41 protein-coding genes, 1 tRNA gene and 1 pseudogene (1 of these 43 running past the window's edge) are annotated in these 57671 nt (G+C 41.4%); 24 read left to right on the top strand and 19 right to left on the bottom strand.

Translation table 11 applies throughout. The annotated features are described in order from the left end of the window. The 3 genes in view from DP117_RS07860 to DP117_RS07850 are tightly spaced (at most 45 nt apart) and all read left to right on the top strand, a layout consistent with a single transcriptional unit that may run on beyond the window. On the top strand, positions 1-239 hold the final stretch of the coding sequence (locus tag DP117_RS07860) for an LLM class flavin-dependent oxidoreductase (RefSeq protein ID WP_169217762.1). 769 nt of this gene lie to the left of the window's left edge; only the last 239 of its 1008 coding nucleotides appear in the window; its start codon lies beyond the left edge, outside the window; it ends in the stop codon at positions 237-239. Positions 240-269: 30 nt separating this feature from the next. Further along, positions 270-656, top strand: a complete 387-nt coding sequence (locus tag DP117_RS07855) for a hypothetical protein (protein WP_169217761.1) — start codon at positions 270-272, stop codon at positions 654-656. 45 nt (positions 657-701) lie between these two features. Beyond that, positions 702-977 carry a hypothetical protein gene (locus DP117_RS07850; protein ID WP_169217760.1) on the top strand — a complete coding sequence of 92 codons (276 nt, stop codon included), beginning with the start codon at positions 702-704 and terminating at the stop codon, positions 975-977. A gap of 157 nt (positions 978-1134) precedes the next feature. On the opposite strand, the gene DP117_RS07845 is transcribed toward DP117_RS07850, so the two are convergent. Continuing rightward, on the bottom strand, positions 1135-2160 hold the full coding sequence (locus DP117_RS07845; RefSeq protein ID WP_169217759.1) for a glycosyltransferase family 2 protein: 1026 nt from the start codon (positions 2158-2160) through the stop codon (positions 1135-1137). 15 nt (positions 2161-2175) lie between these two features. Beyond that, positions 2176-2880, bottom strand: coding sequence for a C40 family peptidase (locus tag DP117_RS07840; protein ID WP_169217758.1), 705 nt, complete (start codon positions 2878-2880; stop codon positions 2176-2178). A 13-nt stretch (positions 2881-2893) separates the two neighbouring features. Between DP117_RS07840 and DP117_RS07835 the strand changes: the two genes are divergently transcribed. Further along, positions 2894-3835 carry a serine hydrolase gene (locus DP117_RS07835; protein ID WP_169217757.1) on the top strand — a complete coding sequence of 314 codons (942 nt, stop codon included), beginning with the start codon at positions 2894-2896 and terminating at the stop codon, positions 3833-3835. Positions 3836-3920: 85 nt separating this feature from the next. On the opposite strand, the gene DP117_RS07830 is transcribed toward DP117_RS07835, so the two are convergent. The 4 genes from DP117_RS07830 to DP117_RS07815 all read right to left on the bottom strand — a co-directional run bounded on the left by DP117_RS07830 (position 3921) and on the right by DP117_RS07815 (position 9149). After that, complete coding sequence (locus DP117_RS07830; RefSeq protein WP_169217756.1) at positions 3921-4391, bottom strand: hypothetical protein; 471 nt, start codon at positions 4389-4391, stop codon at positions 3921-3923. A 37-nt stretch (positions 4392-4428) separates the two neighbouring features. After that, positions 4429-5487, bottom strand: coding sequence for a glycosyltransferase family 2 protein (locus DP117_RS07825; RefSeq protein ID WP_169217755.1), 1059 nt, complete (start codon positions 5485-5487; stop codon positions 4429-4431). Positions 5488-5516: 29 nt separating this feature from the next. Beyond that, positions 5517-6761, bottom strand: coding sequence for a lipopolysaccharide biosynthesis protein (locus tag DP117_RS07820; RefSeq protein WP_348982992.1), 1245 nt, complete (start codon positions 6759-6761; stop codon positions 5517-5519). 72 nt (positions 6762-6833) lie between these two features. Continuing rightward, positions 6834-9149, bottom strand: coding sequence for a polysaccharide biosynthesis tyrosine autokinase (locus DP117_RS07815; RefSeq protein ID WP_169217753.1), 2316 nt, complete (start codon positions 9147-9149; stop codon positions 6834-6836). Between the two features lie 38 nt (positions 9150-9187). Between DP117_RS07815 and DP117_RS07810 the strand changes: the two genes are divergently transcribed. From DP117_RS07810 to DP117_RS07780, 7 genes are all read left to right on the top strand, one after another. After that, positions 9188-9409 (top strand): hypothetical protein, encoded by a 222-nt coding sequence (locus DP117_RS07810; RefSeq protein ID WP_169217752.1) that lies wholly within the window; start codon positions 9188-9190, stop codon positions 9407-9409. A gap of 270 nt (positions 9410-9679) precedes the next feature. Continuing rightward, positions 9680-10978: an O-antigen ligase gene (locus DP117_RS07805; RefSeq protein ID WP_169217751.1), complete on the top strand. Its 1299-nt coding sequence runs from the start codon at positions 9680-9682 to the stop codon at positions 10976-10978. A gap of 15 nt (positions 10979-10993) precedes the next feature. After that, positions 10994-12193, top strand: a complete 1200-nt coding sequence (locus DP117_RS07800; protein ID WP_169217750.1) for a glycosyltransferase — start codon at positions 10994-10996, stop codon at positions 12191-12193. A 346-nt stretch (positions 12194-12539) separates the two neighbouring features. Beyond that, the gene (locus DP117_RS07795; protein ID WP_169217749.1) at positions 12540-13625 is read left to right on the top strand and encodes a glycosyltransferase family 4 protein; all 1086 of its coding nucleotides are present in this window, start codon (positions 12540-12542) and stop codon (positions 13623-13625) included. A 67-nt stretch (positions 13626-13692) separates the two neighbouring features. Continuing rightward, positions 13693-14733: a glycosyltransferase family 4 protein gene (locus DP117_RS07790; RefSeq protein WP_169217748.1), complete on the top strand. Its 1041-nt coding sequence runs from the start codon at positions 13693-13695 to the stop codon at positions 14731-14733. 13 nt (positions 14734-14746) lie between these two features. Further along, positions 14747-16003 carry a glycoside hydrolase family 5 protein gene (locus tag DP117_RS07785; protein ID WP_169217747.1) on the top strand — a complete coding sequence of 419 codons (1257 nt, stop codon included), beginning with the start codon at positions 14747-14749 and terminating at the stop codon, positions 16001-16003. A gap of 89 nt (positions 16004-16092) precedes the next feature. Beyond that, positions 16093-17256, top strand: a complete 1164-nt coding sequence (locus tag DP117_RS07780; RefSeq protein ID WP_169217746.1) for a glycosyltransferase — start codon at positions 16093-16095, stop codon at positions 17254-17256. A gap of 529 nt (positions 17257-17785) precedes the next feature. On the opposite strand, the gene DP117_RS07775 is transcribed toward DP117_RS07780, so the two are convergent. Then, positions 17786-18574: a WecB/TagA/CpsF family glycosyltransferase gene (locus DP117_RS07775; RefSeq protein ID WP_169217745.1), complete on the bottom strand. Its 789-nt coding sequence runs from the start codon at positions 18572-18574 to the stop codon at positions 17786-17788. A 1089-nt stretch (positions 18575-19663) separates the two neighbouring features. Between DP117_RS07775 and DP117_RS07770 the strand changes: the two genes are divergently transcribed. Continuing rightward, the gene (locus tag DP117_RS07770; RefSeq protein ID WP_169217744.1) at positions 19664-20530 is read left to right on the top strand and encodes a hypothetical protein; all 867 of its coding nucleotides are present in this window, start codon (positions 19664-19666) and stop codon (positions 20528-20530) included. 171 nt (positions 20531-20701) lie between these two features. On the opposite strand, the gene DP117_RS07765 is transcribed toward DP117_RS07770, so the two are convergent. The 4 genes from DP117_RS07765 to pds all read right to left on the bottom strand — a co-directional run bounded on the left by DP117_RS07765 (position 20702) and on the right by pds (position 24970). Next, on the bottom strand, positions 20702-22021 hold the full coding sequence (locus tag DP117_RS07765; RefSeq protein WP_169217743.1) for an ABC transporter substrate-binding protein: 1320 nt from the start codon (positions 22019-22021) through the stop codon (positions 20702-20704). Positions 22022-22217: 196 nt separating this feature from the next. Then, a tRNA-Ser gene (locus DP117_RS07760) sits at positions 22218-22309 on the bottom strand. 197 nt (positions 22310-22506) lie between these two features. After that, positions 22507-23439 carry a 15-cis-phytoene synthase CrtB gene (gene crtB / locus DP117_RS07755; RefSeq protein ID WP_169217742.1) on the bottom strand — a complete coding sequence of 311 codons (933 nt, stop codon included), beginning with the start codon at positions 23437-23439 and terminating at the stop codon, positions 22507-22509. Between the two features lie 79 nt (positions 23440-23518). Continuing rightward, positions 23519-24970: a 15-cis-phytoene desaturase gene (gene pds, locus DP117_RS07750; RefSeq protein WP_169217741.1), complete on the bottom strand. Its 1452-nt coding sequence runs from the start codon at positions 24968-24970 to the stop codon at positions 23519-23521. A gap of 873 nt (positions 24971-25843) precedes the next feature. Between pds and DP117_RS07745 the strand changes: the two genes are divergently transcribed. Continuing rightward, entirely contained in the window at positions 25844-26563 is a 720-nt protein-coding gene (locus DP117_RS07745; protein WP_169217740.1) for a hypothetical protein, read from the top strand. A 194-nt stretch (positions 26564-26757) separates the two neighbouring features. Here the strand turns inward: DP117_RS07745 and DP117_RS07740 are convergent, their stop codons facing one another. Next, positions 26758-27594, bottom strand: coding sequence for an alpha/beta hydrolase (locus DP117_RS07740; RefSeq protein WP_169217793.1), 837 nt, complete (start codon positions 27592-27594; stop codon positions 26758-26760). A 676-nt stretch (positions 27595-28270) separates the two neighbouring features. On the opposite strand from DP117_RS07740, the gene DP117_RS07735 reads away from it, so the two are divergent. Both DP117_RS07735 and DP117_RS07730 read left to right on the top strand, forming a co-directional pair. Continuing rightward, entirely contained in the window at positions 28271-29008 is a 738-nt protein-coding gene (locus tag DP117_RS07735) for a DUF6875 domain-containing protein (protein ID WP_339381069.1), read from the top strand. Between the two features lie 250 nt (positions 29009-29258). Then, the gene (locus DP117_RS07730; protein WP_248277581.1) at positions 29259-35153 is read left to right on the top strand and encodes a non-ribosomal peptide synthetase; all 5895 of its coding nucleotides are present in this window, start codon (positions 29259-29261) and stop codon (positions 35151-35153) included. Here DP117_RS07730 and fghA read toward each other — a convergent pair. Next, entirely contained in the window at positions 35142-35984 is an 843-nt protein-coding gene (fghA, locus tag DP117_RS07725; protein ID WP_169217738.1) for an S-formylglutathione hydrolase, read from the bottom strand. The two genes, DP117_RS07730 and fghA, sit on opposite strands and share 12 nt — an antisense overlap. 105 nt (positions 35985-36089) lie before the next feature. Then, complete coding sequence (locus DP117_RS07720) at positions 36090-36872, bottom strand: SDR family oxidoreductase (RefSeq protein WP_169217737.1); 783 nt, start codon at positions 36870-36872, stop codon at positions 36090-36092. A gap of 506 nt (positions 36873-37378) precedes the next feature. Here DP117_RS07720 and DP117_RS07710 point away from each other — a divergent pair. Beyond that, positions 37379-37903 carry a hypothetical protein gene (locus tag DP117_RS07710; protein WP_169217735.1) on the top strand — a complete coding sequence of 175 codons (525 nt, stop codon included), beginning with the start codon at positions 37379-37381 and terminating at the stop codon, positions 37901-37903. Between the two features lie 345 nt (positions 37904-38248). Here DP117_RS07710 and DP117_RS07705 read toward each other — a convergent pair whose 3' ends face one another. Beyond that, complete coding sequence (locus DP117_RS07705) at positions 38249-42601, bottom strand: amino acid adenylation domain-containing protein (protein ID WP_169217734.1); 4353 nt, start codon at positions 42599-42601, stop codon at positions 38249-38251. Between the two features lie 335 nt (positions 42602-42936). Here DP117_RS07705 and DP117_RS07700 point away from each other — a divergent pair, with 335 nt between their 5' ends. After that, positions 42937-43407, top strand: coding sequence for a multidrug efflux SMR transporter (locus DP117_RS07700; protein WP_169217733.1), 471 nt, complete (start codon positions 42937-42939; stop codon positions 43405-43407). A 497-nt stretch (positions 43408-43904) separates the two neighbouring features. Here the strand turns inward: DP117_RS07700 and DP117_RS07695 are convergent, their stop codons facing one another. Next, positions 43905-45539, bottom strand: coding sequence for an iron uptake porin (locus tag DP117_RS07695; RefSeq protein WP_169217732.1), 1635 nt, complete (start codon positions 45537-45539; stop codon positions 43905-43907). A gap of 485 nt (positions 45540-46024) precedes the next feature. On the opposite strand from DP117_RS07695, the gene DP117_RS07690 reads away from it, so the two are divergent. The 6 genes from DP117_RS07690 (at position 46025) to petJ (ending at position 50328) form a co-directional block, all read left to right on the top strand. Next, positions 46025-47071 (top strand): metal ABC transporter substrate-binding protein, encoded by a 1047-nt coding sequence (locus DP117_RS07690; RefSeq protein ID WP_169217731.1) that lies wholly within the window; start codon positions 46025-46027, stop codon positions 47069-47071. A gap of 73 nt (positions 47072-47144) precedes the next feature. Then, entirely contained in the window at positions 47145-47933 is a 789-nt protein-coding gene (locus DP117_RS07685; protein ID WP_169217730.1) for a metal ABC transporter ATP-binding protein, read from the top strand. 150 nt (positions 47934-48083) lie between these two features. Then, a complete protein-coding gene (locus tag DP117_RS07680) occupies positions 48084-48299 on the top strand; it encodes a hypothetical protein (protein WP_169217729.1) in 216 nt (71 codons plus the stop codon). Between the two features lie 115 nt (positions 48300-48414). Beyond that, the gene (gene psbV, locus DP117_RS07675; protein ID WP_169217728.1) at positions 48415-48906 is read left to right on the top strand and encodes a photosystem II cytochrome c-550; all 492 of its coding nucleotides are present in this window, start codon (positions 48415-48417) and stop codon (positions 48904-48906) included. 300 nt (positions 48907-49206) lie between these two features. Beyond that, the gene (gene petE, locus DP117_RS07670) at positions 49207-49626 is read left to right on the top strand and encodes a plastocyanin (protein WP_169217727.1); all 420 of its coding nucleotides are present in this window, start codon (positions 49207-49209) and stop codon (positions 49624-49626) included. Between the two features lie 348 nt (positions 49627-49974). Then, positions 49975-50328 carry a cytochrome c6 PetJ gene (gene petJ, locus DP117_RS07665; RefSeq protein WP_169217726.1) on the top strand — a complete coding sequence of 118 codons (354 nt, stop codon included), beginning with the start codon at positions 49975-49977 and terminating at the stop codon, positions 50326-50328. A gap of 113 nt (positions 50329-50441) precedes the next feature. Here the strand turns inward: petJ and DP117_RS07660 are convergent, their stop codons facing one another. The 3 genes from DP117_RS07660 to DP117_RS07650 all read right to left on the bottom strand — a co-directional run bounded on the left by DP117_RS07660 (position 50442) and on the right by DP117_RS07650 (position 55736). Continuing rightward, entirely contained in the window at positions 50442-52298 is a 1857-nt protein-coding gene (locus DP117_RS07660; RefSeq protein ID WP_169217725.1) for a hypothetical protein, read from the bottom strand. A 515-nt stretch (positions 52299-52813) separates the two neighbouring features. Then, positions 52814-55000: a hemolysin gene (locus DP117_RS07655; RefSeq protein ID WP_169217724.1), complete on the bottom strand. Its 2187-nt coding sequence runs from the start codon at positions 54998-55000 to the stop codon at positions 52814-52816. Between the two features lie 526 nt (positions 55001-55526). Continuing rightward, entirely contained in the window at positions 55527-55736 is a 210-nt protein-coding gene (locus tag DP117_RS07650; protein WP_169217723.1) for a hypothetical protein, read from the bottom strand. A 1037-nt stretch (positions 55737-56773) separates the two neighbouring features. Here DP117_RS07650 and DP117_RS07645 point away from each other — a divergent pair. Beyond that, positions 56774-57671, top strand: a pseudogene (locus tag DP117_RS07645) (transketolase); the annotation flags it as partial.

Below are 57671 nucleotides of genomic sequence, written 5' to 3'. Positions count from 1 at the left end.
AGTATGGCAATAACAGTCAACATCTCCAAGCGAATAATGGTCAAAAAAGCGCTTTTGATGAAGACCAATTGCTAGAAAATTCAATCATTGGTGATGTTGTCAGTTGCTGTGACAAAATCAAACGGTTTCAGGATGAACTAAATTTAAAGACTTTGGCATTGAAACCTGCTTCGTTGAATTTGCAAAAGAATCTTGAAACTTTGACGCGCTATACCCAGGAGGTACAAAGTTATGTGTGAATTATTCCCGAACTAAAAAGGGTTTTTGTTATGAATAAATCCTCTCTTCCTCCAGATGATTTGCCTCCAGTAAGAGCAACCTTGCTTGATGAAATATTCTACAGACAACTAGAGGAGGCTACTTGCCAACGCTTTTACCAAGTTTGTGGTCCAATTACGCGGGTTTTATTATCGAATTGTCATTGGTATTTCAAAACGAATGCTGGCTTATTAACACTAGTCATTATTTGCTATGACATAGAAAGTTACTGGCATCTCGCCAATGCTATTCCACATCTTGTCAAAAGGTTAAAACAGTTTTCCAACAACGCCAAAATCCACATCTGTCCTCCACCTGACAAGGGAAAACCGTGGGAAATGGAGGTGGATGAAATATCAGATGATGAATCAGATGATGAAGATTTTCAAAGTCGGTGAAGTCGGTAGAAACTGAGCATCGACAAGATATTGTAGCAATATCTAATGGCTTTTCAGCCTAAAGCAATCATGACATCAGCTGCATCTACATCTCATCTTAAAGAGAATTACGCTCCCACCTACGGAATTTGGGCTTTAAGGTGCGTTTGCCCTAGAGTCAGAGACCTGGCTCAATTATCCTTTAACGGGAAGAAAACCCCAAGTGAGCAGATTAGAAGGTGGGTTGACGAGTTGTGTGTCGATGAGCTTGCCGAGTGGTTAGATGAGGATAAGGCTTGCCCGTTTTGTCACGATAAATGCGTCCCCCACCGATTGTCTTAATTTTGAATGAGCGAATGCGTGAATTTTGAATTTGAGCGTTTGCGTAGCGCCCCCGAGCGGGGCTAGCGAGTGACGTGCGACTGACGTCGCAAAGAAGATGCATTTAGCTTTGAGCAAAAATCTCAATTCATTCCGTAAGTATGTAACGCAACAACTTTTATCTCGGTGGAGAAACTCCTTTTTCTCCAACAACCTCGCGCACGCGATAGATGGGGCGTCCTTGAGACTCATGATAAGTACGCATCAGTAACTCAGCTAAAAGACCGAAGCAAAACAACTGTACCCCAGTCACAAGCAAAAGAACTGCTAAAATTAAGAGCGGGCGATCGCCTATATCCTGATGAAAAGCAAATTTAACAAAGGTCAAGTAAATTCCAATCGCCCCACCACAAGCCATTGCAATTAAGCCCCACAACCCAAAAACGTGCATCGGGCGTGTGAGGAATTTTTTCATAAACAAAATTGTTAACAAATCCATTAACACTCGGAACGTCCGCCATATCCCATATTTGCTACGACCAAAGCGACGGGCGTGATGACGCACGGGCATTTCTGTAATTCTAGCTCCTTCAATATACGCTAAGGCGGGAAGAAAGCGGTGCAGTTCTCCATAAAGATTCATATCTGCCACGAGTTCGGCGCGGTAAGCTTTGAGGGAACAACCATAGTCATGAATATACACGCTTGTGGTTCGCCTAATTAACCAGTTGGCAATTTTAGAAGGAAGTAAGCGATTCACTGCACCATCTTGCCGATTTTTTCGCCAACCGCTGACTAAATCGTAGCCTTCCTCCAGCTTTGCCAGTAGCATGGGGATATCAGCAGGGTCATTTTGCAAATCAGCATCTAAAGTGACAATCGCTTTACCGATCGCATAGTTAAACCCAGCAGCCATCGCTGCAGTTTGACCATAATTGCGACGCAAAATCACCGCTTTTAAATCATTGCGGATTTGCGCTTGTTCTTTGAGTAACTGTGTTGAACCATCTGTAGAACCATCATCCACGCAGATGATTTCATAACTCAACTCAGTTGTAGAAAAGGTGAAGGCGATCGCCTCAAGCAAGTGAGGCAGACTTTCCACTTCATTATGTACAGGTACGACAACCGAAACATCTGGGACAACTGATGATATTGCATCATTTTGCCCAGCTAGCCCATTAATAAGCAGTCCACTCCTCATGTTTTTCCTTAGTCCTTAGAGTCTTTGTGGTTCATAACTTCTCACCACTCTTCCAGCACCGCGCAGTTGCTGATAATATGACTGACTAACCTGATCTCCTTGTTCCGAAAGACGGTCAATGCCAATTCCATTACGCCCTATTTCTTTGCCAGAACTATGGATATAGCAGCCATCTCCCAAATAGAGTCCCACATGAGTTGCTTTTTGGGAAGTTCCGAAGAACACAAGGTCACCTGGTTGTAATTCTAGGATAGAAATTGCTTGGGTAAAAGCTTCTTGTTGATAAGCATCTCTGGGTATGCGAATCTCTACTGAGGCGAACGCGGCTTGCATCAATCCTGAACAGTCATAATTTGGTCCGACTGTACCACCCCAGAGGTAATAATTTGGTTGTTGCATAGCTTTTTGGGTAAACCCAATCACCTCTGGTAGCCGTTTTTTTATTTCTGATTCAGAAAATGTTTTCGCTTTATAAGCTACAGTGCATGATTGTAACAAACCCAAGTCGGATAGTGACAGCCATCCTGGATAGTCATCTTCACACAAACACACCTCAACTGCCCAATCCTGATAGTTTGATGTTACCCATAAATGTCGCCCAGTTGCAGCTTGAGTTGCTAGTCGCTGACAACTGGGAGAATCATAAATATTCAGGTTACCTAGGCATTGGTACTCACCCGATTTGAGAGTTTGGATTTTTGATTCTAGATGAGAGGACATCGGTGAAACAACAATGAATTTCTTTAATAAAGACGAACAACTTGAAAATCTTGGGTTAGGCATTTTAGAAGCAACCTGGGCTGCATTTCCCACTTTAGCCCGCAACCAAATTGCTCTCACTTGGATTGTCTACGATCCGCCTGTCCTCGTAAATACTGGTGGTGCTTTAACTCCAGATGCTTTTTGGAATTATCCAATCCGTGGTTTCACTTATCGTGGAGTCGAGCGAATTTACCCTGCAAGTGTGGTAAAATTATATTATCTGGTCGCAGTCAACGAATGGCTGGAGAAAGGAATGGTTTCAACTTCCAAAGAGTTGGAAAGGGCTGTGCGGGATATGATTGTTGACTCTAGCAATGATGCGACGAGTTTAGTAGTAGATATCCTCAGTGGAACCACTTCTGGGCCAGAATTAACACCAGGACCATTTGAAACTTGGAAGCAGCAGCGTAACATTGTTAACCGCTATTTCCAATCTCTTGGGTGGGCGGAAATGGAAACGATAAATGTTTGCCAAAAAACCTGGTGTGATGGTCCTTATGGGCGTGAACGAGCTTTTGTCGGAGAGTTGCTAGACAATCGTAACATGCTAACGACAAATGCGACCGCCAGGTTGTTACATAGTATTATTGGTGGTGTGGCGGTGTCTAGTGGGCGATCGCAAACCATGATGGCTTTGATGAAACGTAGTCTTGATCCGAATGACTTGCTAAAAGATGTTGAAGAAAATCAAGTGACAGGCTTTTTGGGTGGTGCGCTTCCTCAAGAAGCACAAATTTGGTCAAAAGCAGGTTGGACAAGTCAAGTTCGCCATGATGCTGCTTATATAGAGTTACCAAATAAACGCCCCTACCTGCTGGTTGTATTTACTGAAGGTAAAGCGAATGCGAAGAACCGCGAAATTTTGCCTTTTGTCTCGAAGCTAGTTGCTGAAGCAATGAGTCGTTTAGGATAATTGTTTTGGAATTGAAAGTTCAAAGTTCAAAAAAAAGAGTTATTATTTTGAACTTTGAATTTTGAATTGGAGCGAACTTCGTTCACTACCATCCTTCCAATGTTACAGGTTCACCTTTGTAGCCTACTGCTTTTAAAGCGGTGTTAAAACGATCTAAACCGACTTTCTTAATATCATCAACTAACTCAGACAACATGAGGTAACCAAGTTTAGATCCTTCGTCGTCTAGCTTTTGGGCTTCCATGTAAGAACGTGCTAACTTACGCGCTTCAGTGTCTTTTAGTGGATCAGATGAATCACCGACAGGATGAATACCTTTGGACTCAAAGAATGAAACAATTTTGTTGTGATTCCATAGGTAGTAAGGTTTCCCTTCATTTGGGACAATCTTTTGGAACAGTCCATTGGCTGTTTCTGTCGGTTCACCATTAGAGTCACGTAACCCATGTTCTTTTAGCATTTTGCCAAAAGCAACAGCTGATTTACCAAATTCTGAACCAAGTTCAGTCAGTGTTCTCCACTCAGACCGAAAGTTTTTCTGTGATTTTTTCCCCATCTGGAAATCTCCAGCAGATTTTGCCTATCATAATTATTCAAGATACCTGAAGACCACGAGAATTCTTTTGCGACTCTTCTTGTTGAATGCGGCGTTTTTGACTAGCTCCTGCAATTTTTAACGCAACAGACTGTATTTGATGGTAGAGTGTTCGTGGCATCAGCAACAGAAAATAAGCAGCAGCTAGGGTAATCAGTGTACGGTGTGGTTCTTCTAGTAGAATGCGCCAATGAGTAGAGACTGCTCGCTGGGCGAACTCGACAGCTGTTGAACCAGCTTCTAAAGTCACTGCTCTTCTGGCTAAATGTCTGAGTTGATAAGCCATAGCTATTTTTTCCAACTCAGCCATTGATGTTGGAGGTACATAGACGCGTGCTTTTTCCAGCATTGTTTCCCAAGAACTTAACTTTTTCACCAGTTGAGCTGAAAACCCTTGGGAATTGACGCGGTAAAGTGTTAAGGCTTCAGGAATTCCTTCTGTAAGCCATTTCGTTTTCATCGTTATCCGCAGCCAAAGTTCGACATCTTCTGAAGGGTGTAGTTGTCGATCATCATCAAAATAAAAATTTTCTACGACTCCATAAAGATTATCTTGGAATGCAATATCTTCAAAAACCTGACGCCGAATCACGGGTACTGAACCATTCCCAATTGGGGTACGACAAAGTAAGTCAAGTGGAGTAATTTCCTTGAGTTTGGTTATCTGATAAATACCGAGGGGCTTTCCTGCTTCATCGATAAAACAAGAGCGACAAAAACTGACTCCTACTGCTGGTGAGTTATTTAAATGCTCAACATGTTTTTCTAATTTTTCTGGTACCCATAAGTCGTCTGCATCCAGAAAAGCTAAATATTCCCCTTGAGCATGTCGAATACCAAGGTTTCTAGCTGCAGCGACTCCCCGGTTTTCCTGACGGATGATTTTTATTCTGTTGTCTGTAAACTGCTGACAAATTTCTATACTTTTATCTGGAGAGCCATCGTCAATGATGAGCAACTCAAAATTTTCGTAGGTTTGAGCAAGAACTGATTGTATGGTAGCAGCTACATATTTCTCAACTTTGTAAACTGGAATAATCACAGAAACTTTTTTCATGCAACCCCCTATCTTTTCTAATTTTTATTCTAATTTTTCGGGAACACACGACGTGTAGCCCATAACGTAAACACAGGCAAGAAAACAAGATGAACTAATAAGACAGATACAGCTACACCAATAATTTTCCACTGAACTCCTATAAGGATCGCGATAGTAAATACAAAAGTAAATATGACATTCCAATACAAATCTAAGTGAGGTTTACCGACAGCTATAAGCAACTGGGAAGCTGCATCTGCGAATGGTCGTGGAATTGCCGATAAACAAATTAGGATAACGATGGGGATGGCAGGTTCCCATTTCTGACCAAACACAATAGGGACATATATAGGAGCTAAACTGGACTGGAGTACAATAAAAGGAATAATGGTCAACCAAATCGTTTTCAGACTACGAAAATAAGAGCTTCTAAATTCAGAAAATTCGGCACGAACTGCACATAAATGAGGCAAAATGGCTGAGTTAATAGCGTTAATGAAACTTAAGCTAATTCCCAAGCCTGCGTTGAAACCAAAGAAGTATAATCCTAATTCGTTAATTCCTACAAAGCGACCAACTAATAAATAATCTAAGTTGTTTCTCAATGTTCTTAACAATGAAACACCGAGAATGTTGTAACCAAATTTTAGAATGCTGTTCCAATTTTTGGTAGTAAATCCTCTAGTCAAACGCCAAGGATGCGCTTTGTAGTATATTAATGTTTCTACAGGTACTGCTAACACGGATGGCAACACCAATGACCATACACCCATACCTGAAACAGCGAATATGACAGCCAATATACTACCAATAATATTTTGGCTACTGTTAGTAAGAGCTATCACTTTCAAACGGTTTTCTCTTTGTATGAGATTCTTTTGTATGGTAGATAGAGGCCAAATTAAATAAGCAAGACCTGAGACAGCAATTGGCAAAATAAGATTTGGACTTTTATAAAACCAAGCTATAGGAAAAGCTGCAAGAGATTGAATAACAAAAAGACTTAAAAAAACGACCCAATTCAACCAGTATGCAGAGTCACACAATTGCTCTAGTTCTTCTTCTTCAGCCTGAATAATTTTTGTGCCTACACCGATGTCAGCAAATGTGATTGAAAACTCACGTACTGTCATCACAATAGCACCTAGACCGTAGTCGTAGGAGGTCAAATACCGGGCAATGATGACAACTAACCCCAAGCGTAAGACTCGGTAGATAATCTCTGAGATACTCAGCCAGCCAACATTTCGGATGAATTGACTGGAGAATTTTTTCTTGATAGTGGTTATCACAGGATGAATTGCTCTCATGACTATCTATAAAGACAATAATTCTGTAATGTTTTCGTCACTGTCTGCTACTAATTACCGTTCAATCGTATCAGCTACTATGCCTAATAATGAAACCCGACTAGTCTTTAATTCTTCCAAGGCTTGGTATAAAAAAGGACGTACTGTTTTCCCAAGCCCGACAACCATTAAAACTCCATCGACATGATTTGCGAGGATAGAAGTGTCTAAAAGTCCCAAAAGATGCGGTGCGTCATAGACAACTAAATCATAGTTTGCATGGGTTAACTCCACAAAACTCTCCATTCTTTGAGATGAGAAAAGCTTTGTAGGATTTTGTGGTGTATCACCAGCTGTAATCACAAAAAGATTTTCCTCTCTAGGTGCTTGTCCAACAACATCCTTAAAATCTATACCTTGAGAAAGTATCTCGCTTAATCCTTTAGCGTTGACTAAACCTAATGCATGATGAACTTGAGGATGGCGTAAATTAGCATCTACAAGTAACACCTTCTGACCGGCTTGAGCTGCTATCTTTGCTATATTCGCGGCTACTGTAGATTTACCATCACCATTTGTTGCTGATGTGACAACTACTGAGCGGATAGAATCTTCTGATTTGAGAGAGTTGATTTTACTGTAAAGAGAGCAAAAAACTTCCATAAAAGCATTTTTTTTATACTCTGAAGCTTTTGCTTTTACAGTTGACACAAATTGATTTTTTCCTTTTGGGACTGGATGAGGAAGTTTTTGATCAGTGGCTAAAGTTGAGTGTCGTAATTCTTTATGAAAAGGAATCACTGCAAGAAGTGGTAGTTTACTTGCACGTTTGACTTCTTCAGGATCGTGAAAGACGTTTTGCAAATTCTCAAGAACGAAAGCAGCTAGAGTTCCTAAGAGTAAACCTGCAACGACTCCCAAAACAATGTTACGTTCAGCATTCAGTCCTACAGGTAGGAATTTACCCGTTTTATCACGAGGAATGGTGGGAGGCGTAATGATTTCCCAAGGAATATCTTGTTGAGCAGCATCTACCCGCAGTGCTTCTTGCTTTGCTAATATTTGATTGAGAGTGTCGGTAGAAACTTGTAGTTCTCTTTGCAAATTTCCGTACTGACGCGAAAGGGCAGGATATTGCTGAATTTGTTGGTTAAGCTCAGCCATTGCTTTTTGATTAGCTTCGAGGCTGCTTTCTAATGTCTTAACTTGGTTAGCAGTATCAGCTAGTTGTTTGATTAGATCGCGCCGAACGGAGTTTTGATAAACTCCTACCTGGGAATTAGGCATAGTCGAAACAGATGAGTTGCTACCCAATGCCAGTTTTGCTTCTTGCTGCACTAAAGGTAGGAGTTTGCGTCGCTGTTCGCGCAAATTCTGCATGACTGGGTTGTTGTCAGTGAGGCGGGCTGACTCTATTGCTATTTTTGTTTCTATATCTCGCAGACGAGTGAGAACTTGTTGGTATTGAGGTGATTCACTCAAAGCTGATGCGGCGATCGCATTATCCTCTGACATCGCCAATTGCTTTTGCAAAGAAGCAGAAAGTGCCTTTGTCTCAGTTAACCCTCTTTCGATGTCTATCCGCTGTGCTTTAAGTTCATCTACTCTGTCAAGCAATTGTTTTCCCTGAAGTTCCGGGTTAAATAGAGTGTACTTCTTTTGGAACACTTGCATTTGTCCTTGAAGTGTATTCACCCGAAGCTGCATTTTCGGAATCTGATGCTCAACAAATTTTATTCCCTGACGTAAGTTCGTCTGCTGCTCTTGTTTACTATAATTCTGATAAGCTAGTGATACTTGCTCTAAAACATACTGAACTTTTCGTGGGTCAGATTCTCGATAGCGAACTTCTATAACTCTTGATTGGTCTTTGCCTTTCCCAACGCGACTGATATGTAGCACGCCGACTTGATCAGGAGAAGCTTTGCCGGATACATCACTCGCAACAAGTTCGTCGTAGCTCATCTCTGGATAGCTGTTTTTCAGCTTTTGAACAACTGGCATTATTAGCTTGGGACTTTTCAAAACTTCCATCAAAGCCTGATAATCCAGTTCTGTTCTATTCTGTTTGGTGATTTCGTTGACATTTTGCTTGAGAGTTTCAGACAGTAAAACCAGCAACTCACTATCTGTCGTCTTTAATGGTTCAACTAATATCTGAAATTTCCCTTCATATTTTGGAGTTCGAGTTGCTGTCCACCCAATAGCCAGTGTTGTCACAAGCACTGTCGCGCTTGCAATTAAACCCCAGCGACGACGCAATATAGAAAAAACCTGATTGAAACTCGTATTTTCTTCTTCACCTTCTGGTTTTCTCAAGAACAAATACGGCTCTCTCGGTGCAGCATTGGAATTTCTCAAGTACTGCAAGCTTTGTTCCTTAGTTGGCATTTGCTTTCCCATTCGATTCTCATTATTGAAGACACATTTTGTCAATCTTTTTGGTAAATACTGAATTTTTGCCAACTTGGCAGAAACATCAACGGGATAACTATTTGCAATCTGTTGCTTTTACCAGAACTAATGGTAGCGTGGGTACGGTACAGCTAACATTCACCAAGGTGATGCGGTTTTGGAATTTGCACCAATTAGCTTTATCTCCGCATAGTACTCCCCCTGATTCAGGGAAAATGATACCAGATTTTGGCTAGCTTTGATATCCCTTACATCTCTGGCTACGTATCACATACGTAGTTCCTTACAGAAAATTCATGAAATTGCTGACAATAATAAAGATACAGTAAAGTCAAGATATCAGGCGAAATAAAAAAATACTTCTTTAGACATATTTATACGAGAATTAAATGAGATAATGTTTCTACCGTAAGCTTCTTTGAGACGCTTATTCAAATGAGGAGGCAGTTTTTCAGTTCTAAAAATTCTCTTGGAATAGCTAATTAATCATTGCAAATAGAGTTACCATGCACCGATTATCAAGGCTAGCTGAAAAGGTATTTGTTGTCTTGACTCTGTTTTTTTCAACGACTGCCTTGATAACCATTCTGTTGGTAGAAAAGGAAGATGCTACGGATGTGACTCAAGATCCCTACACTCCAATCCTTTTCATGGGAGTCTATTTCGTGACTCTCTTGTTGATTATGAAAAGGTGGAAGAGTTTTGTGTACGTAGCACAGAAAGACGTTTGGCTGTGGCTACTGGTAGGAATGGCATTAGCATCTATATTGTGGACAGTAGCTCCAGATCTGACGACACGTCGTGGCATACTTCTTTTGGGGACAACTGGATTTGGAGTATACTTAGCGGCTCGTTACAGCATGAGAGAGCAACTAGAACTATTAGCCTGGACTTTCTGGTTGGTCATTTTACTCAGTTTTGTATTTGCCATAGCATTGCCATCTTATGGTTTAATGACCTTTCAGGAAGGAGGTGCTCACGCGGGGGCTTGGCGGGGTGTGATCACGCACAAAAACACCTTAGGTCGCCTCATGAACGTAAGCACAGTAGTCTTTCTATTACTCTCTGTTGATAACTCTGGTTCTCAACATAAATACAGATGGGTTGCGTGGCTTGGTTTTGCTCTTTCAGGGATTTTAATCATTCTTTCAACATCAAAAACAGCCCTCGTTGTTTTTCTCACCCTGATAATTATGTTGCCACTATATAAGGCTTTGCGAGGTAATTATAACCAACTTATTCCTTCAGTCATTGCTGTAGTTCTTTTCGTAGGAAGTACAGCTACCTTGCTATTAGATAATTTACCATTCATAGCGACTGCATTGGGTAAGGATTTGACACTGACAGGACGCACAGAAATATGGGAAGCGATGCTTGATCTCATCTGGAAACGTCCTTTATTAGGCTATGGTTTTAATGCTGTTTGGCAAAGCTGGGATAATGACGTGACAGCCTACCTTTGGCGAATTTTGGAATGGGAATGTCCTTATGGTCACAATGGCTTGATGGATTTATTGGCAGAATTGGGAATATTAGGGTTAATAGTTTTTGCAATCAGCTATATAACCGCTTGCATTAAAGGAATTTTGTGGTTACGGGCGACAAAAATGGTAGAGGGATTATTTCCTTTAATGTATCTAACATTTTTATTTATGTCTAACATCACAGAAAGTACTCTTTTAACAACTAATAGTCTGTTTTGGATATTATACGTATCAATTGTTTTTTCAATGGCAGTGGAGTATGAACAAGCCAGAAGATACAGCTATATAAGTGCGATGATCGGCGATGAAGAATTAAGTTGAAAACGTATTAGAACTATGAAGATTACTTTAATATGTCATGATATTCCCTACCCTCCGAATCGGGGTGCGCGAGTAGAGATGTGGCGAAGAATAAAAGCTTTTTATGATATTGGTGTGGAGTTACAACTCATATCTTGGTTCAGCGAACCGCTACAACCTGAGGAAATAGCTGAAGTTAAGAAATACGTAAAAGAAATCTATCTCATACCGTTTCAACATACACTCGGCTCTTTTGCTCGTAGGATAATTGACTTACTACAGTATCCTTTGGAAGTGACCTCTCGGATTGTCAGAGGAAAAGAATTCAATACTCTGCTTTCTGATGTCCGTGCTTTTCATCCCGATGTTATCTGGTTGGATGGAATTCATGGTGGAGAAATTGCAGATAAGTTAAGCAAAAATTTGAATGTACTTCTGATTACTCGGTCTCATAATATAGAGTACCTGTACTATCGTCGATTACTTGCCTCTACAACGGACTTTACAAGTAAGCTGAGAAGATATTTATCAGTTTCTCACTTGGAAAGTTTTGAAAAAGACTTACTTAAAAGGAGTGCTTTGTTCTATGATATATCCGCAGACGACTTGAAATTTTGGCAAAGTCAGGGCTTTAAGAATGGGCGCTACTTACCACCTATTGTTGAGTTTCCCAAAGATAATAATTCAAAAGAAGCTTGTGATGAAATCAGCGCCAATCTTTTGTATGATGTTGTCTTTTTAGGTAACCTAAAGGTAGACAACAACGTAGCTGGTATAGTCTGGTTTCTAACGCAGGTCCTTCCGGTTATACGCTCTGCATTACCCAGTGTTAAAGTGCTAATAGCTGGCTCAAATCCTGTAAAGAAAATCAAGCAACTATGTGAAGAACACCAAGGTGTCTCTTTGAGCATCAATCCAGCATCCTCGATAGCAGTTTATCAGTCGGGGCGTGTTCTCATGAATCCGGTTTTAACAGGTAGCGGGGTGAGTATAAAATCTATAGAAATGCTTGTCTCTGGTAGACCGATTGTTTCTACACCTCAGGGAATAGCTGGTCTGCCAGAAGAGGTGAGAAAATTTTTTAAAATAGCTGTTGATGCCCAATCTTTCGGAGAAGAAATAGTTAGATTGTTGTCAACTCCCCAAAAGCTTAATGTTGATCAAGGATTGCTTGAGTCACTGTTCGGTCCTCAAATTATTGAAGGTGTTGTGTCGGATATCAACTCTTTACTTTGACTTGGAGTAAGTGCGGGTGATTCCACGTAGAAGTGGAAATCACGGGTTCTCCATTTATGTGAGGATGCGCTTGCATATTCATAAAGACGGTATTCAAAATCATCGAGCGTATCTTGCTCATACAATCAATTCAATTTCTTTCAGCAAGCTGTCTGCTTGAAAATGTCATTTCGTCATTAGAATTGCCTCAATACAGTGGTTATACCATTTTGGATTTTAGATTTTAGATAATGGAATTGTGAAAGAGTTACTGAACAAGCCAAGCTTTTGAGCATTCCATCTGTCGCAATCATTATTCAAATTGGTGTTATGAAAAAATCGAGAAGCTTAATGAGAGGAATTAACAATGAAGGTAATTTTGCTAAATAACTACAGCATGACCGCCCAGTGGGAACAGTGGAAAGAAGAAAATTATGAGTATCCAAGTCATCATCTGTGGGGAGCGACAACATTACCTAAATATGGCATTGATGTTGATATTCTGCCTTATGAAAAGTTTTCTTTTTTAAAAAAGATTAGTGATCAAGTGAAAATCTTAGGGGACTTAGATCAGCAACTGAGATTACTTTTTGGAAAATATGATTACGATATTATTTATTCTGGAAATCAAGGTTCTACATACTTACTCGCTATTTTACGAGCTATAGGTATATTAAGAAAACCAGTTGTTACTGTACAACATCAATCATTTAAAAAAACTATCTGGAGTTTTTTATTTATAAAATTTGTATTATCTTGCTATGATAGGCTTTTTTGCTTAAGCAATGGACTCAGAAACCACCTCATAAAAGAGTTCAATTTACCAGAGAATAAAGTAGACTTGTTGGAATGGGGAATTGATTTACCTTGTTATGACAAAATAGAGTACTATAACACAATTGATGCAATAAAAGAGAAAGAAAATAGTTTCATTTTAAGCGCAGGTAGAACATACAGAGACTACAACACTCTACTAAAAGCTTTCAAAAATATCAGCTACCCCTTGAAGATATATGGCACTAAAGAGCCTTTTTGTCAAACAAATGAGATTTCTCCAAACGTTCAAATTATCACAGATTACCTCTCATGGCGAGAAATCTTAATTGAACATGCAAAAGCCTACGCAATTGCAATACCTCTAGATATTACCCAACCGAAATCATATATAAATGTGATTGGAGTGACTAGTCTTCTAGACGCAATGGGTATGGGAAAAGCAGTTGTTATGACAAGAACTGTAGAGCCTTGTATTGATCTTGAAAAAGAGGGTATTGGAATTCTTGTTGAACCAGGAGATGAGAAAGGATGGCAAGAAGCAATATCCTATTTACTGGAACATCCAGATGAAACTCGGAAAATGGGAAACAGAGCTCGGCTTTTATGTGAAGAGAAATATAACTTAGAAGTTTTCACATCAAGATTGTCTGAACTTTTACAAGATGTTTTGAAGTAACAAGCTTTGGTCATGAAAAATCATTTATACTTAGAAAATTTCTACTACATAAATATTTTGAAATGACATGGATTGGACAGTTGCAGCCCCTTTTATTAATAAGGTCAATTTGAGCAACGAGTTTTGGTTAACCCGCAATCTACCTAACTCTCGTCACCAACTCCATATTGTCCCACGTCCAAAGCCGTTAGAAAACTGGCACAATCAGAAGTCTTCTGTGACTGGATTCAAGAGTTGGCTGATTTATTGGCAACATGGTATGGAAGCGATAAAACAGACAAAGGGAGGCGTGATTACCCTTTTTCCTCAGCTACCAGCAGTCATAGGAATGCAACAGCGGCTGACTTGGAAGAAGCGCATTCCAGTAGTAGCTTGGTTATTCAATGTTGGCACTTGTTCTACTGGGATTCGACAGGCGATCGCCCAATTGAGCTTAGAAAATATTGATTGCTTTGTTGTCCACACACGGCGTGAAGTGGATATCTACCACCACTGGTTGGGAATCCCAAAAGAGCGTTTTGAATTTGTTCCCTATCATCAATCACAGATTCCCATAACTTACGAAGAGAACACGACTCATCCTTTTATCGCAGCACTCGGTTCTGCTCACCGCGACTTTTCCACCTTCTTCCAAGCAGTGTCCAAGCTCAATCTACCAACGGTTGTCGCGTCAAGTAAACATGCATTAGAAGGATTAACCGTTCCACCGAATGTGAAAACACCATTTGGTATTGAGAGGGCAGATTGCTTGCGTTTAGCTCAAGAGGCGCGCCTCAGCGTCGTACCTCTGCTTCCAAAGTCCCAAGTGACAGCAGCAGGACAAATCACTATTGTAGAAGCTATGCTCATGGGTCGTGCAATCATCGCCACCCGTTGTCATGGAGCAGAAGATTATATTCAGCATGGCGAGACAGGTCTTTTAGTTGAACCGAAATCTGTTGATGACTTAGTACAGGCGATAGAAATGTTATGGAACGATTCAGCATTACGCAACCGTCTCGGGCAGGCAGCTAAACGCTACGCCGAAGAACATTTTTCTTGTGATGCAGCAGGAGCAGCTTTGGGTAGAATCCTCGATAAAGTTGCAGACGCAGCAGGTATGTATTAGCTAACGATGTTTTATGGTTAGAGCAATTTTTGTGAAACAGGCATTTACCATAGTACGCAATATTAGTTTTTCAATTGCTTACTATTACAAAAAGTGGAGACAGTTCACGAAATACATCGTGGCTGGCTTGGCATTGGTGTTGCTTTACACAACTCTCAGCAGCTGTTCGCCGCAGTTTCCCAAGCTATTTGACATAACCACAAGCCAAGCAGCTATGACTATTATCTCTCCTTTGTCTACTCGCGGTTCTCGGATTGTTGATGCCAAAGGTCGAGTCGTTCTGTTGCGTGGTGTCAACTGGTTTGGTATGGAACTAAAGGAGCATGCTCCTCATGGGCTGTGGGTTAGAGATTACAAAGATATGCTCGCTCACATCAAACGTTTGGGCTACAACGTCATCCGCTTACCGTATTCCGTACAAGCACTGCGTTCTCGTGATATCAGTGGTGTTGATTTTTCTATCGGTGCTAACAAAGATTTACAAGGCAAGACTCCGATAGAAGTCATGGACATCATTATTCAAGAGGCGCAGCGTCAGGAATTGTTTATTATTTTAGACAGTCATACTCTTAAAGATGGTAAGATACCGGAATTATGGTACGGAGACGGTTTTACTGAAAAAGACTGGATTGATACTTGGACGCTCTTAGCAAAACGCTATAAAGACTATACCAACGTCATCGGGGCAGATCTTAAAAATGAACCCCACGGTCGTGCTAGTTGGGGAACAGGCGATAAAGCCACAGACTGGCGGTTAGCTGCGGAACGGGCTGGAAACCAAATTCTCAGTGTCAACCCAAAATGGCTGATTTTGGTAGCAGGAGTCGTGGAAAATGTCCCTGGTCAAAAGCAGCCAATCTATGCTTGGGGTGCGAATTTAGAAGGTGTGCTGAAATACCCAGTGCGCTTGAAGGTACCAAAAAAGCTGGTATATACTCCTCATGAGTACGCAGCTTCTCATCTCCCGTGGGTTAAAGAACCTATACTTCCTGGTAAGTTGTACAAACGTTTGGAGATTGGATTTCACTATATTGCGACTAAAGGTATTGCTCCAATTCTGATTGGTGAATTTGGTGGACCACGCGTAGATACCAAATCTAACGAGGGGATTTGGCACAGACTCTTTGTTGATTATATCAATAAGAAAAAGCTTAGCTTTACTTACTGGTGCTGGAATCCTAATAGTCATGATACCGGAGGTCTCTTACTGGATGACTGGAAAAGTCTCAATATTGACAAGCAAAAACTTTTGAGTCCGCTGTTACGTTAATCAATAAAGTAGTAAAATTAACAATAAAATACTATTACTTCTGAGTACTCATCAAAAATATGTATTGAAAGTAATGCAAGAATTGAATCATGTTTCAACAGCTGCGAGAAAATACTTTCTCTAAAAATTTATATCTTCGTTCAAATCAAAAACCACGCATTTTGGTAATATCGATGCGTGGTTTTCGTTTTGAAGCCTATCGCTCTGCTGAGTATGAATTTGAAGATACTCTTTGTACTTTTGACTATGCTGATATATTCACTCCGGTATTAGCTTCTGATGCATGTACTAAACTCAATAAAAAGCTGTTAAACTATGCTGCAACAGCTTTTGATCAAGGTAAACTTTATCGTTCGGGTTGCATTCCCTCAATTGTAGATAAAGAATACGACTTATTATTTTTTATCTGCCAACAGTTTTGGGATATCGCCTGTTTAAATTCTATTAAAGGATGGCGAGAAAAATGTCGTAAAGCTGTTTTATGGATAGATGAAATTTGGAAAAAAGAAATAGGAGAACAGAAAACTAGACTTTGTTTGAAACTAGCGAAAGATTTTGATTATATTTATACTACACAAAGCTCTAGTGTTCATGCGATTGCTAATGTCGTCCAACGTCCTTGTTTTTCTTTACCCTACGCTGTAGATACTATAAAGTTTTGTCCCTATCCACAACCCCCTGAACGCTGTATAGATATTTATAGCATCGGTCGCCGTTCACCGATAGTACACAAAGCTTTACTAGAAGTTGCAGAACAAAAAAACCTTTTATACCTATTTGACTCTCTAAAAGGTTTACAAATGATGAATTATAAACAACATCGAACTTTATATAGCAATTTAGTAAAAAGAAGTCGTTACTTTATTGCCAATAAAGCAAAATTTGATGCTATTGATCAAACAGGTGGTCAAGATGAGTTAGGTTCTCGCTTTTTTGAAGGAGCCGCAGGGGGAGCTGTTATGATTGGAACTCCTCCAGTTTGTGAAGCTTATACAACTTACTTTAATTGGTCTGATGCAGTCATTGAAATTCCCTACGATGCTACTAATGTAGCAGATATCATCACAGAATTTGATGCACAACCTGACTATCTGAATAAAATTCGTCAAGATAATGTCATCAATTCCCTACTGCGTCATGACTGGGTGTACCGTTGGGAGAAAATTTTAGAGAAAGTGGGACTTGAGAGTACACCAGAAATGTTATCTAGAAAGGCTCACTTAGCAAACTTAGCTGACAAGATTAAAAAGTAAATTTTAACAGTTACCAGTTATCAGTTATCAGTTATCAAGGAAGCGCAGTATCAGTTATCAGTTATCAGTTACCAGTTATTAGTTTGAAGAAGAATTCAGAATACAGCAATTCTTGATTCAGAAGGAAGAAATAAAGAATTGAGTTTTTCGACTTCCGACTTCTGACTCCTTCATTGTTCAGTGTTCAGTGTTCAGTGTTCACTGTTTTAAAGCTATTAAGCAAAATACAGTTCAGTTAACAGAATATGGGGACAAAGAAACCGGGTTTCTGGCTGGCGCTTAACACAACACCGTATATCTGAATACGGTGTTGTGTTAACATCTGAGACTTTCCCGACTTTTTGTGAAAACAAAGTGAGCGCTCATTTCAGGAACTCCAAGAAATAAATTATTCCACTAAAAGTTGTTGACAGTTGGCAGTCAACAGTCAACAGTCAACAATTAGAATAGAATATTTTTTATTTGGTTTGGAACTTCCTTTCACAAAAAATCGGAAGATTCTTGGTTCCACGAGTCTACTTGGCTGCACCTAGAATCTGTCAGCACTTTGCCAAATCGGGTTGTTATTCTTTTGTTCCTTGGTTATGTATAAATTGAATTTTTGCTTCAAAACTAGTATCAAAAAGGGAATATCGTCTACCAAGTATCTTTTCCACAGTCTTTTTGGCTCACATAAAATTCTAAACAACCACTCTAAACCAACTTCACTCATCCACTTTGGAGCTCTTTTCAAATTTCCTGCTTCAAAATCAATAGTGGCACCGAGTGCCATAAATAATTTTATGTGGGGTAGCATACTCTTGTGCTTGTACAGCCACTTTTCTTGCTTTGGAGCACCCACTCCGATAACTAAGACAGTCGCACCAGAGTTATTTACCATATTAACTATGTTCTGACACTCTTGTTCATCTTTCTCAAATCCAAAAGGTGGAGAATATGAACCAACAATAATATTCCTGCCTGTTTTCCTATTTATTTCATTTTGAGCTTTCCTGGCTATCCCTATACCTGCTCCTAAAAGAAAGATTTTGATATCTTTATTATCCCTGTGATAGTTGTAGAAAGCTGGAAATAAATCTGAACCCGATATTTTTTCCTTGATTGGCGTTCCTAAAAACTTAGATGCATAAATGAGTATTTGACTATCACAAAGCTTATAGTCACTAATACTATACGCTTGTAAGAAGTCTGGGTCTTTTTGTAGTTTAATCAGATGATCCACATTTGGCGTAAAGACTACCCCAGATTGTAATTTTTCTAAAAATTCCACTTTTGACAAATTGTCAATCTCCAAGTTCAAAATTCTAACTTTGTTCATGGCTTGCATAGTTTAGCTTATGTTTAACTTTCGGTTAATTTACACACCAGACAGTAGGAGAGGAACGAGCAGATTGAGAGTTCAGTGAGGCCCTGACTTGACATTTTCATCCTAGTTGTGTAGGGCACCTATCTTGCAGCAAATGAACAGATTATGGGGATCGTGAACTTTTAGAAGATTTGGTGATGGTCGCCTCCTTGGGGCAGGAGAAAAGCCCTATCACCCTTCAAAGCACCCTTGAGAGCACAGCGTATATTCCACGCAATCACGCTTTCTTTCAATCATCAACAAGAGAACATCTAACTGAACTCGTTTTTTCTATAGCCGATACAATATCTGATACTTAAGCTTTTTTGAGAACAATGTGCTTTGCTCTCATTTTTTAAGTATGTTTACGGTTTGATTTCGTGGAAGTTGTCAATGTAACGGTTATAAATTTAAATTACTATGTGATAATTTATCATGGAAATGTAAAGTTGAATCGTAACTTTACATAGTTTTTATGAAAAAACATATGATATTCAGTGTATGTATAGTTTTTATTAGCCTAAAGCGGAGCTAGCTTACATATCTTAACCCAAATTTGCATACCTCCAGAGTATATATGAAAATTGTGTAAAGCGATCATGAAGACAAAATTGTATTACAAAACACATTCATCTGAGGATTGTACGGCTTCCATCTGCTATGCGCCTAAAGATTTTTGCGCATCGCTGTTTTACAACAGTCAGTACTTGGAGCCTCAGATCTAGCGAAGTATAATTTTCTCTAAAAAAACAAAAACTATAGATAGAGCTTAGAGTTTCCCTTTGTCGCTTGAAGAGTTTACTGAGTCATACGAGCAGCAACCTTCAGACTGATTTCTCGGTTGCCAACAGGTTTATCTTTCATAGTCTCATAGTATAAATATCTCTGATCGTCTGCCAAAGCAGAAATATATGCATTCAAATTCTTATTTGAAACTTTAGCTAATCTAGTCGAATAAGAGATGTGGAAATTGGTATTTTGATGTTAAATGGTGAATATTGCCAAAAGTTGAGTATAAATCACAGAGCTTGTTATCTATTGAGGCAATATTCAGGAGTGAACGTGAACATTACTATTTCCCGTAAAAATGTATTTTGTTTGCTGAGTTTATCAGCTATAACGGTTCTAGGAAGCGGTTTATCTGCTGGTGCTCAAACTACACAAGCCACAAGTAATCCGCAGTTAATTGAGCCTTCTGGAACTGATGCCTCTGTTAATCAGGTAAATCTTGAAGTAGAAAGCTTCTACCCGCAAGCTTTTAGTCCGACTCCACCAGAGTTTATTGTTACACAAGATCACCCATCGCCTGTCTCAAATGAAAATCACCTGCAGCAGTTGCCAACTAGCACAAAAGTGGCGAATAACGTAGTTACACCTGTTCCTGGGACAACAGCAACTTCATCTGCAGCACTCATAGCTCCCCAAAATACAGAAGCTCAAACTCAATCATCTAGCTCTAAAGTAGCACAAGCGGATATTAATATTGACCCAGGCAGACCAACCCGTGGTGGTTCAAGTTATCTTGGAATTGCTGCCAACATTGGTCTAGGTGGTGACTCTGCTTTGGGTGATAGTAACTTTATGGTTATCAGCAAAATTGGGCTGACAAATGCTATATCAGTACGACCTGCAGCAGTGATCGGAGATAACACAACTATCTTAATTCCTGTATCCTACGACCTTTCATTCAAGCAGGTATCAGATCCATTTGCGGAACCGTTACCTATTGCCCCATATATTGGAGCTGGTGCAGCTATCAACACTGGTGATGGTTCTGAGGTTGCCTTTCTTCTCACTGGTGGAATCGATGTGCCTATAAGTTCTCGATTTACAGCAACAGCTGCTGTGAATGCAGCATTTTTCAATGACACCGATATAGGGTTATCAATAGGAGTTGGTTATAACTTTAGGGGTCTTTTTGGCTCATAAAAATTAAAACAGTACACAGTGGACAGTACACACTGATAACTGATAACTGATAACTGAATAACTGTTAAATGACAGAGGTTGCGTTATTCTTTTTGCTGTAACGCATAATCAAATTTCCTGGTGGTGCGTTACTTTAAGCGTAACGCACCATACTTCATGAAGTTTTAACTTCTATTTCGTCGGACTAACTTTATCAATTGTCTTGATTTTACCGTCGTCGCCAACTGTCCAGACATCGTAGATACCTACAACATCCCCGTTTTCATCAACATCCACATTGCCACTGGCTCCCTGGTAGTTGATGTCTTTGCCTTCTTTCAATAACTTGAGTCCTTCGCATACATCAGTCACTTCTGTACCAGGAGCATTGGCAACCTCGCGGATTTTACTAGCTATACCAACACCTGTATTCTCCTTGCCAGCTTGTGCTGCTAGCGCTAGCAAGGCAGCAGCGTCCCACCCTTGAGGAGCGAATTCTCCTGGTGAACTATTCCTTTTAGATTGCCAGAGTTTATTAAGAGCTTCTAAGGCTTTGCCGTTAGAACCTGGTACTGTACCAATGACTCCAGATACTATATATTTACCGTCACTGGTTTTGCCGACTTGTCCAGGAAATTCATTTGACTTCATGCCATCTGTTAGCATCACCTGTACTCCTTGCAGCAAACCTTGCTGATATGCTGCTTTTAGCAGTAAACTACCTGTCTCTACGTAAAAAACACCAAGGACTGCATCTGGTTTACCACCAAAAGCGTTAGATGCCTCAGTTTCAAATGTGGTTGCTTTGGGATCGTAGCGGACGGGGTTGTTTTTATTCACAATCGTTCCCCCCGATTTTTCAAAAGCTTGCACAAATGCTTTTTCAAAGCCGACACCATAATCATTATTGATGACGACGGTAGAAACTTTTTTGTAACCTCTTTTATTCGCAAGTGCAGCTATGGCTGGTCCCTGGTAGCTATCAGGTGGAACAGTACGTGCCCAAAACCCTTTATATTTACCTTGTTTTGCTTGTTCTGTAAATACGGGGCTAGTGCTACCAGGAGAAATCATCATGACTTGATTTTGAGCAGCAATTGAGACAGCAGCAGTAGAAACGCTGCTGGCAAAAGAGCCAACCACTCCTGCAACCCTATCTACAGTTGCCAGTTTGGTCATACCAGCAGCACCCGCTTTAGGATCGGTTTGGTCATCTACAGCAACAAGAGTCACAGGTTCACCGTTCACGCCACCACAAGCGTTGACAGTTTCCACAAGCAAGGGAATTGAGGGTATAATTTGCTGTCCAATCGAAGCCAAGTCACCGGTGGCTGGTAGCAGCGAACCAATTTTCAACCCTTTAGCACTGGCCGCTGTTGTTGAACCTCCTGGGACGGTACTTCCACCATTACCAGCTGGGTTGTTCGGGGCAGTAGTATCACAAGCTGCTGCCAGAAAACCAACTACCAAGGTAGCCAAAGCCAAAGCAAAGGCAGTATTTATTTTTTGCATATATTTAGTTTCACTCCTCATTTGCTCAGGAGCCTAAAAGTAAAATTCAAATTTTATGACGAATTAAATTCTTTAATGGCTCCAAAACATAAATAATAGCATCCTCCTCTGGGAGGAAGACTATTTTGGCTACCTCTACCTCAGGTCTTACTTTCTTTTTTTGTATTATCTTTTTTTGTATTATTTTCTTAACTAACGGAGAGGGAGGGATTCGAACCCTCGGTACAGCCTTACGAACTGTACAACGGATTAGCAATCCGCCGCTTTCGACCGCTCAGCCACCTCTCCACGGTCACGAATACTAATCATAACAGATGAAAACTTGAGTGTCAATAGTCATCTGCGATTAAAGACTCGCTTTGCTCATAAGGCACGGCATCGCGTAGCGTCCTGAGCAAAGCGCGTTGAATCTAGTTCAAAATTCAAAATGATTTTTTTGAATTCATCATTTTGAATTTTGAATTCCCCTACAGGAGATGACGACTTCATAACACTTGTGCTCGTAGCCATGCTCTGGGCAAAGCACGTAACTTTTGCCACTGAGGCACGTAAGCACGCCGAGTGAACACATTGTAATCATTGTGTTCAATGACATTTAAAATTCGACTGTAATGCATCAGAGACGCCCACACAGGTAAGCGAGCATCGGCAGATAAGTAAGAGATTCCCTTTTCTGCCTTGGCGTAAAATTGTCGTGCCCGTTCTATTTGAAAGCGCATCAGGTCGCGCCAGCGCTCATCCACCACTCCTTTCAACAAGTCTTGCTCTGTGTAATTGAATCGCGCCAAGTCTTCTTGAGGAATATAAATCCGTCCCCGCTTTGCATCTTCTCCCACATCGCGTAGGATATTGGTGAGCTGATGGGCTATTCCCAAAGTAATCGCTTCTTCTTTGGGGATATACGGCTGTTGATGGCGATTCCACGGAGCGGTATTCGTAGAGGTGTCAACCCCCATTATTGCTGTTGACATTAAACCTACCGTGCCAGCGACGCGGTAACAGTAAAGGTGTAACTCCTCAAAGGTTTGGTAGCGACTGCGGTATAAGTCCATGCGCTGACCAGCAATCATATCCCGAAAGGGCTGAATGTCTATCGGGAAACGCTGAACAGTATCTACTAGAGCGACATCAAGATTATCTGATGGATGTCCCGCAAAAATCCATTCGAGCTGCTGTTCCCACAAATCCAGAGTTTCTGGTGTGGTCATAGCAGATGCAGGACCATCCACGAGTTCGTCTGTACGGCGACACCAAGCATAAATTGCCCAAATATGTTTGCGCTTTGGCTTATCAACCAGTAAAGTGCCGATGTAAAAAGTCGTGGAATACTTGATGATAAGCTGGCGACAAAGGTTGTAGGACTCGTCCACAGAGACCGGTGTTTTCATGCGAGGGATGGAATCAGGCAGTTGCAGCATTCGTTGCAGGCTGAAGGGTTTGCATTTGCAGGCTTTTTGAATTTGCCACCGGATGTGCTTCAGCAGTCGTGTAGCGGTCCTACCGCCCCAAAGCCTTTTCAGGTGTTTGCCTTGTTTCTTGGAAACGAGGGAGGAGTTTTCCTTCAGAAAATCCCTCGGCGGTATTACGGACGATCGCCTGCGCTGTCAGCTTACCAGAAAGTACGGCACCTTCCATACTCCCCAGGTAACGTTGCATTGTGTAACTCCCCGCTAAATAAAAGTTAGCAATTGGAGTTACCTGTGAGGGACGATACTGTTGACGACCAGGCGTTGCTTTGTAAACTGAGCGTGGCGTCTTGACGATATGATACTTCAGCAGCTTTGCTGGATTGTCTCCTGTAAAATCGTCAGGAAACAGTTTTTCTAATTCGGCAACAGTTGCCTGCAAAATTTCTTCATCAGATTTTGCAATCCAATCTGCAGCCGGAGCGAGAACTAATTCCAGCATTGAGCGGTCGGGATTGGCGTATCCACGGCAGGTGTTGCTCATATCGGCATAAACACTGAGCAGGGGCGATCGCGAGAATAGCAAATGATCAATTTTAGTTAATTTACGGTCAAACCACAGTTGCAAGTTTATCACCGGCACCCCCTCTAATCCTTCCAATTTTTGGAAAAATTCAACTTTTTTCCAAGGTGCAGGTAGCAAAACCTTCACAACATCAACCGACATTGCTGATACATAGGCATCAGCCGTTAAAACTTCATCTTCCGCTCCATCCAATCCCCGAATCACAAAATGCTTCACTGTGCCATCGTCATTGAGCACAATTTCTTTGAGCGGTGCATTTAATCGCACTTCGCCACCGCGTGCGGTTATGTGATCAACCATTGGCTGACACAGACGTTCTGTCGGCGAACCGTCCAGAAAAGCCATTTTTGACCCGTTCTTCTCTTGCAAAAAACGATTGAGAGCCGTTAGAAGAATTGTTGCCGAAATTTCCTCAGGATTTATGAAGTTCAGCGCCTTAGACATGGCGATAAAAACTTCTTTTTCGACTCGTGGCGGAATGTTTTGCTTTTTCATCCATTCCGACCAAGAATACTTGTCCATGTCCTCCACATACCGTTGTCCCAGAATCATCGCTGGTAACAAACCGATACCAAAGCGAATTTTTTCTGACCATGTCAGCATGTCGTTATTCCGCAGAATAGCTGCTATGCCATTCAAAGGCGCTGGCACATCCGGAAAATCAAAGCGACTGTAAGTCCCTGGATTGTTCGGTTGGTTGAAGATCATGGTGTGTTCTTTCCACTCCAATCTGTCTTCAATGCCCAGTTCTTTGATGAGCTGCAACATATTGGGATATGCCCCAAAAAAAATGTGCAGCCCTGTTTCATACCAGTCACCGTCTTTATCTTTCCAGGCGGCTACTAATCCCCCCAACACGTCTCGGCTTTCTAAGACAATAGGAGTGTGACCTGCATCTGTGAGATATTTAGCACAGGAAAGTCCTGCTAAACCTGCTCCCGCGATCGCTACTCGCATTTCACCTTACTGTTCTTTAATATTTTTTAATTGTTTTATCGTTTTCATTATACTTTGCAATCCGTTACATTTAGCATTTTCTCGGTGAGAGCTTTTTTCGGTTGGGCGGTTCCTTCTAGAAGCATCGCCATCAGGGTTTGGGTGATTGTGGGCAAATCTCTCAAGAAACACAGCGGTGTAGGGGAAAAGAGTGTTTTTTCCATTCGTAGTGGGCGGTGCGTTGCCAGTGGGGTGCTCTCAAGAAACACAGGGGTCTAGGGGGGTCACGGGTGTGAGGATGTAGGAGAAAGAGTGTTTGTTCCATTCGTAGCGGGTGGTGCGCCGCCAGTGCCCCTGCTCTGAAGAAACACACTTGAAGCCAGGTGTTTGTTTTATTTCTTATTCGTAACGGGTTGTGCTCGCTGCCTGTCGAACACTCTTAACAAGCTAAGGTTGTCCCTAAAAATATCTTCGATCCCACAAGTGTATGACAAAGGACAGGTCTGTGTGGAGAGTCATGCACAGGCAGTTTCTTCTTGATGGGAAGTTTTCTTGACACCCTGCGTATGCCAACGTGATCTAATTCTTTCAATGTTTGTATAGTTTTCATCAAGTGGATAAATTCTAAATACTAGAACACTTTCTTTCAACTTTTAGAAAACTCATCCTGGAACCTTTGGGGAGAACTTGTAAAATAAGTTAGGGAAGCGCGAATTTACTTTTGGAAACTATTATGACATTATTGTAGTATTCTCTTTGACAGAATATTAATATGTAAATCCAAGAAATAATTTTTGTGAATTTTTTCGCAAAAATGGCAATCTTATTTGTCTGCCATAAATTTTCTTGTTATATAATACTGGGAAAAAACTATATTAAGAGGATATTAAAGCTGTGCGTGATGATTTACAAGGATTGGAGATTAGTCAAAAAGAACTGCAAAAATTGACTAATTTGCCTGTGAACGATGAACTTATAATTCTTATTCATCCTACTAAAAGATTACTGAGTCAAGTTATAAAACGAGCAAAAGGTCCTGAGGGTGCTACCGTAGTTTTTATTGGGATGGCGATACTCGTTTCTAGTTATGTCACATTTGATGTGATTATCCGACTCTTTGCTCAGTGGGTTACCATGCCTTCCTGGCTATTATTCATAATATCTAGTTGTTCAGTAGGAATTGTTACACAATTATTATTGTATTTTTTATGGAAACAAAGAAGTCGCACTGTCAGTCAAAATATAACACATTCACTAAAAATTCTCTTAAATGATGTAGACAGATATAATTCTGTTATCAAAGCCATAGATATCAACGACCAAATAGAAGCTGCTGGAAATCCAGGAGTGCTTTTGAAGGAGAGAAAGAAAGTCGTAGAAGCACTAAAACTGACAAAAAATGATTTAATTCGGGCATTAAAGACAGAAAGAATTTTAAGAGAGAATAAAAGATTTATTATAAGTAAATCAGAATTGTTTGCCGATAATCTAGCAACATTAACAGCAATACAAGTGAGCGAACAAGCTAGTGAACACGGACGATTGCTCAATGAAGCATTGCAGATTGCGTTGGATGTACAACAAGAAATGAAAAGTTTACAAAGTCAGGGATAAGCAATTCACGCATTCGCTGCCTACGGCACGCTACTAACACATTCAAAATTCAGAAAAACAGTTATGATACTAGCTGGCGTGCAAATGACAGGCGCGACAGCTTAGTAGCAACGGAGGAGTACACGACAAGTTATTTGTAGGAGATAGATAAACTATCTACTATGATATCCGTTGCTAGTCTTTGCAGAAAATGATTATTTGTGGTCTTGCAAAAAACCTTTGACAGTTTGGTTAAACGCCTCAGGCTGCGTTAAAAAAGGCCAATGATTACCAGGAACTTGGCAAATGCGTAAATTTTTCAGATTGGTTTTGTAAGGTTGAAGTTGCCAATCTTTACGGTTAAGTCCTTTTTCTGGCTGTACAAATAGAGTGGGGACGTGGATGGGGACTGTAAAACCGGGAACTTGCATGACTTCCTCAAAAATTCTATCACGAGCCGCGATGGTAAATTTACTACCCCAACTCCCATCAGGTTTTTGTTCAATACTTGCTTGAAAAACTTGCTGTTGTAAGGGACTCCATCCTTGAAACTGGTTTAACTGACGGGCTTGCTGTTCGGCTTCCTCGTAACTTGCAAATGGTCCCATACCTTTGAGAAAGGACAAAAATTGATACAAAAAGGGAAAAGTGACCTTAAAAAGGCTGGGTATTTTCCAAATAAAAATGGGATCAACTAGAACCATACTCAAGAAACGCTGCGGATGAACTCTTGCCCATATAACAGCTAGTTTACCTGTCCACGAGTGAGCAACAACATGAGCAGATGACCATCCTAAGCTATCCATCAATGCTTCTAGGTCTGTGATCGCACTCTCAAAACTATAGTCCTTTTCTGGCTTGCTACTCTCACCATGACCGCGCATATCTGGGGCGACGATATGGTAATCTGGCGCTAGGTTATCTCCTAAGCTAGACCACACCAAAGCATGGTCGGCTAAACCGTGTAATAGGAGTAAAGGTTCTTGAGCTTGGTTCCATTCTAAATAAGAAAGTTGGATATCCGGCTTTGACAAAGTTTGACGTATGGGCATCATCGTAGGTTTTTCTGTGGAAAGACAGCTTTTCTAGAAATGGTACTGCGAAAAAACGCCTGCACTCTGAAGCCGCAGGGCGACTGTTGGGAGAACTTTCCTGTAGCGCGATAGCGTTTGCGTAGCGCTAAGGCTTGGTGTGAGTGGTTTCATTTACACATAGTTGAAATTGAAACATTTACAAAATCTTGTCTTTTTATAGAAAATACATTTCAAACAGATATTTTTTCAGTATTATTACTTGATTTTAATATTTGCTTTCAAAAATTCAACTCACTATTTTTATACTTTATTTTCCAATTTTTATCATAGTTTTATATTTAGAATCCGTATAATAACCCAGGTATTATCTTTTTTTTTAAGCTAGAAAATATTTAGTTTAATTATCATTAACTTAGGAATTTTATACATGATATTTTATGCAAAAATTTAAGTAATGAAAACTTTATAAAATTCCCATCCATAGAATTTAATTTTGATGACTATAAAAAATGTATGCAGAGGCTTGAGATCATATTTTTATACCAATGGTTGCTAGTTTTTTATAAAAAAAGCAGATTTATCAATCATATATAAGTTCCGAGTTTATCCGTCTAACACCTTGTATTTCATAGATTGTTAAAGATAACAATGACTGAAAAATGCTGAAATAATACTATGCTTTTCTACTTTTAACATGGTTAGTTATACATCAAAAAAAATTAAATCTTACAGAAACTTGATAATTACTACAAAAAAATGGAGCACAATGGTACTGTTTACACCAATTGAGATTGACCAGATTCAACAAGACCTTCCTTACTTAATTAACATCATGCAATGGGTTCAAAACTTTTTAGCAAAACCTCATCCAGATTTGGGTAGGTCAGGTCCTGTTTGCCCATTTGTACCTCAGTCAGTCAAGTCAAACAGTATTCAGCTAGGAGTCATTCATGCTAAAAATTTGGAACCACAACAGGTTGAAGAGATTATGTTGCGCCACCGAGATATCTTTCTTGAGCTAGAACCAAAAGATAGAGAAACTGCCATAAATAAAGCCATCTTACTGATTTTTCCAGGACTGGATATAGAAGAAATTTCTAAACTGATTGATGGTGTTCAACAAAAACTTAAACCTTTCTTTATCGAGTCAGGACTGATGATAGGAGAATTTCACAAATGCAATGAAACTTCAGGCTTACATAACCAAAACTTTCGTCCACTTCGTAGTCCTGTTCCTATCTTAGCGATTCGCTTTATGGTTGAATCCGACCTACCTTTTCTTGTAAATGCAGAGAATCCGAGCTTACGTATAAAGTATCTTGAAGCTTATTTACAAAGTTTTGGAAATAAAATGAGAGATCATAAAAATTTAAATAAAGCTCGTCAAGCATTAGCGTTGGCACAAGAGCAAATACAACAAGAAAATTTCTGAAAATTCTAAATTAAATATATAACTATAAAGTAGTGATTTCAGATAACAGCAAGAAAATGTTGAATGACTGCGTAAGCAATTCAATTTTTTAACTGAGTTTAACCAAGTTGGAAATTGACAGCAATTATTTCTATGTTAAAAATAATTATGTAATTTTCTTTACACTATGTTTAGATCTCCACAAACTAAAAATTTATACCTTAAGCCAACGACTCAGCTAAGTTGCTTGACTGAGGTAAAAGACCTTGTGATGCAGACAGATTACTCAAAAAATTTGTGTATCCATCAAATTTTTGAGGAGCAAGTCAAGCAGACTCCTGACGCTATTGCTGTCATTTTTGAAAACAAGCAACTGACTTATCGACAGTTAAACCAGCGAGCAAACAGAGTCGCGCACTACCTACATACGTTGGGGGTTGCACCAGAGGTTTTGGTTGGTATTTGCATGGAACGCTCCCTAGATATGGTGGTGGGATTGTTAGGAATTCTCAAGGCTGGAGGAGCTTATGTACCGTTAGATCCGGGATATCCTACGGAACGCCTAACTTTTATCTTGGAGGATGCCCAAACACGAGTTATTCTGACTCAAGAGCAATTACTAAACAAGTTACCAGCTCATGAGGCGCAAGTGATTTGTCTGGATTCTGACTGGGCTGTCATTGCTCAAAACAGCCAAGAAAATCCTGTTTGTGAAGCAACAGCTGACAACTTAATTTACGTAATTTATACCTCTGGTTCCACAGGCAAGCCCAAGGGTGTGATGATTCCTCACCGTGGTATCTACAATCAACTGTACTGGAGACAAACAACCTTTGGGTTAACCAAACAAGACAAAGTTTTACAGACAATTTCTTTTAGCTTTGATCCCTCAGTCTGGCAAATATTTTGGCCTTTGTTGTTCGGAGCGCAGTTAGTTATGGCTCGCCCTGGTGGACATCAAGATACCGCCTACCTCGTCAAAATAATTGCTGAACAGCAAATAACTGTTCTCACTTTGGTGCCCTCTATGCTTCGTGTTTTACTGGAGGAAAAGGGAATTGAAGATTGTCAATGTCTCAGACACATCACCTGTGGCGGTGAAGCGTTACCTGTCGAACTCGTAGAGCGCTTTTTTGCCCGTCTGAATTTGGACAATGTTCTGATAAATTGTTATGGTCCGACAGAAGCTTCTATTGATGCCACTTTCTGGACTTGCCAACGTGGAACTCATCATGCGATCGCTCCTATTGGTCGCCCAATTACCAACGCAGAGATTTATATTTTGGATGAAGATTTGCAACCAACTGCTGTTGGTGAACCTGGGGAATTGCACATCGGTGGTATGGGACTGGCGCGAGGCTATCTCAACCGTCCGGAATTGACTGATGAGAAGTTCATTCCCAATCCTTTGAGCACTTACCCAGGTACACGCCTGTACAAGACAGGAGACTTAGCTCGTTACCTTCCTGACGGGAACATCGAGTTCCTTGGACGCATCGATGACCAAGTAAAGATTCGTGGTTTCCGCGTTGAATTAGGAGAAATTGAAGCTAAGTTAAGTGAACATCCGGCGTTAAAACAGAGTCTGGTAATGGCAAGGGAAGATGTTCCACAAGACAAACGCCTTGTGGCATATGTGGTGGTGAACCTGGAGCAAATCCCCCCAAGTCAAAGTGAATTGCGCCGCTTTTTGCAGGATAAACTACCTCACTACATGGTGCCACAAGCCTTTGTCTTCTTAGATGCTATGCCATTAAACCCCAATGGTAAAGTAGACCGGCAATCGCTTCCAGCACCACAGACATCCTATATCAGTCATTTAAACAACTTTGTCGCACCGCGCAATCCTACCCAACAAGTCTTAGCTGCTATCTGGTCACAAGTTCTTGGTATAAAACAGATAGGCATCCAGGATAACTTCTTTGAATTGGGGGGGCATTCACTGCTGGCAACACAAGTGATTTCTCGGATACGTCAAGGCTTCGGTGTGGAAATTCCGCTACAGTTGTTGTTTGAAAATCCAACGATCGCTCTTTTAGCAAGTGCAATTCGCAACCGCAATACTGATACTCCAAAACATCAGACCATTCCTCAACTAGCCAATCGGCAGTTAGCTCCTTTATCTTTTGCACAAGCAAGACTGTGGTTTTTAGAGCAGATAGAGCCAAACAGCGCAGCTTATATTATCTCGCAAGCTTTGCGTTTACGGGGTGAGTTAAATGTAGGTTTGTTGCAAAAGTCTTTGGATGCGATCGCCACTCATCATGAGTCAGTGCGAACTTACATTACAGTATCAAAAGATGGCAGTCCCATACAGGTGATTGGTACACCTCGGTCTGTCGAACTCACACTGATTGACTTAACACAAGAGGAGCAAAAAAGCAACCAAAACGAGCGAGTGCAACATCTGTTGCATCAACAAATGCAGCGCCCCTTCAACTTAACATCTGACTTGATGCTGCGAGCTACTTTACTCCAAATAGACCAACACGAGCACATACTCCTGTTAGTCATGCATCACATCGCGTCTGATGGGTGGTCGATGGGCATTTTGTGGCAGCAATTAGCAGCCGTCTATGAAGCATTTTTGAAGAACTTGCCAAATCCCCTGCCAAAACTACCCATCCAGTATGCTGACTTTGCCGTTTGGCAACGCCAATGGTTCTTAAAAGAGCAAATTTCTCACCAGCTAGACTACTGGAAAACTCAGCTAGCAGATGTTCCCACCGTACTGGAATTGCCAACCGATAAACCGCGACCTCCAGTGCAAACTTATCGAGGAGCAATCGAGACTTTGATGCTACCTCAACCGCTGTCTGCATCACTGTCTACACTCTCGCGTCAAGAAAGTGTGACTTTGTTCATGACATTACTAACAGCATTTGGGACGCTATTGTATCGCTACACTGGGCAAGAAAACATCCTTATCGGTTCTCCTGTGGCTGGTCGCAACCGGACTGAGATTGAACAGCTAATAGGATTTTTTATCAACACTGTCGTTTTACGGATTGACTGTTCTGAACATCCCAGTTTTCGTGTACTGCTGAATCGAGTCCGCCAGATGGCACTAGGAGCATATGCGCATCAAGATATGCCCTTTGAGAAATTGGTGGAAGAACTACAGCCAGAACGAGACACCAGTCGTAACCCACTGTTTCAAGTGTGGTTTAATATGCTCAACTTGGGGAACATCGATATGAATCTGCCTGGGTTAGTTGTAGAACCCATGTCAATGCCAGAAGTTGCTTCCAAGTTTGACTTAAGTCTGTATGTTACAGAACAACAACAAGGAATTCAACTGGAATTAGTCTACAATACAGACCTTTTTGCACCAGAGCGGATGATGGAAATGCTCGATCAATTTCATCATTTGCTCATCCAAATTGTAGAGAATCCACAAGCAAGCATTACTTCGCTGTCTCTTGTTACCCGGAAAGCAGAATTACTTTTACCAAATCCACAGCAACAACTTCTTGTAGAATGGCAAGCAGCAGTTCATAATAGAATTTCTCAACAAGCCCAAAGAGTCCCACAACAACTAGCAGTTGTAGATGCACAGATTGCTTGGACATATGCCGAACTCGAAAAGCGTGCTAACCAACTTGCTCACTATCTCTTAGCAAATAACATTCAATCTCAAGACATAGTTGCTATCTACGGACACCGAAGTGCTGCACTTGTTTGGGCGATGCTGGGCGTTCTTAAGGCTGGTGCTGCTTTTGTGATTCTCGATCCAGCTTATCCCGTCTCGCGTTTAATTGATTGCTTTGGGCAAGTTCAACCTCGCGCTTGGCTAGAAATTGGCGATGTTGAAGAACTTCCCACTGGACTTGTTGAGTGTGTGGAATCTTGTCACTGTCGTCTGCAGCTTTTTTCTGACTCAAGGATGACAATACTCCAGGATTATGCAACAAACAATCCAGGAGTCACAATAGAACCAGACCAATTAGCCTATATTGCCTTTACCTCTGGTTCCACAGGAAAACCCAAGGGAATTAAAGGCACTCACAGACCCCTATCCCATTTTGTACAATGGCATGAAAAGACTTTTGGTCTAAATCAGTCAGATAGATTCGCTATGCTATCGGGTTTATCTCATGACCCTTTGTTGCGAGATATCTTCACACCTCTGTCACTGGGTGCAACTTTATGTATTCCCAAGCAACAGGATATCGAAACACCGGGTCAATTGGCTGATTGGATGCAGCAGATGCAAATTAGTATTGCTCACCTCACACCAGCGATCGCACAACTGGTGACTGCAAACACGACAGTTTGCACAACAAACTTGCGTTATGTCTTTTTTGCTGGTGATGTGTTAAAGCAGCAGGATGTAAACAGAATCCGTCATTTTGCTCCAAATGCTACTTGTGTGAATTTCTACGGCGCAACCGAAACACCTCAAGCAATCGGTTATTTCATGATTCCTAACCAGGCGCAGAGTGAGGTCAGCACTTTTAAAGAGATAATACCTTTGGGTCGAGGGATTGAGAATGTGCAATTACTCGTGCTGAACAGCAGGTTCCAATTAGCTGGTTTGGGAGAAATTGGAGAAATCTACGTCCGCACTCCTTATCTCGCTTCTGGTTACATCGGCTGTGATCAACTCACTCAAGAACGATTCATTATCAATCCGTTTACGAATATTGCTTCTGATAGGCTGTATAAAACTGGGGATTTAGGACGTTACTTAAGTGATGGTCACATTGAGTTTCTCGGTCGTATCGACAACCAAGTAAAAATTCGTGGCTTCCGCATAGAATTAGGAGAAATTGAAGCCATACTAAGTCAATATCCTGCAGTGCAAGAAACTGTGGTCATCGCAAGCGAGGATATTCCTGGTGACAAGCAGCTAGTAGCATATGTTGTTCCCAAGCCAAAGCAAGTCTGCACAACTGATGAACTGCGGCGCTTTCTGTTGGAAAAGCTACCCAACTATATGATTCCGACAGTCTTTGTCATGCTAGATGCTTTACCCCTAACTCCTAACGGTAAAGTCAATCGTCGAGCATTACCAGTGCTGAAGCAAGTCAAGCAAACAGAAGAAAAAACCTTTGTTGCTCCCCGCAATCAGTTAGAACGACAGCTTAAGCAAATTTGGGAAGAAATTTTAGGTGTACAACCTGTTGGCGTCAGAGACAACTTCTTTGACTTGGGAGGGCATTCCTTGTTAGCTGTAAAGTTATTCGGGCAAATACAGGATAAATTCGGCAAAAAACTACCCTTAGGCATCCTCTTCCAATCAGGTACAATTGAAGCACTTGCCAAGATGCTTCGCCCAAAGCTAGAAAAACCACTTGCTCATGAAGTGGAGTTCGTTGAACAAGAGAAATCAGTTGCTTGTTGGTCGTCCTTGGTTGAGATTCAACCCAAAGGTTCCAAGCCACCTCTTTTCTGCATCCATCCTCTGGGTGGAGAAATTTTGTGTTATCGACCTTTAGCACTACATTTGGGACCAGATCAACCATTTTATGGCATACAACCACAAGGACTTGATGGGAACTTACCTCCCTTAACTCGGATAGAAGACATGGCAGCGCACTATATTCGAGAAATTCAAACAATTCAACCCAATGGTCCTTATTTTCTGGCTGGATACTCCTTTGGAGGTGTCGTTGCTTTCGAGATAGCGCAGCAACTGTGCTCAAAAAATCAGGAAGTCGCTCTTTTAGCTATGCTTGATACCCGTCGTCTTGGTTCTAGCAAGCGATTACCATTCCTCAAGCGAATCCCCGTGCATTTTGAGAATTTCTTACAACAAGGACCTTGCTACCTGAGTCAAAAGCTTGTGGGTTGGAGCAATTGGGGCAAGTACATGCTGCGAGAGAAATACATGCGCTTTTTGGGAATTAAAGAGCCTTTACCAGACGATGACAGGCACCTAGACATTATAAACGCTAACGTGCAAGCTCTTAGCACATATACCTTCCAACCTTACTCCGGTCGAATGATACTCTTGCGGACTGAGGATCAAAGTCGAACTGATGCTGTTGGCGAACAATACGATCTGCTATTCGGTTGGGGTGAGCTAGTTACTGGTGGAATAGATGTCTATCACATTCCTGGTTCTCACCTGACTTTTCTCGATGAACCCCATGTACACGTGCTAGCAGAGAAATTGAAAGATTGTCTCAACAAAGCATATAGTATGAACTCAATTCATTGATAATGCATGGTGGCGGATGTGATCCTCAATAAAACTGGCGATGAAATAATAACTGTGGTCATAGCCGTCTTGATAACGCAGCTTTAGCGGCTGGTTAACTGCCGCACAAGCTTGCTCAAACACCTCAGGTAGCAATTGCTGGCTGAGAAATTTATCAGCAGTACCTTGGTCGATGAGAATGGAACTATGGTATCCTACCTCTTTGACCAATTCACTAGCATCGTAAGCACGCCAACTTTCCTTATTCTCACCAAGGTATCGGCTAAAAGCCTTTTGACCCCAAGGACAGCGTATTGGTGCGGTGATGGGCGAAAAGGCTGATACTGATTTATATAAGTTTGGATTTCTCATGGCACAAACAAGCGCACCATGTCCCCCCATCGAATGACCGAAAATACCTTGTTTTTCCAGTTGTACAGGAAAATATTCGGCAATCAAAGCAGGCAATTCTTGAACAACATAGCTATACATTCGGTAATGAGATGCCCAAGGTTCAACGGTTGCATCTACATAAAAGCCAGCGCCAGTGCCAAAATCCCAGTCATCATCTTCACCAGGAATACCAGTCTTGCGGGGGCTAGTATCCGGTGCAACCAGCATTAAACCGTATTTTGCTGCATATTGTTGTGCTCCGGATTTTACCATAAAGTTCTCTTCTGTGCAAGTCAAACCAGAGAGAAAATAGAGAACTGGTACAGGTTTTTGAGTGGCTTGTGGTGGTTGATAGACAGCAAAGCGCATTTCCCCGTTGCAGGTGGACGAGGGATGACAAAAGAAGCCGAGTTTACCACCGAAGGATTTATATTCACAGATGAGGTTGAGCTGAGTCATGAGTTATGAAATTCGGTTACTGAGGCATTTACAGCAATTTTCAAGTAAATAGACCACACTTTAGTAGCATTGTAGAGAAGTGCTGCTAAACTCCAGTTGTAAATTCTACCAAAGCGAACCAGCTGATACAGTAATATTTTGCATTGTAATACCCAACGCTTCATCACGGCAAAGGAAGACAGCTAGAGAGCCAATCTCTTCAGGCTGTATCATTCTCTTCTGCGGATTCGCCTGCTTTACTTGTTGGATGTATTCAGAAAACGGCAGATTAGAAGTTTCGGCAATCTCTGTCATCCAGCTTTTGCCGAGTTTAGTTTCTACCCAGCCGGGACTAATGGCGTTGCAGGTAACACCATAAGGCGCTCCCTCTAATGCCACGCAGCGGGTTAGCCCCACTACTGCTGCCTTAGAAGCGCAGTAGGCAGCATTGGTAGGAGAACCTACCTCAGCAGCGGTGGAGGCAATATTGATAATGCGACCCCACCGGCGCGAAATCATCCCCGGCAGACAAAGCTTGATGGTGCGATAGACGCCGTTGAGGTTAACATTGATGAGTTGATCCCAAACTTCGTCAGGATGATTGCATATTGACTGCTCGGCACCGATTCCGGCAGAATTGGCAAGGATGTCCACTTTGCCAAAGGTTTTGACTACAGCCTCGTAAAAAGCCAGCACCGAATTAGCTGATGTGACATCAAGGTTCATCGCCAGCGCCCTGACTCCCCGTGCCTCGATTTCGTTTTTGCACGGACTTGTGCTAGCAGTGCGGGAGCCGATCGCTACATCAGCTCCTGCTTGGGCAAAAGCGAGAGCCATAGCCCTGCCAATTCCAGAGGCTCCGCCTGTTACCATAGCAACACGACCTAACAAAAATTTCTCTTGAGTCATTTCACCCTTGTCATCATATTGTAGGGAGATACAGGCAGATTAGGACAATGAGCAACTTATACCAATTCGGTATGAAGCTGCACAGAATGGAAAGCTTAAAAGCTTGTCGGGTAAAGGAGCTATTCTATGCAGCTTCATGGAAAACTGGTATCACAGAATACGTGACTGTATGCGAGTCCCCAACTGGTCCTAACTTGTCTTGGCGACCACTATAGTACAAAATATAGACACTCGAAACAAATATATACAGAAAGTTGATTTGGAGATTTAACTGCCAGAAACAGAAATTGTTGGCAACTTACCCATCTAGGAAGAATTCTTCAAAATAGAAAGGAACCCAAGCGCAGATGACACGACTATGCTCAAATTTATCGGAACAGATATGCAGAAAGTTGATTTTGAGATTCAACTTCCACAAACAGAAATTGTTCGCAACTTACCCATCCAGGAAGAATTCTTTTGGTTAAGGCAAAATCAAGAGGAACACAAGCTGAGATTACACGACTATGCTCAAATTTATCGGATTCCACATCTCTCAAAATTTACATTCAGGGGATAGAAATAGATTCTTTATACCTGAAAATAATGTGAACCTAGAAAGCCTACCTGAAGTTGAAAATTTGCCTCACAACCAAGGATATGAAATTGCACAGTTTATTGACCGTCACATCAATTCTCCTCTGCTTGAAGAGTTGAGAAGTTACTTAGATCTCAATTTAGATCTTTCTTGTATTCTCCAAATCAAACCTACATATTATCGGGAAAAAGTGATACTAGAACTGCACCGGGACAAGAGCTTTATGCAAAGCATTGTAGGACCTACATCAAATTTAATGATCCAGCCTGAAGGCGCTACTGAACCTCAAATGGTAACGCTTGACATTGGGGAAATACTCGTCTACACAGGCTTTCAGTTTCAGGAATATTTCAAAAAGCTTGGTGTCCTTGCTCAGGTTAAGCCTCTTGCTCACGGAGTAATAGCTGAAGAAAAGCGTATGAGTATTGTAGCAAGCACTATTTTGAAATCCTAACTACTCGAGTATAGTTTAATTGGGAGCACTCCGGAAGTTTAAGATTGACAGCCTTCGTAACTTACCAAGTAAGCGAATGAATGATAACTCGTCAACATTTGACTCTTCTTTATACCAATTTTCCAACAAAGCCCATCCGGTCTTCTTGCCATCAACGAGCTTTAGTAGAGAGAGCCTTTAACATCACCTTTCACTTCAAAATTATCCTATTTATTACTTACAGAGAAGAAAATATTCGATAAGTGATCATCTGCATTTACAAGCGCGTAATCCAGAGGGAACTCCTCTTTGATAGTTGGTGCTATCTGATAGTCCAATGTAGTTATGTATGGATAGAGAAAACTGCTACCTGATTAAATAGGAAAAATAAGTGCCAAGCAATTTTCTATCTACTGGTGGACATATGATCGAAGTATCGACCAGCTTCCTGAGCGTGTTTTGGCAGTCAAACTGTAACCCGATTGAGCAGAGTTCCAGATAGGTTAGCTGCGTTCCAGTAATTTTTTCGGTGAAAAGAGGTAACATAGCACCCAAAGCATTCTCTTGAGAACTAATCGCGATATTTCTCAATTCTGATAGCCACTGGTCATATTCTAGTTGCTTGAGGTCGTAGCCAAGAGCAGAAATTTCTTTGATGAATTGGCTCAAGTGTAAAGACTGAGGATTAACCAAATGAAAGATTTGTCCCAGAGATTCTTTGTGCTGCGATAGATAGACAATGGCTTTGCTCACATAATCCACAGGCGACATGTCTATGGTTATATCCAAATCAGGCGCAGTTCCTTGCTGGATAAACTGCTTAACTAGGCAGGATAGCATATCCTCAGTATTAGAAGCACCAGTTTGGCTATGACTGCTAATCATTCCAGGGCGGTAAATACTGACTGGAATTCCTCGTGACTGGGCAGTTTTCATTATTTTCTCTGCTACCCATTTACTTTGACAGTAGCCACCATAGACTGCTTCACAATCATCGAGGTTGTCTTCTTCTTGGATGGGTTTTTTCTTAGCAGAATAGCCAGCCGATTCAAACACACCAAGGGACGAAATGTAATGTACGGGTTTGAGTTTGTGAAGACTGGATAATCTCAAAATTTCCTGAGTACCCTGCACGTTTGCAGTTCGCACGGCTGTGTAGGGATAAAGTAGATTCACATTAGCGCCAGCGTGATAAATAATATCAATAACGCTTGCTAGCTGGTAAAACTGTTGCTCATCTAGTCCCAAAAGCGGCTGGGATAAATCGCCAAGTATGGGAATAATCCGGGAGTTGAGTTTCTCGTTTTCCAGCACATGTCCCAGTAAATAGCGTTGCAGGTTTTTAAAAATTTTCTGCCTGCCCTGTGCAATTGTTTTACAGTTGCGAACCAGACAATAAACTTTAGCTGCGGTTTCCTCAAGGAGTTCACCAAGTAAAAAGACTCCTAAAAATCCCGTAGCTCCAGTTAAGAAAATATTAGCAGGTTCAGTCAGAGGCTCAAAGTTGCTAGCAGGCGGTAAAATCGTGGGGTCTAAAACAGCATCAACCTGCAAGTTTTGAACAGTTGTCGTGTTTAAGTTTACCAAAATGCCCGATTGAAAACCTTTATGAATAATCTCAGCAAGTGCAGCGATAGTAGGTTTTTCAAACAAGTACATGACAGGTAACTTCACCTGAAAAACTTCTTCCATTTGAGGAAGCAATTGGGGAAGCAGTAGAGAATGTCCCCCTAACTCAAAAAAGTTGTCGTAAATTCCTATTAGCTCAATTGCCAAAACTTGCTCCCAAATTTGCGCTAGTTGTTCCTCAATAGAATTGCGCGGTGCAACATATGCCACTTCTAAATCGGGCCTAGTTTGGTTGGGTGAGGGGAGACTTCGCCTATCTACTTTTCCGCTGGGTGTAAGTGGCAAGCTGTCCATAATGACAAAGCTAGAAGGAATCATGCTTTCGATTAGCTTTGCTTTTAAGTAGCTACGTAGCTGTGGAACCAGTTGCTCAGTAGCATTCTTTTGCATGGGGTTATTAGCAAAGACACTCCAATCTAACCTTTTCCTTTGCCCCTCTCCTGCAAAAAGAGGCATATTAGCCCTTACTACATCGGTCACTTGTTGAGAGGTTGGAGGGTTACCCATTACCCTCTTCAACACCACATCGTAATAACCATCATTACCAGAACCTGACCAGTTAATTTCTACGGTATAAGGTAATTCAGCGCTTAATGCCCATATATCTTCGGGATCTACAGCCGCTTGAGTCATTTCCCGTACAGCTTCCCTCAACTGGGCAACATTTTGTAGTGCATTGCTACTAGCTAGCAATTCTATTGCCTTCACATCTGCTAGAATCCGAGCATTGGGGACGCGTCGTATTCCCAGTATTTCCGGTTCTTTTGCCACTAGCAATTGGCGCAAAGCTGGTAATGTTAGCTGCTCGTTTTGCCAATCTAACCACGGATGCTCTACTACTGGAGCAACTTCACCGCCTACCTGGAGAATCACATCGTAGCGGAAACGCACCAGTTCGTTGTGATACCGCCCCCGCTTAAGTTGTATCTGGACATTGCTAATTTGGGGTAAATACTGCTGGAGAGCAGTAAAGAAAGCTGGGTCGATTACCAATCCCTTTTCTTGGTTCATGCGCTCTTGAATATGCTGACGCAGTTGGTTCGTGGATAGGGAAGCGGGAGCTTGATACAATTGCACCGATGTATGAAAAGCTTCTAGGAGCGGCAGACTGCGGACGTCCCCAAGAAAAACGAACCCTCCTGGACCAACGCGAGCGATTGCGCGGAGCGCAGACGCCTGAAGGCGTATCGCACTTTCTAAAACCCCCACCAAATAATCAATACTAGGAAAATACTGGATGACTGAGTTAATCACCACAGTGTCGAAAGTTTCATCTCCTATTCCCTCCAGATTGTCCGCTGCTCGTTGATAAAGCTTGACTTGCGACCAGTTTTGCTGTAAAGAATGCAACTGCTGCTCAATGTAACGCACGGAAGCAGGGGTAATATCTGTGCCACAGTAATATTTGCAGTGAGGAGCTATTCTAAATAGCAGCAGACCTGTACCACAACCAATTTCCAGTATCTGCTTGGGTTTTAAGGAAAGAATCCGCGCCACTGTATGGTCAACCCACTCCCTAACCTCCTGGGCTGGGACAGGCAGACCTGTATAGCTATTGTTCCAGCCGTTAATATTAAACGTTGGGTCTACTTCCGCCGTGGGCTGGCTGTAAGTGTCGTCCCATATCTGCTGCCATTGGGCGGTTTGCTCAAAAGATGTATCTTGATACTGGTCTTCGGGAACCACGTAAGCGACCAAGCGTTTATCGTCTGTCTCATCCTCGCGGCAAATCACCACTGCTTCCCTGACAGCAGAATGTTGCCTGAGTACCTCTTCAATTTCTCCTAGTTCAATGCGAAAACCGCGAATTTTAACTTGGTTGTCTATCCGCCCGATAAATTCAATATTACCGTCGCTTAGATAGCGAGCTAAATCACCTGTTTTGTAAAGGCGCGTTCCTGGTTTTCCACTAAAAGGGTCGCGAATAAATCTCTCATGAGTTAAATCAGGTCGGTTAAGATAGCCTCTAGCGACACCCATACCTCCAATGTACAGTTCTCCAGGTACACCCACAGCGACAGGTTTTACAGGATCTGTCTGGTGGCGCAAATTTTGGTCTAGCAGATAAATCTGGGTGTTGGCGATCGCTCGTCCAATGACGATAGGAGCATCTTTTGACTCGACTTTGTACACCGTTGACCAGATAGTTGTCTCGGTAGGACCGTACATGTTCCACAGAGAATAGCATTTAGTAAGCAACCCAGATGCCAGTTTTTGCGTGAGGGCTTCGCCACCACAGAGAATTTTTAGGTGTTTGTTCCCTTGCCATCCGGCAGCTAGCAGCATTTGCCAAGTGGCGGGAGTGGCTTGCATGATGGTTGCATTCGTGCGACTCAGTTCTTCTTTTAGCAGCTCGCCATTAGTAGCAACTTCGCGACTGACGAGTACCAAAACCGCTCCCACGCTTAAAGGCAAATAAATTTCCAGTCCGGCAATATCAAACGATATGGTAGTCACTGCCACGAGTACGTCTTCTGCTGTCATGCCTGGTTCGTGGCGCATGGAAGTTAAAAAGTTGACCACAGACCGATGCTCAATTTGCACTCCTTTAGGTTTACCTGTGGAACCAGAGGTGTAGATAGTGTACGCTAAGTTGTCTGGTGTCACTCCACTGACTGGGTTTTCATCGCTTTGAGAGTCAATTTCGTGCCAGTCGCTGTCTATGCAAACTACTATAGTCGGCTGTGTCACTATGGCAGCGTCAAGGATGCCCTGTAATTTACTTTGAGTTAATATCACTGATACTTGGGCATCTGCTAGCATCAAGGTTATGCGCTCTTGGGGATATACTGGATCTAATGGTAAGTAAGCTGCACCTGCTTTGAGAATACCTAACAGTCCAATAATTGTATGGAGCGATCGCTCCACGCAAATTCCCACTAGCATCTGTGATCCTACTCCCAAAGTCCGCAAGTAGTGCGCTACCTTGTTAGACAAGCTATTTAATTGTTTGTAGGTGAGTTGCTTATCCTCAAAAATGACAGCAACACTGTTAGGAGTTTGTTGTGCTTGATATTCAAATAACTGGTGAATACAAGCTGTTTGAGAAAAATCTACTTCTGTTACAAATTCTTGATTTTTATTAAACATTGTTTTTCTTATTTGTTTGTGACTGACTTATTCTTTACAAGCCGCAAATGTCACACGCGAATGCCACCAATATCTCAAATAAGACTTGGCGTCGCTAGGCGTATAAACTGTTGAATTAAATAATTTGGCGAAGATCTAATAACCTCTATCGGTTTTGCTTTCTAATAAAATATCACAATTAACCCAGATTTCTCACAACTAACAAAAACATTCAAATAACCAGGGTAGCAGATAATTTTTTGATACCTACGTTTTTCCAGCAACCATTGCTCTACGGCTTGCCAATCTTCCGAACTCCAGTATGATAATTACACTGTTTCTATGTAGAAGTCAAAATGTTCGGTTGGATATATATGATTTTAGCAATCCTTCTAGAAGTAGCAGGCACTACTTGTATGAAATTCTCAGAAGGGTTCACTAAAACATGGCCCTCCATTTTCATATTCGTCTTTTATGCTCTCTGTTTTAGCATATTGACCCTTGCTCTCAAAACAATAGAAATAAGTACTGCTTATGCAATCTGGTCTGGTTTAGGAACAGTCTTGATAGTATCCATAGGGATTTTGTGGTTTAATGAGTCAGTAAATCTCGTAAAAATATTATCAATCCTACTGATAATAATAGGAGTGATTGGTCTGCACCTAAGTCATGAACCTGTGTCCGACCAACAAGAAGGGATTTTGTCAAGTGTTGGTGCTAGTCTTGACCAGCTTGAAACTACACAGTCGAACAACTCAGATATCGCACCTGGAAATGTAAATGTTAATTGCATGACTCCGTGCAAGAATATTGAGAAACTGACTTAAGGCAGTGGCAGACTTACAGTAAGAGCCATTGCTTGGTTTAGCGATTCAGGGGTACGTGCCTCACTCTAATGGAGAAATTGCATAAATTTGGGGATAGTGGTAGTTTACACTTGACTTTTGCGCCAGCAGACTCCATTGCAACTCGCACACAATCGGCATGGTGAACCCGGAAATTATCCATAACCACAATAGCTTTTTCCCATAGTTGAGGCAAAGTACACTTTTTTATTTAACTTTTGATTTTTCATTAAAATTATTTTCCGATTTTCTCTCTACCATCTTTTGAGTTCTTTTTAAAGAAGAGAGGCAAATTTTCTTTTTTAATATCTTTTTTTGATAAATCTCATAAAAAATTTGTACTGACTGTTACAATATTGTTAATAAAAATATCCCTGCAGCGTTTTGGGAAGGCGCAACTTGGGTTTTACTGTTTTGAGAAGACAACGCGAAGAAAAATTTGACAGACCAGCTGTGGTAAGCTGGTCTTTTTGTACTTTTTAAAAACTGAAAGTGGTTCTCACTGCACCAATCACAACATCATCGTTATCACTATTATGATCTGGCGCGGTTAACCAGATGACTCCAGGAGTAATGGTGATATTGTCAGTCACTTGATATTGGTAGAACGCCTCAATGTGATAGGAAGTGTCTTTATCTTTAGGAATTTCATTAATACTAGAACCTGTCACTTTAGGTTCCATACCAAAGATAATACCAGCTAAGTTTCCTTTTTTACCAAGGTCAGGAAATCCTAAAGTCACAGCCCAGTTCCAAATATCAAGTTCTCCACGGTCAACTGTTCCTCCTTCGCTGGATAAGTTACGAGCGTTGGTATACCCAACCCAACCACCTAAAACAAATTTATCGCTCAAACCAAGGGATGCTTGTACACCGTAGGAATTGCTGGAAAATGGCACACTCACTGGTTCAGGTTCTCCAGTGACATCAGGGGGAGCAGCAAGCTGAGATTTAAGGAAGGATATCGGATTTGCCCGTTGGCTACCAGTACCCAATTCCTGATTATAGGCGTTAATGTAGGTCAAGCCAATAGTAAAGCGCTCACTCGGTTTAAAAGTCAGCTGTGCGATCGCACCATATGGACCATTTAACAACCCATTATCAGAGGATGGGTCATTGGGTGAACTTGCTAAATACCCCAAACTGACTGAGAACGCATCACCAAACTGCTGAGTCACACCCAGCCCCGCACCATCCATTTGGTAATAAATTGAGTTCCGCGTACCAAAGCTGGATAAAGCACCAAAAGCACCGTCTCCGTCAAAGATATTGACTGTACTGGTTATGTCATCTGCTGCACCCGCATTAGCAATTGCGATCACCTCTGTACTTTCAGTCAGGGGGAATTTGTACCACAGTGCATCCAGAAAAGCATCATTGGTGCCATCTTCATCAGCAAAGTATAAGCCGCCCTCTGGTGTTCCAATATCAGGGTTGAGAATATTATTACTCTGTATCCTGGTGAAGAGTGTATCTTTGCCTGTGAAGCTGGTGACAAACTCCACACGCGCCCGCGCACCCAAGGTTATGTTGTTGTCTTTGACATCTACATCGTTGACTCTATCACCTCCAAGAACACCAGTGGCTACAGCAACGACTTGCCCTTGTAATTTCGTTGTTGTCGAAAATTGATTTGCCTCCAATTCAGCGGCTTTTGCTTCTAAAGTATCGACACGACCTCGCAGTGTCGCTAGTTCTGCAGTAAATTCTTCCTGTAGTCTTTGTAATGTCGCTAAATCTTGTTTGTTTACCAAATCTGCTGTAGCGGTGGCTATCAGTTCGTTAACTCGGTTGAGACAAGCATTTAACCCGGCGGCAAATTCATACCGTGTCATCGCCCGATTTCCCCGATAAGTACCATTTGGATATCCCGCAATACAGCCGTAGCGTTCTACTAAGGATTGCAGTGCTTGAAATGCCCAATCTGTAGGTTGTACGTCTGATAACTGAGACACAGAAGTCACTTGTGCCATTGTCTTGTTTTGAGAGATATTCTCAGCTTCTTTGATTGCCAAATTACCAGGTCTTTCCCCTGCAACCGCAGCGGTACTCATCGCTAACATTGCCCCAAAAACTGCTGGACTAGCCAGCAGAGATTTCCACGAATTTGTCATTTTTTCCTCACACTTATTCTCAGTTAGTCCGCGCACTATGATTTATTCAAGCTTTTTTTTAATAGAAACTAGTCTCATTAATTTCTCAGTTATTCGCGTATTTTTTAACAAGTAATATCAAAAATTATCATTCAACCTATATGCAAATCAAGGGGTTGCTAATTAACAATATGAATTGAGTTTCAAAGCAGAGGGCGCACCAAAGTTAATATTATTTGCTGATTTTGTCATTTCACGACGAGAATTCAGCAGCGCCTAAATCAAAATCATATCCTCACCAGACAAACCCGAAGAGTTCATGATGGATAAATCTGTACATTCAGCCTGGCATACAGACTAAAAACTTTGTTGTGACTACTAATACTGAATTATGGCTATTTTGCTCTGAGAATGAGAATTATTATACTACTTGATATAGAATAAGTCTTATTGTCAACAGAAATTTAAACAAACCGAAAGCAAACAGCTTTCAGTAAGGAAACAATATGGTGATCCGGACTTACTCTAGACGTCAAACAGGTAAACACGGAAGAGGAATTCTAACTCTGATTGCTTTACTGATGTTATCGCTCTTGGCTGGGTGTACGGAATCTGATACAAATCAGACAACAACTCCCCAACAGTCATCGCAAGCACAACAGACTACATCCACTTCATCACCGCAGCCAGGAAAAATCAAAGTGGTGACAACGTTTTTGCCGATGTACATGTTTACCAAGGCGGTGGCTGGAGATGTAGCGGATGTAGAAATTTTAGTACCACCGGGAACCGAAGTACACGAGTATCAATCTACTCCAAAGGATGTCAAGGCGATCGCCACTGCCAATGTTTTAGTCAAAAACGGCTTGGGTTTGGAAGAATTTTTAGACAACACAATCAAAAATGCCCATAATTCTAAATTATATATCACTGATGCGAGTAAAAATATTCAACCTTTAAATGAAATTTCACCTATTGAGAAAACGAGTAAACAAGAGAAAGAACACAACCACGGAGGTGCTGGAGAACATCACCATGAACACGCTGAGGGTAATCCTCACGTTTGGTTAGATCCAGTTTTAGCAAAACAGCAAGTTGCTAATATTCGGGATGGATTAATTGCTGCTGACTCTGCAAATAAAGCGACTTATGAGGCAAATGCAGCAGCATATATCAAGCAATTGGACAATTTAAATAGTGAATTTCAGCAGACTTTACAAAAAACACCATCATGTACTTTTATCACCTTCCATGACGCCTTTCCATACTTAGCTAAACGTTATAACATCAAGCAAGTTGCAGTCGTCGAGATACCTGAAGACCAACTAGCACCAGCAGATGTACAAAATGCAGTGAATGCGGTGAAAAAGTATAAAGTGAAAGCCTTGTTTAGTGAACCAGGAGTAGATAACAAATTGTTGACAAGTCTTTCTAAGGACTTGAATTTAACTTTGCGTTCTCTAAATTCTTTGGAAACTGGCAATACAGATCCGCAGTATTATTTTACAGCAATGCAAGAGAATTTACAAACTTTAGAAACAGCTTGTAAATAATTTTGTTCAGACGTGATTTGTCCTTTGTTAATAAAAACATCACCAATCAGTTATGACTAATGATCAATAACCAATGACTAATGACTTTCCGATTTTAAAAATAGAGGGATTGACTGTTTATCAAGACAGCTACCTAGCTGTCCGAGATGTTTCTTTTGAATTATTGTCAGGAACGAATACAGCTATAGTTGGTCCTAATGGTGCAGGTAAAAGTACTCTGGTACAAGCAATTTTGGATTTGATTCCACGAAGTGGTGGGAAAATTGAAATATTAGGTCGCCCAATCACACGCTTGGGAAATTTACGTCACCAGTTAGGCTACATGCCACAAAATTTTATCTTTGACCGCAGTTTTCCGATTTCTGTGAGTGAATTGGTAGGCTTGGGATGGGTCAAAGAAAGAAAAACAAGATTCCTTCAAGTCACTCTCACAAAGGGAAGTTTTGGAGAAGCGAGTAGAGAAAAATTCGCAGCAGTTGCTAAAGCTTTGCAGCGAACTGATGCTTACCATTTGCGAAATCAAGCAATTGGAACTCTTAGTGGCGGTCAACTCAAGCGAGTATTATTGGCATACTGTTTGGTCACGCCTCGGCAACTTTTGGTCTTAGATGAGGCGTTTGCTGGTGTAGATGTACAAGGTACAGCAGATTTTTATACCTTGCTCAATGAACTGAAGCAGGAAGAAGGATGGACGGTGTTGCAGGTTTCCCATGACATCGATATGGTGAGTCGCTATTGCGATCGCGTCATTTGTCTCAACCAAACGATTGTTTGCACTGGTGTTCCAGAAATCGCCCTTTCACCCCAAAATCTTCTAGCTACCTATGGTCCTGCTTTTCGTCGCTATCAACATCATCACTGAGGTATAAGAACTGAGGTATAAAAAAAGTAAAAAGGTATTTTCAATTTATAATTTAAATTTTAAATCTCCGACTACCCCTACTTTGGGCAACAAATTGCACGCCTGACATGATATTGGTATTAGAGCAGCTCAATCTCTACCTGAAGCATTATGGGTTTTGCGGATGTGTCAATTGCCCAGATAGCGACTGACTACAGTGTTCCTGTGGAAAAGGTCTTGTCTGTGTGTAACGAACTCTTAATTGCCTATAAAAATCCTAAGACTCGTTTGGCTCTGGAGGATGTAAAGGCAATGATTTCCCAACTTTTGTCTGAAACCCACCTAGAAAGTACTAGCAACTCAGTTCACATGAGCCAAGTGACTTGAGTTGCTAATGGCTAATGGCAAACAATACTAGCACTCAGCCATGAACCATAAGTACCAATGAGATTGAGCATCGCCATCTTAGCTGTGTTGAGCGTCAAAATCGTTAAGGGGAAAAATGTTTAGAAGATTATTTTGCATTTTTGTGGCTACTGTTTTGCTGACATTTCAATTCATTGTCGGTAGCGCTACCGCATTGCAACTAGATGAAGCAACCCGCACGGTACCATTAAATGACGAAGGCGAGACTATTGTCCTCAGCCTTAAACAAGTCCAACAAGGCAAAAAATTATTTAACAACGCTTGCTCCCAGTGTCATCCTGGAGGTATTACCAAAACAAATCAAAACATAGGACTTGAGCCAGAAACACTCGCCCTAGCGACACCAAACCGTAACAGTATTGAAGGATTAGTAGACTATCTGAAAAATCCCACTACATACGACGGGGAAGAGGAGATTTCTGAAATACATCCTAGTACAAAGAGTGCAGATATTTTCACGGAAATGAGAAATCTCACCGATGAAGACTTAGTGGATGTTGCTGGTTATATTCTCGTGCAACCGAAAGTTCTTGGTCGCCAATGGGGTGGCGGTAAAATTTATTACTAAAACCAGTTGACTGAGAAAGGAGTGTAGGGGTGTAGGGGTGTAGGGGTGTAGGGGTATAGGAGAAATGCATTTATTTTCTTATTCTCTATATTCCCGTACACCTGTGACCCCCTCACACCCGTGACTCCCTTACAACAAAGCCCTACGGGCATTGACAGCGTGCCGATTTTTTGGGCGTTCTTTATCTATAAAAGTCATCATTATTGAGAATCTTTTGTATCTATGACATGTTGTCATATTTAGGCCTAATTTTATTTAAAATGAATAAGGAAAATAAATGTTGTTGTTTAGGAGAGAGCCATGACAATGATTGCGTCAAGTTTACGGCGCTTTGGTCTAGCGTTATTAACAATTTTTTTAGTTGTTAGTAGCTTTGCTGTTTTTGCTCCCAATGCTGCAGCTGAGACTTACACCGTCAAACTGGGTACAGATAAAGGAATGTTACAGTTTGAGCCAAAGAATCTGACGATTAAACCAGGCGACACCATTGAATGGTTGAACAACAAAGTTCCTCCTCATAATGTTGTGTTTGATAAGGCCAAAAATCCCGCAAAAAGTGCTAAGATAGCCGTGGATTTGTCTCACAAGAAGTTGATGATGAGTCCTGGTCAAAAAACAAAAACCACTTTCCCTGCAGATACGCCTGCTGGTGAATATACCTTCTACTGTGAACCTCACCGTGGTGCAGGTATGGTTGGTAAAGTGACTGTCCAAGGCTAACTGTAACGTTGTTGACAAGAAACATTTTGTCCTGCAACTTCAAAGTAATCCAATGAAATAATACGCCCTAATAACTGGGTTATCAGCGGTGACAAGTTTTATCCTCGTCTATGATGTTAGTTGCAACAAAGATGGATAAACAGGTCACCGCGAATCTTGAGAAAATTTATATTTCAATCAAAAAAATGATCTCGTGATTTATGAGCAGTTTGGAGCATGAGGGTGTATTCGCACTTGAGAGTTAGCAACTGTATCAAAAATTAGTTCTTTTCCGACTTCTGACAGCCTTACAATAGTGACTGAAGACTATTTTTTGAGTGACTGGAGGCTAGTTGCAAGGAGAATTTCTTGAGAATAGTTGTATTTATAGCTTTCTTGGCGATCGCCTTATTCCAATTTACATTTATTGATTTAGTATTTGCCGCCGAAATATCTAACGGAGCCAAAATCTTTAATTCTAACTGCTCTTCTTGTCACATAGGTGGTGGTAATATCCTTATTAGTGAAAAAACTTTGAAAAAGGACGCTTTATCAAAGTACCTGAAGGATTATGATACAGACTCAATGCAATCGATTATCTACCAGATACAAAATGGTAAAAACGCGATGCCCGCATTCAAGAGTAAGTTAAGTGAACAGGAGATTTTAGAAGTCGCTGCTTACGTTTTCCAAAAAGCGGAGCAAGATTGGCAAGATAGCTAGAAGTAAAAAACCCTCTGAAATACCAGAGGGTTTTTTGTTGGGAAGTCAGCCAAGGAATTTTAAATTGAGTTACTTTTATTTAGTAAAATTCTTCTGACTATTTGCACTAGTTTTTATTTTTCCTGATTGTCACCCTGATTGTCACTTTGTCTTTTGTCTCTAATTTGACGCAACTGTTGTAGTAATTTTTTACTTGTTTCACCAGAAGCAGAAGGCTGATTGCTACTGACTTCTTGTTGAGAAGTTTGTTCTGGACTTGCTTGTGGTGCAGAGGTACTCTGCTTGACAACAACCTGCTGTTGTGATGTTTGTTGTTCTTTATCAGTTTGTGAAGAAGATGCAGATTGCCTAATAACAACTTGTTGTCTAGAAGTTTGTTCTGGACTCGCTTGTGGTGCAGAGGTACTCTGAGTGATCATCACTCGTCGCCGTCGTGATGTTTGTTGTTCTTGATTTGCCTGCGGTTTAGATTCGGTTTGAGTTTGGGAGACTTGTTGGCGAATTGACGATGAACTAGAACGCTCAGTCAAGTTAAGTTTTTGCGGTTCTTTGGATGGTTTGAAATTGACTTCGACTGGACGCAAACGCTCAGCCAGATTAACTTTTTTTGGCTCTTGAGAAACCAGATTAACTTTTTTTGGCTCTTGAGAAACCTGCGCATTCACTGGAGCTGAGCGCAAACGTTGAATTAAACTTCGTTGTGCAGCGGTTACTGGTTGTGTTTGAGTCACTAGAGAGGAGGTTGACAGTTCTGATGCAGGAGTTTTAGAAATGTTGTTGTTAGGCTTAAACGAAATGTTAAACGGGTAAAGCTTAGGCTTACCATTTGCCTGCACTGGATTTTTTTGAAAATACTCTCTGAAATATTCCCTAACAGATGTTTTTAAATCAGATGCGACGGAATTATTATGGAATTCTATCGACTCCACTTGACCTTCGCGATTGACTACCAAATCACCTTCTACTTTGCCTTCTTCTGCTGTTTTAGCATCAACTGTTGCAGCGATAGGCTGTCTCGTTTCTAAGTCAGGATATTGGCTTTTAGCTTCAGTGACACGTTCTGCAAAAGTTTTATTAGGTGTTGAGAGCGATCGCGCAGTTGCGAGTGGAGGTAACTCAGGAGCTTGGATACTAGAACCTTGCGGTAATTGCGGGAAGCTTTGCCCTCTTAGAGCGATGCTGTTATCCCCAACTTGTGGAGGTTGGACAACAGGTGTGACAAGCTGTTGGTTGTTCGCAACTTGTGGTACCTCATTACCAGCCTCAGTAGTTTGGGTAGCGCTGCTACCTTCAGCTGATGTAGGCATCTGATCTGGATAACCAGGAGCAGAGGTGTTAACGAGTTCCTGTTGTTCTTGAGGAATGTTCGCTGCTTGCACTGGAGGAACATTGTAAGGAATCTTAGAAGACTCCAGTGGCTTAGTTTCTCCTAATTGTACCTTTTCTGGATAACGAGGTAGCGGTCTGACTTTTGCACTTAAGGATGGCTCAGGTGGTAAATCTTTCTTAGAAAGAATTGGTAAAGACTGACTTTTAGGCAAAGAAGCAATGGCTACGTTGTTCGTTTTAGGAAGTGGGGGTAATGTTAGAGGAGTGTTATTCGTTTTAGGAAGCGGGGGTAATATCAGAGCAGTAGAAGACGCAGATGGTGGTACAGAAGCTAATGATGATGGAGTCGTTGATTGATTAGCAAAGTTTGATGGAGGAATTTGTGGTAATACGGGTACTGGAGGTTGTAAAGAAAGTTGTGGTGTGCCCGGTTGTGGCAGACGGTTTTTTTCTGCCTGACTTAATTCAACAACTCCAACACTGCTTTTTGATGATGGTTCCTGCTTTGCTTTAGAACTCATTGGCACTATCGGCAGGAGAAAGGCAATAGCACCGTGAATGCCAAGAGATGCTACGGCTGCTATCCCAGTAGGCTGGCTTAAGAATTCTGGTATATTTCTCAGGAAGGAGACGTAGGACATAGCTGTTATCGTTCACTCGACTCAGTTGCAGTTACTTAGCAATCTTATCTTTGAGTTAATATATATAGTAAAAGTATAGTAGAATAAAAACATCCCTTTTCAAATCATAGCTTTTTATTAGAAATTGAAAACGGGAAGAACACTGATTTTTTTAGTTGTTATACTTTTCAAAGACGACGAGTGTTTGACTCAACAGTTGCAATTGCTGGCAAAATATACTTAAATTATTTCACCTTAGTTTCTACCTGTCCAGAGTTATAGAAGAGGGTTTCCCGACAGTCGCGCACCTGTCCGCCCAAGTCGCGTGCGTTGGTGGGGTTTCCCAACTGAAGCACAAGCGCGTGAAACCTCAAGACCGCAGTGGCTCCTCTGGTCTTTGCCTTGCCCGAAAGACGATGATTAGAAACGAAGATATTTTTAGAAACCAAGTTGTTTAAAAACTTGATTTCTAAAAATATCAATGAGCATCAGGTATCTGTCATCATAGACAGTGATTTACCCAGCACGTGACACGTTTACACGACCGAACTTGAGTAATTTTGTCCTGGCAGATATTGGGGATTACCCGTAAGTGTCGAAGTGTTGGCGCTTTCCAAGCTTGTTGGTGACTGAAGCTGAGTGTTGTCTTTGTTCCAGCTATCTTGACCTGGCTGGCTGAATGACAATTGACTTGGACTAATAGTGTCCAACAAACTCACATAGTCTTGTCCAGAGTTCAAGTTAGAACTCAACTCAGAACCTTGACCTGGAGTGAGCGTAGAGTTGTTAATACCCTCGCTTTGTGTAAGAGTGTCTTGGCTAAGACCGTTGTAGAGATTATCGTTTGCAGTGATATTACCACAGAGCAGGGAATCGCTACCGATAGTGACTGCAGGATTACTGCTGTAAGAGCCATCATTACTGGTAGGTACTTGAGTCAGACTAGTATCCGAACCATCGTTAGAGCTATTTTCACCAAAAACGACAGGGGTCAGACTATTATTGACACTGTTACCTGTAGGGTCTACGGCAGTAGTGTTGCTTATTGAGTCTACATAGGTATTGTTGCCTGTGGAATCTACAGAACTACCGTCACTCAAGGTATTGTCAGTAACAGATGGTGCAATGGTGTTACTCGTCGTACCAACGCTAGAGTCATCGCCAGTCACAGAATTTCCTGCGCTTTGAGCAGTGTTTTGCAAATTACTCGAATCAGGCTGTCCAATATTAGAACTACCGTCACTCAAGGTATTGTCAGTAACAGATGGTGCAATGGTGTTACTCGTCGTACCAACGCTAGAGTCATTACCACTAGCAGTGTTTTGTAAATTACTCAAATCACGCTGTGCAATATTAATAGACTCTGTGACATTAAGGTCAGTAGGATCATTCGCGTTTTTGGCTGGCCATTGGGTATTTCCGCCACCATCGCTGAGTTGGTTAGTAACTTGGTTTTTGATATTCCAATTATTACCTCCATTGTAAGCAACGTTATCTGCAAAGGTTGAGTTTGTCACAGTGGTGGATGAACCTCCTCCAGAAATACCTCCACCTTGCCAACCAGCGTAGTTGTTAGCAACGGTTGTACCCTCAATGGTGACGGGATTAGAGCCATTAGCCAAAGTGATTGCTCCACCAAGACCATCTTTGCCGTCAGCACTCTCAGCTCGGTTACCAGTGAAGGTACTGTTGCTAATGGTACCTGATGATTGTTCTCCTACCCACAAACCACCACCTTGGTCCAAGGCGCGATTATCTGTGATAGTGGTGTTATTGACGGTAAAATCAGCATTACCAATTCGCAGACCACCGCCGAGTGAATCACCTTGACTATCCTCGACAACCTCATTGTTAGTAATTGTGGAATTTTCAACAATGATTTTGTCTGGGGGATAAGCATACAGAAGCAGTCCTCCCCCTTGTCCTGCAGCTTTGTTGCCCTCAAAATAGCTATCACGAATGGTAATTGTGCCCCCTACAGGACCATAATCGTAATTTGGTCCAGAAGCATTCGCTCCATCAGTATAGATGGCACCACCGTAACCTATAGTATGGGGACCTATCGGACCTCCAGCGGTTGAGTCATTATTGCGGAAAGTAGAGTCTTCTACTGTTAGTGTGCTCAACACAGTGTTAATTGCACCGCCATTAGTTCCTTTGTTATTATTGAATTCACTACTTTTCACGGTGAGAGTACTGTTAGTATTCACGGCGATCGCACCACCACCGCGTTCGTTTTTACCAGCAGTACTGTCATTTCCCTCAAACACACTGTTAGTAACGGTGTTAGCAGTCTTAAAACCTGACCAAATCGCACCTCCTCCTAATCCAGAAGAGGAGTTATCTATAAATCTACTGTTCTCTACATTGAGTGTGGTCAGCTGATCACTACTAATTGTCCGAATTGCGCCTCCAGAACCATCTTCACCTGTACCGCTGGCTTTTCCATTGGCAAGGGTCAAATTTTGCAAACTAAAATTTGAGCCAGGTACTACATCAAAAATCCGGCTAGCATTATTGCCACTAATGGTGAGACCATTCGCACCTGAACCATCAATAGTCAGTGTTTCATCAACTGTGAGCTGACCTGAAGTGAGGGTAATGGTTTGATTGGCAAGGCTAGAGTCAAATTGAATCGTATCACCTGATTGTGCTTGAGCGATCGCCTCTCTTAAAGAACCAGCACCATTGTCAGCATTAGAGGTAACGGTAATAGTACCCATGTTTCATCCATCCTTGTTTGTTGTTTGTCTTGACTAAATAACTGATGAGCAATGTGACCAACAAAGTGGTCTAAACGTAAATCAACTCGCTATCGGTGTGATCAAGCCACCCTCAGCAGCAACTATTCGACCATAATCTGAATAGGTATGGTTAAAACAATTCAAAAAATGGTCATATGAGTTGCACCTCATACAGACTCGTGCTGATGATGTCATCACAGATAGTTGCATTCTCAACTAGTGGTATATTTGTACGAAGTGTTGCTCAAAGGCGGATTTAGTTACCTTTAAGAACATAGATTTCCCAACCTCCAGTTCTGGGTTAGAGCACAACAATGCCCTCTGCCCGTAGAGAGATTCTGGATTTGGCAAATTCTTTAATTCTCCTTCCTTCGCACAACAAGACTTACCATAGAGCTTGGTAAAAACATCTGATCTTGATGCTCTTGCCTACTCTTGTTAAGAAGCAGAGCGATTTTTACTTAGGGTTTGTTTGTTGAGTTGGGTTGTTCCTCATGAGTGACTTCTAGACTGTTGGTGGGAGAAGAACACCAGAGGTATTTAGATGTGAGATGAACACTTTGGTACTTTGTGTGTTTTTGTTCTCTGTAGTGTTGAGGACGATCACCTTAGTTTTTGGTGTAACGTCTTTACTCAGGACAGCGAGCTTTGCTCTTTGAGAGCCAATCAACATCAGGCTAGTCTTGGTGAAAGCCCGAAGCATTTGGTTGTACATAGTAAATTCCTGTGATTACGGGTTTGCTGCAAAGACACTTGACAAAGCGATTGTCAGTATCTGTATGTCGCGTTAGCATTCCAGCGCTTAAAAAGCTTGAAAAGCTTTTGCTGGCGGTAGACACCCGTTATTCAGTCGATTTACTCTGGGCAAGCAAGTTTTTGGATTTTTCTCGCCTGATATCGTCAAAGAACACTTTTTACTTTCACTCAGATAAAGCTTTAAAGATTTAAGTCTTCTGAGCGATGTATGCACCTAGAAATATTATTGGCATCTTTTTCTACCAAAAATATCAATTTCTTCTTAACTTCATGAAGCTTTTATATTCATTCCAAAAATCTTTGTAAAAACTTTTTAATTAAGTTGCTCAACCTAATTGACTAGTGTTTGAAGACGTGCAGTTGTTGGAAAAAAAATACTTATGAAAAGGAGTCAGAAGTCAGAATCCAGGAGCGGAGCAAGGAAAGCTCCGCCTCCGGTCAGAATACCCCATGCCTGAAGTGGTTTCGGCAAGCAAGGAAATTTTTTGATCTCCACGATTGAAATCGGGGGCTTTAAACCGTGATTCATCCACCAGTCGCGCAGAATCATTCTGAATTCTGGCGACTGACTCCTGAATTCTTCTTTGGTAATACCGTACTTGACTTTATCGTTGAAAATTTCTTATTTATCTTGCTCATCAAATGTTATGAGCATTTATACTTATGTATGAAGAAGTGTTATTTTATTGAAAAATCGCATTTCAATACCATTCAAAGCAGTCTAAAGGCAGCGGTGGATAGGTGAAGTTACATTGTGTGTCACGATAAAGAAAATTCAAAATATGGCACTTTGTGCCACGCTACGCTATCAAAATTCGCTGCCTACGGCACGCTACACTAACATTCAAAAAAATCCTTTTGAATTCATAATGCGTGAATGTTTGAGCAGCAAGTGTTTGTTGCCATCAACCATAACAATATCGTTTCCCGTTGCAGTGTACCGTCAAAGAGGACGGTTGTGTTTGTGTCAATCATCTACATACAGGAATATCAACCATGACTATTGCTACAGCTAGCTTTCCTATTAACCTTGGTGCTTACAAGCAAATAGCACTAAATCCTGCCAATCCCACCCTAACTAATGAGCAACGGGAGACACTAAAAGCTAATATTCAACTGTGTCGCGATGCAATTGTTTTCTTCACAGCCACAGGAGCTGCTAAAGGTGTAGGCGGTCACACTGGTGGTGCTTATGATACAGTACCAGAAGTGGTCATCCTTGATGCCTTATTCCGGGGAGCACCAGATAAGTTCGTGCCGATTTTCTTTGATGAGGCTGGACACCGCGTAGCTACCCAGTACCTCATGGCTGTGTTGCATGGTGAGTTAAGTGCTGAACAACTTGTTCATTACCGTGAAGCTGATGCAAAATTACCTGGACACCCCGAACTTGGCTTAACTCCTGGAGTGAAGTTCAGTTCCGGACGCCTAGGACACATTTGGCCTTACATTAATGGTGTCGCGCTGGCAAATCCTAATAAGGTGGTTGTTAGTCTTGGATCTGACGGTTCCCAACAGGAAGGTAACGATGCGGAAGCCGCACGTCTGGCAGTTGCGAAGAATCTGAATGTGAAGCTCATTATCGACGATAATGATGTTACCATCGCCGGACATCCTTCAGAATACCTTCCAGGATTTAGTGTTAGTAAGACACTAGCTGGTCACGGACTGAACGTCAATGAAGGAGATGGCGAAGACTTGGATGATTTATATCGTCGCATTTGTGAAGCAGTGACGACCGATGGACCTGTTGCTTTGATCAACAAACGCAAGATGGCTGTGGGAATTGAAGGTATCGAAGGTTCAACTCATGGTCATGATGTGATACCAGTGGATAAGGCGATCGCCTACTTAGAAAAGCGCGGACTCACACAAGCCGTTAGATTTCTCAAAA

Origin of the sequence: Brasilonema sp. UFV-L1, assembly GCF_012912105.1 — a bacterium.
Lineage (GTDB): Bacteria > Cyanobacteriota > Cyanobacteriia > Cyanobacteriales > Nostocaceae > Brasilonema.
Note: the sequence above shows the minus strand (reverse complement) of the source record. Positions and strands in the feature narration are given on the sequence as shown.

What these genes read in the sequence shown, in the direction of transcription:
- DP117_RS07855 (WP_169217761.1), top strand. Translation starts at nt 270, where the DNA reads ATGAATAAATCCTCTCTTCCTCCAGATGATTTGCCTCCAGTAAGAGCA.
- DP117_RS07850 (WP_169217760.1), top strand. Translation starts at nt 702, where the DNA reads ATGGCTTTTCAGCCTAAAGCAATCATGACATCAGCTGCATCTACATCT.
- DP117_RS07845 (WP_169217759.1), bottom strand. Translation starts at nt 2,160, where the DNA reads ATGAGGAGTGGACTGCTTATTAATGGGCTAGCTGGGCAAAATGATGCA.
- DP117_RS07840 (WP_169217758.1), bottom strand. Translation starts at nt 2,880, where the DNA reads ATGTCCTCTCATCTAGAATCAAAAATCCAAACTCTCAAATCGGGTGAG.
- DP117_RS07835 (WP_169217757.1), top strand. Translation starts at nt 2,894, where the DNA reads ATGAATTTCTTTAATAAAGACGAACAACTTGAAAATCTTGGGTTAGGC.
- DP117_RS07830 (WP_169217756.1), bottom strand. Translation starts at nt 4,391, where the DNA reads ATGGGGAAAAAATCACAGAAAAACTTTCGGTCTGAGTGGAGAACACTG.
- DP117_RS07825 (WP_169217755.1), bottom strand. Translation starts at nt 5,487, where the DNA reads ATGAAAAAAGTTTCTGTGATTATTCCAGTTTACAAAGTTGAGAAATAT.
- DP117_RS07815 (WP_169217753.1), bottom strand. Translation starts at nt 9,149, where the DNA reads ATGCCAACTAAGGAACAAAGCTTGCAGTACTTGAGAAATTCCAATGCT.
- DP117_RS07805 (WP_169217751.1), top strand. Translation starts at nt 9,680, where the DNA reads ATGCACCGATTATCAAGGCTAGCTGAAAAGGTATTTGTTGTCTTGACT.
- DP117_RS07800 (WP_169217750.1), top strand. Translation starts at nt 10,994, where the DNA reads ATGAAGATTACTTTAATATGTCATGATATTCCCTACCCTCCGAATCGG.
- DP117_RS07795 (WP_169217749.1), top strand. Translation starts at nt 12,540, where the DNA reads ATGAAGGTAATTTTGCTAAATAACTACAGCATGACCGCCCAGTGGGAA.
- DP117_RS07790 (WP_169217748.1), top strand. Translation starts at nt 13,693, where the DNA reads ATGGATTGGACAGTTGCAGCCCCTTTTATTAATAAGGTCAATTTGAGC.
- DP117_RS07785 (WP_169217747.1), top strand. Translation starts at nt 14,747, where the DNA reads ATGGTTAGAGCAATTTTTGTGAAACAGGCATTTACCATAGTACGCAAT.
- DP117_RS07780 (WP_169217746.1), top strand. Translation starts at nt 16,093, where the DNA reads ATGTTTCAACAGCTGCGAGAAAATACTTTCTCTAAAAATTTATATCTT.
- DP117_RS07775 (WP_169217745.1), bottom strand. Translation starts at nt 18,574, where the DNA reads ATGAACAAAGTTAGAATTTTGAACTTGGAGATTGACAATTTGTCAAAA.
- DP117_RS07765 (WP_169217743.1), bottom strand. Translation starts at nt 22,021, where the DNA reads ATGCAAAAAATAAATACTGCCTTTGCTTTGGCTTTGGCTACCTTGGTA.
- crtB (WP_169217742.1), bottom strand. Translation starts at nt 23,439, where the DNA reads ATGCTGCAACTGCCTGATTCCATCCCTCGCATGAAAACACCGGTCTCT.
- pds (WP_169217741.1), bottom strand. Translation starts at nt 24,970, where the DNA reads ATGCGAGTAGCGATCGCGGGAGCAGGTTTAGCAGGACTTTCCTGTGCT.
- DP117_RS07740 (WP_169217793.1), bottom strand. Translation starts at nt 27,594, where the DNA reads ATGCCCATACGTCAAACTTTGTCAAAGCCGGATATCCAACTTTCTTAT.
- DP117_RS07735 (WP_339381069.1), top strand. Translation starts at nt 28,271, where the DNA reads ATGGTTAGTTATACATCAAAAAAAATTAAATCTTACAGAAACTTGATA.
- DP117_RS07730 (WP_248277581.1), top strand. Translation starts at nt 29,259, where the DNA reads ATGCAGACAGATTACTCAAAAAATTTGTGTATCCATCAAATTTTTGAG.
- fghA (WP_169217738.1), bottom strand. Translation starts at nt 35,984, where the DNA reads ATGACTCAGCTCAACCTCATCTGTGAATATAAATCCTTCGGTGGTAAA.
- DP117_RS07720 (WP_169217737.1), bottom strand. Translation starts at nt 36,872, where the DNA reads ATGACTCAAGAGAAATTTTTGTTAGGTCGTGTTGCTATGGTAACAGGC.
- DP117_RS07710 (WP_169217735.1), top strand. Translation starts at nt 37,379, where the DNA reads ATGCTCAAATTTATCGGATTCCACATCTCTCAAAATTTACATTCAGGG.
- DP117_RS07705 (WP_169217734.1), bottom strand. Translation starts at nt 42,601, where the DNA reads ATGTTTAATAAAAATCAAGAATTTGTAACAGAAGTAGATTTTTCTCAA.
- DP117_RS07700 (WP_169217733.1), top strand. Translation starts at nt 42,937, where the DNA reads ATGTTCGGTTGGATATATATGATTTTAGCAATCCTTCTAGAAGTAGCA.
- DP117_RS07695 (WP_169217732.1), bottom strand. Translation starts at nt 45,539, where the DNA reads ATGACAAATTCGTGGAAATCTCTGCTGGCTAGTCCAGCAGTTTTTGGG.
- DP117_RS07690 (WP_169217731.1), top strand. Translation starts at nt 46,025, where the DNA reads ATGGTGATCCGGACTTACTCTAGACGTCAAACAGGTAAACACGGAAGA.
- DP117_RS07685 (WP_169217730.1), top strand. Translation starts at nt 47,145, where the DNA reads ATGACTAATGACTTTCCGATTTTAAAAATAGAGGGATTGACTGTTTAT.
- DP117_RS07680 (WP_169217729.1), top strand. Translation starts at nt 48,084, where the DNA reads ATGGGTTTTGCGGATGTGTCAATTGCCCAGATAGCGACTGACTACAGT.
- psbV (WP_169217728.1), top strand. Translation starts at nt 48,415, where the DNA reads ATGTTTAGAAGATTATTTTGCATTTTTGTGGCTACTGTTTTGCTGACA.
- petE (WP_169217727.1), top strand. Translation starts at nt 49,207, where the DNA reads ATGACAATGATTGCGTCAAGTTTACGGCGCTTTGGTCTAGCGTTATTA.
- DP117_RS07660 (WP_169217725.1), bottom strand. Translation starts at nt 52,298, where the DNA reads ATGTCCTACGTCTCCTTCCTGAGAAATATACCAGAATTCTTAAGCCAG.
- DP117_RS07655 (WP_169217724.1), bottom strand. Translation starts at nt 55,000, where the DNA reads ATGGGTACTATTACCGTTACCTCTAATGCTGACAATGGTGCTGGTTCT.
- DP117_RS07650 (WP_169217723.1), bottom strand. Translation starts at nt 55,736, where the DNA reads ATGTACAACCAAATGCTTCGGGCTTTCACCAAGACTAGCCTGATGTTG.